Origin of the sequence: Clostridium sp. MCC353, from assembly GCF_018785315.1 — a bacterium.
Taxonomy (GTDB): domain Bacteria; phylum Bacillota; class Clostridia; order Lachnospirales; family Lachnospiraceae; genus CHH4-2.
Window position 1 is genome coordinate 1 of the sequence record NZ_WQPN01000029.1, and the last position, 53,105, is coordinate 53,105.

Here is a 53,105-nt window from a genome sequence, read left to right on the forward strand (position 1 = left end):
CAGAATGGGCTGGGGGGCCGTCCCAGCCCATTCTGATCCCCCGTCCGGCCTCCGCCCCCGCGTCCCGCTTTTCTGCTGGTTTTCTCTGGCGGATGTAAAAATCAACTTTTATACATAGATGCTCAAGATGATTTGTAAGTTTCTATATTAAGAGGACTTTGGTGAGAAAGGAAGCAGGCTGGAAATGGCTTGATGCAGTATTATTAACTGGATAATACCTCAAAATCCAGAGTACCCTGCCCGGAGCCGTTCACGATGAGCGTGATCGAATGGGGGCCGGGAAAATGCTTTCTTGAGGTTTTATCGGCAAAAGAATGTTTTTTTGTATATGTTTTTTCCTCATTTTCCTTTAAAAAGATTTCGGATATTTGGAATATCTTTCTGTTGCGTCTGCCGCTTGATTTTACAAAATCGATGCCGTATTCCAGACGTACCTTGGCGGCTTTTCTGCCCTTTACTTTAAAGGAAAAGGTCAGGTCAGAACCGATAGAGACGGACGATGGGGTCAGGGTAAAGACCTCCACATCCACGCTGCCGGCATCTGAAAATCCAAAGATATCCAAGACATCCCTGTCGCCCTTTTTAAGAAGCGTCCTGCATCCATGTTTTACAATCCAATCTGTATGTTTGTTTTTTCCGTACCAATCCACTGCGATTTTTTTAATCAGGTCCGGGTGGGTTTTGGAAATATCGTTTAGGTTGTTGGCAACGCTTTTACGGACGTACTCCGATGGGTCGGCTTTCAGCTTCTCCAATATCCTTAAAACCGGGGATGGATCTTTTTTGAAGTTTGGCAGTGCCTGACCCCAGGGCAGACTGGGGCGGCAGCCCTCGCTGGCAAGGCGACGGACATGCTCATTGTCATGTCCGGCCCAGGCCTCCATCTGCTTCATCATGCGCTCTTCATTTTTTATAATAAACGGCCTTACGGCAAATTCTGAAGAGGAGAAGGGGGTATACCGTTCTAACGCTGCGATTGACAAATCCCAATAACGTTCATCCTGACCAAATACTTCCACAAAATCCGGGAAACACATGAAAGCAAAGTCGTTAAACCCTGCCGGATATCCTGCAACTACTTTATCGAGGATGGCCAGCGCCTGTTCGTAATCATCGGGCAGATAGGTTCCCAAATTTAGGGCAATCTTCCTCATGCGCGCTTTCAGTTCTAATTCCTCCCACGTTTCATCCATGACACTGCCAATAAAATCATCAGCCCGAAACGAATGATCTGCAGCCTTGATGCGCAAAGCCAGCTCATAAAGTGAATCATAATTATAATACTTGTTTTTTAGTAATTCCGGCATGTTCATCTCCTGTTTCAATATTATTCAATGCGGGATAGGGCCAGTATACAAGAGCTTATATGCAGGCCCTTAACCCCCTTTCTGTCCGTACCTTTTTTAATCCAGCTCCTTCAGACCTGTATAGAGTTCATAATACCTGCCCTTCATAGCCAGCAGATCGTCGTGGTCTCCCCGTTCGATAATCCGGCCATTTTCCAATACCATAATTGCATTGGCATTTCTTACCGTGGACAAGCGGTGAGCGATCACCAAAGTGGTCCTGTCGGCCATCAGACGGTCCATTCCATGCTCGATATGCTTCTCAGTCCTGGTGTCAACCGAACTTGTGGCCTCATCCAGGATCAGGATCGGCGCCTTGGAAACCGCGGCCCTGGCGATGTTCAGAAGCTGTCTCTGGCCCTGGCTCAAATTCGCTCCGTCGCCTTCCAGCATAGTGTCATACCCATGAGGCAGACGCATGATGAAAGAGTGGGCGGACGCTGTCTTGGCGGCCTGAATCACTTCCTCGTCGGTAGCATCCAGACGTCCGTAACGGATATTTTCCATCACGGTTCCCGTGAACAAATGGGTATCCTGAAGCACCATGGCGATATTCTTACGCAGTTCATCCCTTCTCATGTGGTTGATGTTCACCCCGTCAATGGTGATCGTGCCCGACTGGATATCGTAGAAACGGTTCAGCAGATTGGTGATCGTCGTTTTTCCCGCTCCCGTAGATCCTACGAAGGCGATCTTCTGCCCCGGTTTGGCATAGAGGCTGATATCCTTTAAAATCACCTTTTCCGGGTCATATCCAAAGGTAACATGGTCAAATCTCACATCCCCCTGCATCGGATGAAGGATGACGGCGTCTGAATCATCCACTGGCTCCGGCTCCGCATCCATGACGGAAAATACCCGTTCCGCACCGGCAAGGGCTGAGAATACATTGCTGATTTGCATGGATATCTCATTAATCGGCCGGCTGAACTGTCTGGAAAAGTTCAAGAATACAGTCAGGCCGCCCACATCGAAATTTTTAAACACGCACAGAAGTCCGCCGATACAGGCAGTCAGCGCATAATTCACCTGGCTTAAATTCCCCATCACAGGCCCCATAATGCCGCCGAAAAACTGGGCCCGGATCTGGTTATTCCTCAGGTCTTCATTTAAAATGGAGAACTCCTCAATGGCCACATCCTCATGGCAGAACACCTTTACCACCTTCTGCCCCGTAATTGTCTCCTCAATATAACCGTTAACAGCCCCCAAAGACGCCTGCTGGGCTGAAAAATACTTCTGGCTCCGTCTGGCCACCGCGCCTCCGGCCCGCATCATCAGCGGGATCATCAGCACCGTGATAATGGTCAGATAGATATTGGTATAGATCATCAGGCCCAAAGTGCCGATAATGCTGAGGGCCCCGGAAAACAACTGAACCAATGTGCTGCTCAACATCTGCCCGATAGTATCCACGTCATTGGTATAGCGGCTCATGAGATCGCCATTGTTGTGGGTATCGTAATACCGGATCGGAAGTTTCTGCATTTTGGTAAATAAGTCATTCCTGATCTTCTGCAGCGCATTCTGGGCCACGGTCAGCATCACCTTGGCCTGGGCGTAGTTTGCCGCCACGCCGATGATGTAAACAGCCCCCATCACCACAAGGGCCCGGGCCAGGCCGGCCGCGTCCCCTCTCCCGTTTTGAGGGGCTATATAAGTGTTGATAATCGGACGGAGCATATAGGCGCCCGCCAGGCTTCCAAAGGTATTGACGATCACACAGACAAAGGCGAGCATCATCATGGGCTTATCTTCATCCAGATATGCCAGCAGCCGTTTTACGGTTTCCTTACTCTGATTCGGCTTTTTCCCGTCGGCCGCCGCCCTCCTGGCTGCCGGACCGCCGCCCATAGGGCCTCTTTTAGGCATGGGCGCCGAATATCTGCCGTATCTGCGTTTCAGGCTTTCAATCTTCTGTTGTCTCTCCATTATGCTGTCGCCTCGCTTTCCCTGTCACGCTGTGAATAATAGATTTCCTGATATGCCTCACATCCGGCCATCAGCTGGCTGTGGTTCCCGATGCCGATGATCCTGCCGTCATCGATGACAATGATCTGGTCCGCTCCTTCCACCGATCCGATTCTCTGCGCTATGATAAATTTCGTGGTATCCTTCAGTGTGGTCTGGAAACACTCCCGTATTTTAGCTTCTGTGGCAGTATCCACAGCGCTGGTGCTGTCGTCCAGAATCAATATTTTCGGCCGTTTTAAAAGGGCCCGGGCAATACAGAGCCTCTGCTTCTGGCCGCCTGAAACATTGACGCCGCCCTGCCCCATCTCCGTCCGGTATCCGTCAGGAAAAGAAGTCACAAATCCGTCCGCCTGGGCGCTGTCCGCAGTCTCCCTCACCTGCTCAAAGGTTGCATTTTCATCTCCCCATCTGAGGTTTTCCTCGATAGTTCCGGAGAACAGCACATTTTTCTGAAGGACCATGCCCACGCCCTCTCTCAAATTCTTCAAAGAATAATCTCTCACATCGATTCCGTCCACTAACACCTGGCCTTCTGTGGCATCGTAAAGTCTTGGTATCATCTGGACCAGGCTGGTCTTGCCGCTGCCCGTGGCGCCGATAATGCCGATGGTCTGCCCCGGTTCGGCAATGAAGCTGATGTGCTCCAGAACCATACCTTCGTCCTGACTGCCATAGCGGAAGCTGACATCCTTAAATTCCACCCTTCCCCGTTCCACCAGGGCGTCTTTTCTGGACGCGTGCTCATCCGTTAAATCCACCTCGGTATCCATCACTTCATTCACACGTTTTATGGAGGCCATGGCCCGGGAACTCTGTAAAAATACCATGGACAGCATCATCAGGGACATCAAAATCTGCACAATATACGTGGTAAACGCAGTCAGATCCCCGACCTTCATATCTCCCGCAATAATGATATTTCCACCATACCAGACCACTGCCAGGGTTGTGACGTTCATGGCCAGCATCATCACCGGCATGGTGGCGATCACGATCTTCATCGCGTTTAAACTGCTCTGCTTTAACTCTTCATTGGTGTTCTTAAACTTCTCTTCTTCGTAATCCTCCCGCACAAAGGACTTAATCACCCTTACGTTGGTCAGCATTTCCTGAATGCCGGAATTGAGCCGGTCAATCTTCTTCTGCATGATTTCAAAGCGGGGAAATGCGGTCTTTAAAATCACTGCAATGGCCGCTGTCAGAAGAGGGATTACCACTAAAATAACTGCCGCCAGCTTCGCATTCATCAAAAATGCCATGATCAATGCCCCCACCAGCATTCCCGGCGCGCGCAGCATCATCCTAAGCCCCATCATCAGCACATTCTGAACCTGCTGGATGTCATTGGTAAGTCTGGTTACCAATGAACCGGTGCTGAATTTATCAATGTTCTGGAAAGAAAATCCCTGGACTTTCGTAAATATATCATTTCTCAAATCGCTGGTGAAACAAATTGACGCCTTGGCTGAAAAATAAGCCCCTCCAATTCCTCCGGCCGCCATGACCACAGTGGCTAACACCATGACCATGCCGACACTGATAATATATCCGGAATTGCGTTCCGCCACCCCGTTGTTGATGATCAATGACATCAGCTTAGGCAGCATAATTTCTCCAAATACCTCAGTCAGCATCAGAAGCGGTCCCAAAATAAAAGCGCTTAAATAAGGCTTTGCATATTTTTTATAACGTTTCATCTATGTCCCTCCTTTTCCGTCTCCGTCATCAGATTCTGCAAATTCATATTCATACGTTTAAAAAGCCCCTCCAGACAGTTCATCTCCTCTTCGGAAAATCCCAAAAACATCTGCTCCTCCACATAGCGGAAAAACTTCATGCTGCTTTCCACAACCTGGCTGCCCTTTTCCGTAATGCAGATTTTATTAAACCGGTTATCCTCCTGATCCACAATCCTCTTAATATATCCGCCTTTTTCCAGCTTCTTCAAAGAAACCGCTATGGTGGCGGTAGAAACGTGAAACGTCTTGGCGATATCCTTCTGCGAGGAATTGGGGGTTTTGGCGATGAACATGAGAATCTGGTGCTGGCTCCGGTAGACGCCTGTTTTGTTGAGCTGGCGTTCCAACACCGCCCGGTGCAGGCGATTTCCATAAATATATTCCCCTATTAATGTATGATATGGAGAATCCCAGTCCTTTAAACCTTGATTCATCCTATTACCTCCTTTCCTTTTGTCCTGATTAATTAGCTAAGTAATAATTAATTACATAATAGTTAACTAATTAACTGTTAACCATTATAAAAGCACCTGCGTATTTTTGCAAGTGCTTTTTTTACTTCTGATAGTGACTTCTGATAATGTAACAAGCCTGAACCGTTACCAGATGATTTTTATTTCAGATAATTTTTTTCAAATGTTTCTGCCGGAACCGGCCTTCCGAAATAGTAGCCCTGTATATATTCCAGACCAATATCTTTCACCACTTTGTATTCATCCTCCGTTTCCAACCCTTCCAGGCATACTTCCTTACCGACATCATGGCACAGGGCCACGATAAAACGGATGAATGTCACATCAAAAGAGCTGGAAATTTCCCTGACGAACGTCTGGTCAATCTTTACCAAGTCTACCGGCGTATTCTTCAGCACGCCAAGGGAGGAATATCCTGTGCCAAAGTCATCCATAGCCACGGAAATCCCCATATCCTGAATCCTGCGGAACTTTTCATTCACCCGGTCCTGTTCCCGGATCAGATAGGTCTCAGTCAGTTCCAGCAGCAGGTTCCCGCTGGGCACTCCGGTTTCCTCCAGCACCCCACAGATGAAATTGACGAAATCAGCCTCCACCACCTGCAGATAGGACAGATTGATGCTCATCAGGAAATCGGGCTGTTTTTTTATCCATTCCCTGCACTGCAGCACAGCCTGTCTGAATATCCACCGGCCCGCCGGAAGGATTAAGCTGCTCCGCTCCAAAAGAGGGATGAATTCATAAGGCGGAATATTGCCGTACTTCTCACAGTTCCAACGGACGAGGGCTTCGGCCCCTGCGATCCGTCCGGTCCGGGCTTCCACCTGGGGCTGGTAATAGAGGGTGAAATGCTTGAAATCATTCTCAATATCTTCCCTGAGAAGTTCCAGCAGTTCCAGATCCCTTTCCTTTCTCTCCAAAATCTCATCGGAAAAGATGGTGAGACGGTTCTTCCCCTGGTTCTTGGAATACTCCATCGAATATCCGGCAAATTTGAGCAGGGTCAGGTAGTCTGACGCGTCCTTGGGATAAAATGTGCCTCCGGCCGAAACCGTACAGTAATACCTCTTATCGTTATACTGCTGCTGATGCTGGCACATCTCAAAGATCCTGCGGTAAATGCTCTCAAAAATATCACCGGCCGGATTCTTTACAATGATACAGAACTCATCCCCGTCCATGCGGTACAGTTTCGCATTGCCCGGCAGGATGCCGGACACCTTCTGGGACAGAATCCTGATCACCTCGTCTCCGAACACCCGGTCATATAAATTGTTGATATTCTTGAAATTATCGATCCCAAGCTGGAGGATTCCGAAAGGAACGCCTGGATACTCCTGGATCATCCTGCGGACTTCTTTTTCAAATTCGAATTTATTGTATAATCCGGTGATATGATCCACCCGGTTCTTTTTATCCAGATTGGTTATAATTCCCGCAAACAGATTGGGACAGCCTTCTTCATCCCGGATCATATGGCCCCGGCACCTGAGCCAGACCCATTCTCCCGAACGGTTTTTCGCCCGGTATTCCACACTGTGGCTTTCCGCTCTCCCGTCCGCCACCTCCTGGTTGGCCTCCAAAAACACCTGGCTGTCATGGGGATGTATTTTTTCCGCCCAAAATAAAGCCGCGTCAGGCACAACCTGACCGGGCAGGCCGAATTCCTCCACCATATTGGGGCTGTAGCGGAATGTCCCCGTCTTCATATTCCCCACATAGATATAATTCTCCGTGCTTTCCGCCAGGGCTTCAAAAAGATGTTCCTTGTCATACTCAAAGTCCTGCACACGCTTATCATTTTCCATCATCCACCGTCCTCCGTCCGAATCCTAGCTGAGGATTTCAAGCAGTTCCTCTTTGGTCAAACTGCTGAGCGAAACCATTCCGCCGGTTATTACCTGCTCTGCCAGATGCCTCTTGCTCTCCTGAAGTCTCAATATATTTTCTTCAATGGTATTTTTCATGATCAGTTTAAAGACCGACACCTGCTTTTCCTGCCCGATCCGGTGGGTCCGGTCCGTTGCCTGATTCTGGGCCGCCACATTCCACCATGGATCATAGTGGATGACCATATCGGCCGCGGTCAGGTTCAGTCCGGTCCCTCCGGCTTTCAGGGAAATCAAAAATACCGGCGTATCGTCCTTTTGAAATGAATTGACCATTTTCAGTCTTTCTTCCTTACTCGTAGCGCCAATTAAAGTATAATACGAAATCCCTTCTTTTACCAGCCTCTTTCCGATAATCTCCAACATTGAGGTGAACTGGGAGAACAACAGGATTTTATGCCCTCCTGCCACGCCGTTGAAAAGCAGGTCCATGCAGGTTTCCAGCTTGGCGGAACCGCCCTTGTAATTCTCAAAATGGAGGGAAGGGTCGCAGCAAATCTGGCGAAGGCGGGTGAGCTGTGATAGAATCTGCATTTTATCCCCGCCCCAGGAACCGTCCTGCTGTTCAAGCTGCTGTTTCAACTGATAAGCGGCAGCCGTATAAAGGTCTTTCTGTTCTTTCTCAAATCCGGAATAAACCACCGTTTCCAGCTTATCCGGCAGATCCTTCAGCACATCTTTTTTCAGCCTTCTCAGAACAAATGGGCCGATCATCCGGTGCAGGCTGTTAAGCGCGCCTTCGTCCTTTTCCTTTATGACCGGAATCTCATATTCCTTCTTAAATCTGGAATAAGTGAACAAAAAGCCCGGCATCAGATAGTCGAAAATGCTCCAGAGCTCACTGAGCCTGTTTTCAATGGGTGTGCCCGTCAACGCAAATTTTGTCCTGGCCTTAACCGCTTTCACGGCTTTAGCGCTCAGGGTATTGGCATTTTTAATAAACTGGGCCTCATCTATGATCTGGAACCGGAAGGAGAGGTCACGGTACAAGAGGATATCCCTCTTCAACAGGTCATAGGAAGTGATCAGAACATCGAACTCTCCGGCATCCGCCAGCTTTTCTTCCCGCTCCGCCGCACTGCCCGTAACCAGCAGGGTCTTTAACTCAGGGGCAAACTGTTTGAATTCGCATTCCCAGTTATAGACCAGGGATGCGGGGCAGACGATCAACGAAGTATCCTGACCGTTTTGATAGGATTCATCCAACAGCATGGAGATGATCTGGATCGTCTTTCCAAGCCCCATATCGTCTGCCAAAATCCCGCCGAATCCATAGGCGTCCAGCGTCCTCAGCCAGAAAAACCCCTTTTTCTGATATCCTCTTAAAACCGGCTGCAGAGGTTTCGGCACCTCAAAGTCACCGTCCTCATAGGACTTCATGCCCCGCACCACAGCTTTAAAAAGGTTATCCCGGTAAAACGTGATCCCCTGGCTCTCCTTTAAAATGCTGTCCAGATAAAAAGCCCGGTAACGGGGCAGCCGGAGCTTCTTATCCAGCAGTTCCGCCCTGCTGACCGGAAGCCCTTCCAGGAGCTGGGCAACCGACATGAGGCCGGTGTCCTCCAACTGGATGAACTCCCCGCTTTTCAAACGGAAATACCGTTTTTTCTGGCTGTATTCGGAAAGAATACGGCTCAGTTCCGCCCCGCTCATATCCCCTGCGTCAATGGTCAGCTCCAGCCAGTCCCCGGCCATGTTGACGCCGATGGACACATTGGGAGAAGGCAGCACCTTTACCGCTTTAAAACGTTCTGATAAATATACGCTGCCAAGGGCTTCAAATTCAGCCATCCCCTGGGTCAGCAGCCGGTACATGGTATCTTCATCATCCTTTATTACCAGATTGGCCGTATCCTGTTCTTTATATTTAAAATATTTTGTGATCAGCCGGCTGATCCTATATTCCGCGGGCACATCCCGGCAGACCGCTCTGGGCACCTTTTCATCCTCCACCGGGTGGAACGAAAAATCCCCGTAGCTTAAAATGGGGCGCAGGGTCAGTTCCCTGGCGCTGGGGCTGTCAAATTCAAACCGGGCCTTCAATTCTTCCGGCTGGTAATCGGCCAGATTAACGCCTTCGCAGTCGATCACAAAACAAGGTTCCAGGTTTTTCAGGATTCTTTCATAGAATAAAGGCATATCCTTATCATTCACTTCGATTTCATGGCTTTTCACATCTTTTTGCATGATCTGCACCAGAAATTCCCCTGCCGCCCGGGTGAATTCAGAACTGCAGCAGTACAGGGCATCCTTATAACCGATATAAAGGCGGCGGTCCCCTGTAAAACAGAAAGTATCTTTATCAAGAGATATCCTGACTCCGTCCTTTCCGGCTTTACGCACAAAAATCCTCAGATCGGGATTCTGGTCCAAAACCTTCATCTTCCTGCTGTTTCCCCGCTGGTCTTCCACATCCAGCCTGCTTCCCAGCAGCAGATTGAAGAACCGGTCGCGGTTTGACCGGCTTAAATTCAGCTGCCGGATGCTGGGAATTGTGGCAAATGCGTTCTTTTGAAACTGGGCATAACACTCCTTATAGGAGCCCACCAGCTCCAGCACCAGGCCAGTCAGCTTCCTGCCTTCCTCATCAAAGGCCTCCGGGTTGTGATGAAATGCCAGACTGCTGCCGTATTCCACATAGGCCCCGTTCTCCATGGCCTCCGCAAATGCGATCAGATCCTTTACAATATAAAAGCGTTCCCTTCCCAGCCTGAATTCCGCCTTTACCTCTTTCCGTTCCAGGATCAGGCGGGGTTCAAAACTCACTTTTCCGCCTTCGCCTTCACTGTTAATCCGCGTCACTTCCCGGTTCGTGTACTCCCGGATCATGGTCCTGACTTCCGGCGACGTGTAAACCGGTTTTTCCTGCCCCTTCCCGGACTGGCCTTCATAATACGCAAAAAGGGCCCTGCAGTGACTGCACATGCCCTTATAAGAATTTCCATTCGCACAAGAACAAGAGTAGGCATTAACCTGTCTACCCTTGATCTCTAATTTAGTTTTATAGCTCCGTCCGTCCTCTTCCACGGTTCCGGTAATTCCTGACTCGCCCTTCCAGAACGTGCGGACTGTCATTTCAGAAACATTTATCATAGATTCTACATTCTCTCCGGCGCCTCGATGCCCAGCAAATCAATACATACGTTCAAAACATCCTTAGTCAGGCTGATCAGTTGGATCCAGCCGGCCTGCTGTTTTTTATCTTCCTCCGCAATAATCCTGGTATCATGGTAAAAGCGGTTAAATGCATTGGATAAATCGTAGATATACTGGCAGATTTTATGCGGCGCAGTCTCTGTAAAACTGGTTTCCACCACTTCGTTATATTTTGCCAGTTCGATCATAAGCGCTTTTTCCGAATCCGATACGGCCGGCAGAATCTCCGGCGTTCCCTCGTATTTGGTTTCCAAACCATGGTATTTGGCCAGAATGGATTTAATGCGCACGATCGTGTATAAAATATACGGCCCCGTATTTCCCTCAAAGGAGATGAACCGGTCAATATCAAAGATATAATCCTTTGCCGCCTGGTTGGACAGGTCTCCGTATTTGAGCGCCGCCAGCCCTACGATCTTAGCCGTCTCCCTGGCTTCCTCTTCGGAAACCGTACGGTTTTCCATGATCCTCTTGAACACTTCTTCATTGATATTGGCAATCAGGGTTTCTAAGCGCATCACGCCGCCGTCCCTGGTTTTAAAGGGTTTTCCATCTTTTCCATTCATGGTTCCAAACCCGAGGAAGGACATGGGTGTATCCTTGGATACAATACCGGCTTTTTTCGCCACACGGAATACCTGGGTAAAATGCAGGTCCTGCCTCTTATCCGCAATATAGATATAACGGTCCGGTTTGAACTCCTTCTCCCTCTCAATGATGGTTCCCAGATCGGAAGTTGCGTATAAAGCCGCTCCATCGGACTTGCGGACGATACACGGAGGAAGTTCCTTGGGATCCGTCTCTTCGGCAATATCCACAACCAAGGCCCCCTGGCTCTCATATGCCAGTCCCTGGTCAATCAGGTCCTGAATTAAAGCCGGAATATACGGCTGGGCGTCGCTCTCCCCTTTCCACAGGTCAAATGTGACGTTCAAATTGCCGTAATTCTTCTTCAAATCAGCCAAAGACACCGCCATGATATGTTTCCAAATGGCCCGGTATGGCGCATACCCGTTCTGCAGTTTGAACGTGGCCGTCTGAGCCCTCTCTTTAAACGCCTCATCCACCTTGGATTTGCCGCTGGCCGCAGGATAGATGTCCTCCAGCTCGCCGATGGTAAACGGAGGTTCCTTTGGATACTCCCCTGTATAGTTTTCATCAAAATAAACCAGCTCCGGCTTTCTGTCCCTCAGCTCTTCGATGATCAGCCCCATCTGCAGGCCCCAGTCTCCCAGATGCACATCTCCGATCACGTTATGGCCGATAAACCGTCCCATACGCTTTACGCTCTCACCGATGACGGCTGAACGCAGATGCCCCACATGGAGAGGTTTTGCCACATTGGCTCCGCCGTAGTCTACAATGATCGTCTCCGGCGTCCCGGCCGCCTCCAGGCCCAGTTTTTCCGTTTTCTCCATCTCATTCATATAACCGGCCAGATATGCGGCATCCAGTTTCAAATTAATAAATCCGGGCATAACCGCGGACGCCTCTTCAAACATCCGGCTCCCCGCCAGCTTTTCCACCACCTCATTGGCAATGTCGATGGGTTTCTTCTTATATGCCTTAGCAGCCGCCATGGCCCCGTTACACTGGTATTCACATAAATCAGGACGGTTTGACAACGTTACTTTTGCGTAAGATTCATCATACCCGCACCCGGTAAAAGCCGGTTTCATCTCCGCTACTATCAAATCAAGAATCTTCTTCACGTTCCTGTCTCCTTTTCAAAATTATCGGACTAAAATTGTAACAGTTCAGATAGCTCATCTTCTTGACCGAAAAGACCGGTCAAGAAGCATCAGATGTCCATCCGATGTGAAAATTACAGGAAAGAATCCCGCTGGCGGGATTCTCCGCCTGCGGCGGGTCGCTTCAGCGACATGATTCCCTACCGTTGCAGTGCGATCCTGCCCGGAGGGCTTTTTTATTTCATAAGATCCACTTTCCTATGAAATAAAGAAAACTGCTTACAAGCGAGCTTGACGCAGCTTTCTTTATCAATTTTCCCGCCGTCTGAACTGTTAGCTAAAGTTATATTATAAAGGATTTACAATAAAAACTCAAGCTCATGGTCAAAAAAGTATCCCTCATACAGGCCAGCGCCTGCATGAAGGACAATCTTTCGCAGCATCCATGTCATTAAATTCTGGATAAATATTCTCCGGTACGTGTATCGATCTTGATCTTGTCTCCCTGATCCACGAATAAAGGCACATATACGGTAGCGCCAGTTTCCACAACTGCCGGTTTGGTAGCGCCCTGAGCGGTATCCCCTTTGAATCCAGGCTCTGTATCAGTGATCTCTAATTCCACGAATAACGGAGGCTCCACTGAAAATACATTCCCGTTGTAAGAACAAACTTTGCACATCTCGTTTTCTTTCACAAACTTCAATGCGTCGCCAATGGTTTCAGTGTTAAGCGCAACCTGCTCATAAGTGTTCACATCCATGAAATGGAATAAATCACCATCAGAATACAAATACTGCATGTCCACTCTATCAATTCTGGCTGCCGGGAACTTCTCTGTCGGCCTGAATGTCTTCTCAACTACACCGCCGTTCATTACGTTTTTAATTTTAGTTCTAACGAAAGCAGCACCTTTACCTGGTTTTACATGCTGAAATTCCATAATCTGGAATACGTTTCCATCGATCTCTAATGTTATACCGTTTCTAAAATCGCCCGCTGATATCATAAATGATATTCCTCCTTGAATTTCTCTTAATCCATCTTATTTTATACTATAATACCTGTATTTTCAACACTTTTTTGCAAATAACCGGGATAACCTTATGAGTCCGCCCCGGAAATACCTATTTCCGGCCAGTCAGATAATCCATGGCAAGGGCATATCCCTTCAGTCCCAGCCCTACTACCTGACCGGTGCAGACCGGCGCGGTTACTGAAAGATGGCGGAATTCCTCCCTCTTGTGGACGTTGGAAATATGTACTTCGATTTTGGGAATTTCAATGGAGGCGAGAGCGTCTCTCACCGCATAACTGTAATGGGTAAATGCACCCGGATTGATGATGATCCCTTCTGTCCCATCCTGGTACGCCGCCTGGATCCGGTCAATTAAGGCCCCTTCATAATTGCTCTGGAACACCTCAATCTCATGTCCCTCTTTTGCGGCTTTTTCCTTCAACGCCGTCACCAGGAAGGCGTAGTCCTCTGTTCCGTAAATGCCTTTTTCCCGGATTCCTAGAAAATTAATATTCGGTCCGTTCATCACTAGTATTTTCATAATTCATGCTCCCTATTCCTGATTATTTGTCCGGCCCCGTTTATTTCTCCGGCCGGTAAATTTCTTCAGCGATTTCTTCCAAACTTCTGCCGTCCGCCCGGACAATCTTGTGAGCGGCTTTTTCATACACCGGCCCTCTGAAATCCATTAGATCCGCCACCTTTTTTTCCACCTGATCCCCCTGAAGCAGAGGCCTTGTGGTATCGCCTTTCAGCCGTTCCAATACGGTTTGCGGCTCCACCTGGAGGTAAACTACCTCTCCCAGTTCCCTCAGTACCGCCCGGTTTTCTTCCCTCATGGGAAGGCCGCCTCCTACGGAAATAACCATATCATCCGCCTGTTCCAAAAGCTCTGTCAGCACCTCTGTTTCCAACTGTCTGAAATACTCTTCCCCATTCCGGGCAAAAATATCCGATATGGTCATCCCGGCTTTTTCTTCAATCAGACCGTCCGTATCCACCATCTTTTTCTGATACTTAGAAGACAGTTCCTGGCCCACACTGGTCTTTCCCGCTCCCATGAATCCAATTAATATAATATTCTCTTTCATCCTCTTCCTCCATGCCGGAGCAGTTTATGCGCAAATATTACTAACGTAAATTTTGTTAACGTAAATTTTGCTAACTCAAATATTGCTAACGCAAATTTTGCGTTGCGTAGGTGCGCGCTGAGAATTTCAGATTCTCAGCTGCGATTCGAATTTGTGGCTCCAGCACAAATTTGGGTGTAAAAAATAAGCCATCAGGATTATTTTTCACACTAACCTAATTCTGCCTCAGCAGGTTCATCATCAGTTTTTTCGCCTCACAGGCCGTATCCTCGTCCACCGGCGCATCCGGGTTCCACAGTTCATAGGCAATGATGCCCTGATACAGCAGCATATCCAGGCCGTTAACCGCCTTTCCCCCTGCTGCCTTCACGTATTTCATAAATTTAGTTTCCATGGGGGTGTAGACGATATCAATGCCTGTATGGATCTTTTTGTAAAATGCTTCGTCTTCAACCGGGGCCCCATCCACATTGGGATACATCCCCACGCTGGTGGACTGGACCGCCACATAGGAACCCGCCGGAATCTTATTGTAATCCGTAATTGCAAGAGGGATCATCACCTTCCTGCCGTTCAGCCCGTTGATATATCCGGCCAGTTCCACCGCCCTCTCCACGCTGCGGTTCAGCACATAGATGACGCTGGCTCCTTCTTTGGCAAGCAGATATGCAGCCGCTTTGGCAGCGCCGCCTGCTCCGATCAGTATACATTCCTCTCCATTTACAGAAATTCCCGCTTTTTTCATGGCCCTTAAAAGCCCTGCGGCATCCGTGTTATACCCTTTGAATCCGCCTTCCATGCGGACCAGGGTATTCACTGCCCCTATGGCGGCGGCATCTTCGTCAATCTCTGACAGATATTTCATCACCGCCTGCTTATGGGGAACCGTCACATTCAGACCAACCAGATTCAGGGCATATGCGCCCTTTACCGCCGCTTCCAGTTCCTTTTCTTCCACCCGAAAAGGCAGGTATGCAAAATCCACACCTGTCCTTTCCGCATATAAATTCTGCATGGCCGGTGACATGGAATGCTCCACCGGATTCGCAATCACTCCGCAAACTTTTGTCTTCCCGTTAATCATGACGTCCCAGTCCCTTTTGAATTTCTTTTTTATAAAAATAAAGCACGACTGCTTCCAGCCTACGCTTTAATACAATCTGAATCTCTTCTTTCGGATGAATCGGCTTTACCAAAATGCTGTAAATCCCTGCCCGGTTGGCTCCGTACACGTCTGTAAAAAGCTGGTCTCCCACAAATAATGTGGTCTCCTTGTCCGTATTCATCATTTCCATCGCTTTCAGGTAATTCTTTACAGATGGTTTTCCTGATTTGTAAATATACCGGCTGTCCACCTGTCTTGCAAATGACGCCACTCTCGGCTCCTTATTATTAGAAAGGAGGCAGGTTTCAAATCCAGTTTCCCTCAGTTTAAAAAACAGCTCTACAGCCCTTTTATCCGCCGGCAGCCCGTGAGGCACCAGCGTATTGTCGATATCAAAAATGACTCCACGTATCCCCTTTTTATAATAGTCTTCAAATGGGATCTGATACGTGGAATCAACATATTCTTTCGGATAAAATTGTTTCAGCATGGAATTCTTACTTTTTTAACAATTTTCCAATCTCTTCCATAAAGGTATTCACATCCTTAAACTCACGGTAAACGGATGCAAACCTCACGTAAGCGACTTCGTCCAACTGCTGCAGCTTCTCCATCACCAACTCCCCGATGGTGGAGGTGGGCACTTCTTTTTCTTCCATGTTGAAAATCCGTGTTTCGATCTCGTCAATCATGGAATCGATCTGCTGGGTGGAAACCGGGCGTTTGTGGCAGGAATGAATCACTCCGGCCTCCAGTTTGGAACGGTCATACGCCTCTCTGGAATCGTCTTTTTTAATTACCATGAGCGGCATGGTCTCCAGCTTCTCGTATGTGGTAAACCGTTTGCCGCAGCTCTCGCACTGACGCCGGCGCCGGATCGAGCTGTTGTCATCTGCCGGGCGGGAATCGATTACTTTCGTATCCGCTTCATTACAATATGGACATTTCATGGTTTCTCCTCCTGTAACTTTCATTATGTACATTTTACCCTAGCCTCCTGTGAATCGCAAGTAATTTCTTCATTTCTTAGGTATTTCCCCGGATCAGAACTTACATTTTTCCTCAACTTCCTTCTTTTTTACATCCACCAGGATAATATCTTCACCGATCTGGCAGATATCGCAGAAAGGAATGATGTATTCTTTTTCTCTCCCCAGAAATCCGCAGAAGCACCCCGGGCCCGGCACGATAATGGCCAGCATACATCCCGTCTGGATGTCAAAATCCACATCTCCTACGAAGCCCAGCCGTTTGCAGTCATTGGCATTAATTACTTCTTTCTGTTTTAAATCACAGAAACATGATATATGTAAGTTATTTTATATATGCTCTCAGTCTTCCGGCTCCAGTTCATCAAATAACGGGGAATTATAAAATTCCCGGATGCTGATCCCGAAAAACTCTGAAATCTTCTGGATCGTCACAATGCCCGGATTTCTGCTCTGGCCGTATAAAATATTTTTTATTGTGGATGGCGGCATCTCCGAATGGTAAACCAGCATATATTCTATGGTGTTCTTTTCCCTGCACAGTTCTTTAATTCTTGCTCTTGTTGCATCGCATACCTTCATTTTTCCTCCATTCCGAAGCGTTTCGTATTCTTCAATCTTTCTTTTCAGTGTTTCGTAATCCCCGCTGCTGTTATTTTTTTCACTCACCGCCTTTTCTTTCATTTCCTTTTCAGCCTTTTCGAATTCTAAAAGCAGCTGTTCATCACTGTAGCCAAATGCTTCCTGAATCCTCTTTTTAATTTCCTCATCCGTCATAAATACGCCTCCCTCATTCATGCGGATTATCATTCCATTCCGCATGTCCTGCACTATAAAATATAACACCCCTATTTTGGGTATGAAACTGGTAAATAATGGTAATAAATTCCATAAGATTTGCAAACCGTCCGGATCCGCTATATAATAAACACCATAGCGGTTCATTTAAATCAAAAACAGGAGAGATTTCCATGGTATTTTCAATCAATAAACAGGCGGTAGAAATCAAAACCCGCTTTGAGCACGCACAGCTCACCTCCAAATATGAGGTGGTGGCCACCATCGGTATGCTGTCCAAAATCTACGGCCTCCCTCTTCCTCCCAAACAGGATACGCTGGATGAAATGAGGGCCGGCCTCCATGCCTCCATCGACCATTCACCGGCGCCTTCCGATTATGCGGAAAAACTGATCAGCCTATTGGATTATTATGACCAAAATACGGAAGTTACCGATGAGATGTACGAACTTTTAAAGTATTCCTATGAGGATCAGGTTTGAGGGGGATAATTGGAATTTAATTAGTGAAAGTTACGCAGAAAAGCGGGGAGGCCGGATGGAAGGAAGGCTGGAGAGCAGACCGGGGGAAGCAAAACGATCCAGAGGTCTGATTCCAACCGTTAAGTGGAACTAAGGCTTTCAGCATCAAAAAAAGCGGTCCGATGCCCATTCACGGTAAACTCCTGATGACTTTACCGTTCAAGGGCATCTCAGAAACTGATTCGGTTTTCAGTTTCTGCCCGCTTTTTTTGGTGCTGAAACCCCTAAGTTCCACTAAACGGTTTCCACATGACCTCTGGATCGTTTTGCTTCCCCCGGTCTGCTCTCCAGCCTTCCTTCCGGCCATCCGGCCTCCCCGCTTTTCTGCTGGTTTTCTCTGGCTCTAGGAATAAAAAACAATTTTGAGAATATAAAGAAAATTTAATATTAACCCTCAAGGCATTTTCGAAAATGCCTTGAGGGTTTACTGTAAATCCTCTCACCATTTACATCAAATCTCTATATCACACCTCACATTAAACACCAAATTCCATCTCAATCAAACGCTCTTTCTGCTCTTCTCCCCAAAAAATCTTTATTATCCGCAGCGCACCCAATACGCAGCCTGTAAGAAGGGGAACCTGGCCCGGTCCGCGCCTTAGGTTCCCCTTCTTACAGGCGTTACTTTTGCCAATCACTCAAATAAAGATCCCCCTCCTTTTTTATCCAGCCATTTGCAAATTAACATGGCGGGTAAATATTTTATATAAAGCAGAATAATGGCCCTTCTGAGCTGTGGATTCATGGTTTCCATGGAAAAACTCCTTTTCTTTTTAGTCTTCCCATTTTAAAGCGCCTCTATCATCTGTTTTTAAACAGAGTTCCCCTTCGAACATGCTTCCGTCTTCTGTCACCCGGTAGAGTTCATCTTTCCAGATGACCCACTGGTCTTTTGCCATGGCTCCGTCGGGTTTCAGATAGTACCATCTTCCGTCCGATGCGGTTTTCCAGTTGTTGGAAACCATCATTCCCGCGCCGTCAAACCAATACCAGTCTTCTCCGTCTTTGTACCAGTCGTTTGCCACGTAATTTCCGGTATCTCCCAGATAGAAACGCCAGCCCCCGTTTTCTTCAATCCAACCGGAACGTTTTGGAAGATCGTCAATATTGTAATAGAGAGCGATCGTATCGGCTTCCGCCCGGGCCAGCAGATCCAGATTGGCTTCATTTAGCAGCCATTTTGCGATCTGGGCGTTGGTGTGGAAGGAATGTTCCAGTATTAGCCCCGGGGTTCCCACGGCGGTGGCGCCTCTTAAAACACCGTAATAATCTCCATGATTGCCGCGGCGGTGCTCGATGCGGGCAGTCTGAATGGTACCGATTACATTTTCCACGCACTGGGCCAGGGCCATGCCGATTCCGTCCGCCCTGCCGTCAATGGCGCAGTACGCGGCCGGATAATCCACTTTGTTGTTCACAGTGCCTCCCACCGCATTGGAGTGATCGGATATAAAAAGATCACAGCCTTTAGACTGCGCTCCTCTGTCATACAGCCCCCGGTCCGTATCTGGATCAGGCCTGGTTGTTATCACTTCAATTCCATACTCTTCCAAGTATTTCTTCTGCAGCAAATGAAGCTTCCACATGATTTCAGATTCATAATAGCGGCTGTCCGCCGGGCTCTGATTGTATTTTCCATAATGACCTGCGTCTAAACATATTTTCATGCTTTTCTCCTTGTCCTTTTCTTTTATATTATGAAAATATGTACAATCTTGTTACTTGCCCCCTGGGGCCGGCTTATCCCTGCTATTTTTCAATTTTCCCCATTGCCCCGGACAATGGGTTCCTGCCCTTCTCCCGGATTGGGCGATTCCAATGGCGGATAGCAGGCCGTATCAAGAATCTTTTTGCAGCGCTTTAAGATTTCCTGCTTTCCACAGCCGTCTTCCACATAATCATCGCGGATTTCTATGCTGCAGTATTCCGTATCAATCTGTTTTACCAGCATCCTATCAGCTCCCGTCTTTTACATTATATGGCGGCCCGTTTGTACAAATTGAGTCCGTATTTTTACCGTATTTTTACCATATAATGTCATGTGAGGTGACCGTTTGAGAAATAATCCTGACAGCCTATTTTTCACACCCAAATTTGTGCCGGAGCCACAAATTAGAATCGCAGCTAAGAATCTGAACTTCTCTGCGTTCAGCCAATATTACGCAAAAAAACGCTCCGCATGGAGGATTATAATGCTGAATCCAAATGGACTTTATTTCGCATATCTTAGAAAATCCAGGGAGGACCGGGAAGCGGAGCTTCAGGGCGCGGGCGAAACCCTGGCCCGCCATGAAAAAGCTCTGAACGAGCTGGCCCGCAGCCTTGGAATTACTATAGGGAAAACCTACCGGGAAGTGGTATCGGGAGAGACCATAGCAGCCAGGCCCCAGATGATCTGCATGTTAAATGACGTGGAAACCCAACGCCCGGACGGAGTGCTGGTTACGGAAATCCCAAGGCTGGCCCGGGGGGATACCAGGGATCAGGGCCTTCTTATGGAAACATTTAAATACTGCGGCACAAAGATTATCACACCCGCCAAAATCTACGATCCCACCGATGAATATGATGAAGAATACGCGGAATTCGGCCTGTTTATGAGCCGGCGGGAATACAATTCGATCCGCCGCCGGCTGATGAACGGAAAAGCCGCGTCTGCCAAAGAAGGCAAATTCGCCGGCAGCCTGGCGCCCTACGGATACAGCAAATATAAACTTCCGGACGGCAAGGGCTACAGCTTACAGATCATCCCCCATCAAGCCCAGGTGGTACGGCTGATATTTGAAATGTACCAGAACGGAACAGCCGAAACCGGAAACAAACCTGCCGGAGCCTCTTTAATCGCCCGCACCCTGAACGAATTAAAAATCCCGGCTCCCAGAGACGGCCTGTGGTCGCCGTCTTCGGTACAAGCCATTTTATCCAACTGCGTCTATGCCGGGTACATCCGATGGGGACATAGAAAGACCGTTAAAATCATGAAGAATGGCAGCCTCATCCGCTCCCATCCCATTTCCCGGGACTGTCTCACCGTACCCGGGCTCCATCAGCCCATCATCAGCCCCGGCGCCTGGGAAAAAGCCCAGAAGCAGCATAAAAAAAGGAGCCGGAATCTTCCCCTTCAGGAGAAGGGATTGAAAAATCCCCTGGCCGGAATTCTCTACTGCAGCCGCTGCCACAAGGCGATGATCAGGCGTTCCGCCGACAGCAAAAATCCGGACGGCTATTTCATCTGCCGGACCCCCGGCTGCCAAACCTGCGGATCATCAGCCGGGCTTGTGGAAAAATGCCTGCTGGATGCATTGTCTTCCTGGTTCCAAACCATACGGATATCCGATCTTCCCGATGAACCGTCTTTGGATGTTCCCGATATCCTGACCGTCTCCCTGACATCCAGGAAGGCGTCTGCAGCCCGCTTAAAGAAACAACTGGATAAAACATATACCCTGCTGGAAACAGGCATCTACAGCACTGATCTGTATCTGGAACGTTCATCCGCCATCAGGCAGCAATTGGATTCGGAGCTGGCCGCAATCGAAAGCCTGAAAAAAAAGCAAACCGGCCGCTGTTCACAAAAACACGGCACAAAAAAAGCAGAGGATCTTCCTCTGCTGTCGGTCTATTCCTCACTCTCTGTTATGGATAAAAATGCGCTGCTGAAAGAATTGCTGCTGCGGGTCGATTACACCAAAGATTTCCGCGCCACCAAAAACTGCCACCCAAAATTCCACCTCACCATTTATCCCAAAACCGCGGGAAATGAATCAGATATTCAGACAGCCCCGGCGCCACCGGAAAGACAATGAGAGGTGAACTTTCTTACAAAGTCCACCTCTCAACTGCACCGGCAGGCCTCCAAATGATTCCTGCCACCTATAATGTTCTCCTTCACAAATACGCATACAACGAATCACCTTTTATTCATTTACTGTATACTATGCGCATTCCGGTTAATTGTCTTCCTCTGTCCGCCTGTCTTCCGGTGAAAATATTTCCGGCTGGCCTTCTTCATAATTCATTCTATCCGTATTAACAGACAACTGGGACGGATTCGCCTGGGGCGGATTTACCTGGGGCGGATTCTCCTGAACCGGATTCGCCTGGGACGGATTCGCCTGAGTCAGACTTATCTGGGACAAATTCTCCTGAACCGGATACTCCCGTCCTCCGTCACCTGCCACTCCATATTCCGCCTGCTGCATCCTTCTGAGATCCAGATAAAAATAGGCGAATGTACAGCCCATATAGGGCATCAGCCACAAGATAGCAAGACCCATGGACAAGTAGGCCATAAACATCCAGCCGATAAAGCTCAATATCAGGCGGAAGTACCGTCCTCTGTTTCCATTCATCATCCGGCAGCTTTCCTGCAGCGCTTCCATAATTCCCTTCTGCGGATTATCCACCAAAATGAATAAAGTCTGGCCGAAATTCAGGTAAAATAGGAACATGAGCACGTAAAGCACCAGTATAAAGCCCCACTCCATGGCCATTTGCAGCCAAAAATTGTGAAAGCCCCATCCCAGCATGCTCAGACCAAAGCTGATTCCTGAGGTTACCACCACAACCCCCACCATGATCAGGGAAATGACGAAAAATTTGCCCGGCGCATGTTTAAACGCGAACAGCAGATCACCTAAGGCGTATGACCGGCCCCGGCAGATATTAAAATATAAGTTTACATAGCCGGGCATCAGCATGTATTCAATTATCATCATCGCAAAAAACAGGGCCACCACCACAATGATAACAGCGATTACCGGTGCGGATGACACACTGGCTGAGCCGGAGAGGGCAGCCGCCAGCACACCTACAATTAAGAAAAAGTAAAGGGCCAGCCCTATCCCGATCATCACGGCATAATTTACCAGAACGGCGCCGACCGCAGTCCCGTATTTCCCCAGCAATGCCCGTTTCGCAAGTTGTTTTAATTCTGCAGACGTTCTGCCTCTCATAGCATACCTCCCGGAATCATAATCTGAAAGCCATAGATACTGGACGATAAGTCAGTGGATCCCATCGCCGCAAAAACAATCCAAACGACGATAAGAATAGCCGATAAAACCAGGCCGATAATGCTTGTGACCAGACCCGCCTTTGCATATCCTTCAAAGGTTTCGTTCACTCTGGACAAACAAGCGAACAGAAGTCCCAGGGAAGCAAACATGATCCCTATGAAACAACAGCAGGATAATATGATCGACAGGATTCCCATCACCAGTGAAGCTGTTGCCATGTTGTTTTTTTGTGGCTGCATAACAGTTCTCCTTTACATTTTAGTTCAAAGGAACGACTGCTCCTTCATACGTATCTTCAATATACTTCGTAATCGTATCACTTGTCAATGCGTCAATTAACGCAAGAACTGCCGGACTGTTTTCATTGCCCTTTTTCACACACACAACATTTCCGTAAGTAACTGCCGCTACAGACTTCGCGTCTTCCGTTGCCAGAGCCTGTGAAACTTTAAATCCTGCCTCAATTGCATAGTTTCCATTGATAACTGCGATGTCCACATCCTGAAGGGCGCGGGGAATCTGGGCAGCTTCACTTTCGATAATATCCAGTTTTTTCGCGTTTTCCACGATATCTTTTTTGGTTGCGGTCAGGCCGGCTCCTTCTTTTAATTTGATTAAGCCCTGGGCTTCCAGGAGAAGAAGCGCTCTCGCTTCATTGGTCGTATCATTTGGAACTACCACTTTAGCGCCGTCTTTTAATTCCTCTAAAGAAGCAGTTTTTCCTGCGTAAATGCCGAACGGCTCATAGTGAATGGTCTTTGCGGATACCAGGTTCGTTCCCTTTTCCACATTAAACTGCTCCAGGTAGGGAAGGTGCTGAAAATAATTGGCATCCAGATCGCCGCTTTCCACAGCCATGTTCGGCTGCACATAGTCGTTGTATTCTTTGATTACCAGGTCATACCCTGCTTCTGCCATCAGAGGCTTTGCCGCCTCCAGAATCTCGGCGTGAGGCGCAGGGCTGGCTCCTACCGTAAATTTAACCAGTTCTTTGGCTTCTGAAGATTCTTCCTTTGCCGCCTCAGAGGTCTCGCCCTTTTCGGCCGTTCCTTCTGTGGAAGCCGCCTGGGTGGTGGCTGCTGTGGATTCTTCCGGCTTGTTTTTGCCGCCGCATCCCGTCAACACCGCCGCAGTCAAAGAAGCTGCTGCCAGTACACACACTAATTTTTTCATAATTTCCTCCATTCCGCCGGTTTTCACGGCATTTTGATCTTGAATCTATGCTAAAGAGAACCGGTTACCGGATTCTCTTATCGCTCACCCTTGACATCCTCATACCCGTCTCCTGTATGATCTGGACGATGATTACCAATATTGCCACGGTTATCAGCATGATATCCGTCTGATAACGGTAATAACCATAGTTGATCGCAATGGCGCCCAGACCGCCGCCGCCTACGAATCCGGCCATGGCGGAATAGCCCAGGATGGTGGTGATGGAAATAGCCGCTCCCACTAAAAGAGAGGGCTTCGCTTCCGGAAGAAGCACTTTCCAGATGATCTGAGTGGTGGAAGCTCCCATGGATTTTGCCGCTTCGATCACTCCGGCGTCCACCTCTTTAAAGGAAGATTCCACCATCCGGGCCACATACGGCGCGGCGGCAATGACCAGAGGAGGCACCACCGCTTTCGCCCCCAAAGTGGTTCCGACCAGGATTCTGGTCAGGGGAATCACCATGATTAAAAGTATGATAAATGGAACCGACCGCAGCAGATTGATCACAAGCCCTAATACCTTCTGCACCGACGGTATGGGACGGATGCCGTCCTTATCCGTCACCACCAGCACAATTCCAAGGGGAATGCCGATCAGATAGGAAATCAGGGAAGATGCAAATGTCATAAAAAGCGTTTCCAAAATACCCACGCCAAGCATTTCAAGAGTAGCCGCGTCAAATGTCATAATCCGTCACCTCCTCATAAGGAACTTTCACTGTCTTCAGATAATTGATCACCCGGACTGCATCCGTCTCATCCTCTGGAAGCTGGATGATCATCTGCCCTGCCGCCGTTCCTCCAATGTCCTTGGTGGACGCATAGATGATATTGACAGCCACTTTACAAGCCAGAATCATGTTAGCCAGCACAGGCTCAAAGGAGGACCTGCCGTCAAAGGTAATGCGGATCTTTCTCGATCTGCCGAACTCAGCCGTGGAAACCGCGTCTCCCAGGATGAGCTGACGCCCGATTTTGGATTTCGGTTCGGAAAATATCTCCGAAACGCTTCCCACTTCCGCAATCCTGCTGCTGTCGATAATCGCCACCCGGTCACAGATCGCTTCGATTACCGCCATCTCATGAGTGATCACGATCACCGTAATTCCCAGATTTTCGTTGATTTCCTTCAATAGCTGTAAAATGGACTTGGTCGTATTGGGATCTAAGGCGCTTGTGGCTTCGTCACATAATATGACCTTAGGATTGGTAGCCATCGCCCTCGCTATAGCCACCCTCTGCTTCTGTCCGCCTGACAACTGGGCCGGATATGCCTTGGCCCGGTCTTCTAAGCCCACCAGTTTTAATAACTCCATGGCCCTGGTTTTGGCTTCTTTTTTGGAAACGCCCGCGATCTCCAGAGGGAAACAGACATTCTGTACCACATTTCTCTGCGCCAGCAGATTGAACTGCTGGAAGATCATGCCCATGGACTGCCTGGCCCTGCGCCGCTCCCTTTCATTGCAGTCCGTAAGGCTGTTCCCTTCGAAAACCACCGTTCCGGAAGTGGGGACTTCCAGATAGTTGATGCACCTCACCAATGTACTTTTTCCAGCTCCGCTGAGGCCGATGATGCCGAAAATCTCTCCCCGGTAAATGTCCAGATTGATATTTTCCAGAGCCTTTACCGGTCCGTTGGCAGTCTTAAATTCTTTACCCATACCCTTTAGCTGGATAATCGGTTGTTCATTCTTCATGACTCCTGATCCTTTCCTGTTTTTATGGAAGAGCAAGAAGCCCTCTTTCAATATGTTAGAGCGTGTTTGATGAAACAAAAAAACGCAGACCCAATGCATGGGTCTGCGATTATATACAGCGCTTACTGCCACTCTTATCTATGCCAAATCACAATACCATACAAATAAAAACCTATGATGTTTTTATGCACATGAACATACGACACATATCCATCATGCCGTTCATCATATACATATTCATCTGCATGGCTTTTGAATTACGCATAAGAGCTGCCTCCTGCTTAGTTTCCTACATTTTAACTAGGAATCTTTATGAAGCGTATTCTACGCTAATGAACATGATTTGTCAAGCTAAATTTATTTCTCATATAAAAATTCTTCCGGCAGCGTCACCTTGAAATCAACGGCAAGATCCCTGAAATCCTGAGGTGTGATGGTCTGAAGCTTGTCTGGACGGATGGACAGCACCTTTACCAGAATTTCCGCGGATTTTTCCACTGTATGCATCAGTCCGAAGGTCAGGTCGAAATCCTCTCCTGAGCAGAACATGCCGTGATGGGCCCAGATGGCCACATCGTATTTTTTCATCAGTTCACTGGTGGCAACGGCGATATCCCTGCCGCCGGGCACCATCCAGCCTACAACGCCTACGCCGTCCGGGAACACAACCGGACATTCGGTGGCCATTTCCCAAAGCTCTCTTGTGAAAACCTTATCTTCTAAAGGAAGCACAAAGGTGAGGGCAATGGTGTTGGCCGGGTGGGCATGATAGATCACCCTGTGCCTGCCGTCCGTAGCCAGTTTCTTCACTTCGTGGTTCATCAGGTGGGAAGGCAGTTCGCTGGTAGGCCTTCCGCCGTTAACCAGTCCCCAGCAGATTCTAAAGTTCTCACCCTTATCATCCACTTCTATGATGCTGATATTGGATGCCGGGTCCAGAATCACGTTTCTGAAATACTTCCCGCTTCCGGTCACCAGGAAATACTCCCCGGCCAGTCCCGGAACGCTGGTGCCGATGGGCTGCCACTCTTTATCGTAATCCAGCTCCTCTTTCACCGCTTCTACTTCTTCTTTTTTGATGCGGTAGCTCAAATTACCGCCGTTTCGCTCGTGCCAGTTCTGGTTAAAACCGTCATCGCACATCCGAATAAAACCTTTTACAAATTCTGCGTCTAAAACTCTCATTCTAATCTCCTCCATGCCGGAGCAGTTTATTCGCAAATATTGCTAACGCAAACTTTGCGCTGCGTAGGCCCGCGCTGAGAATTTCAGATTCTCAGCTGCGATTCAAATTTGTGGCTCCGGCACAAATTTGGGTGTGAAAAATGAACCATCAGGATTATTTTTCACACGAACCTCACATTCCGCCGCAGGCGCGGCACTTTATAGAAGCCTACAGGCATCTATCTCTTTAACAGCACTTCTTTTTCGTATTTCATCACTTCGTCAAACCACTCTTCTTTTTCCGGTACACCGTTGATCTGGCAGAAATAATTCCATACGTCGCCAAATGGATACGCCTTCAATTCCTCCTGCATCACCATCAGCTTTGTAAAGTTTCTCTCTTCCTGAAGTTTGGCTAAACAGCCGTCCGGACGGAGCAGGGCGAACAGCAGGGCTTTCTGCATATTTCTCATGCCCGTCACCCATGCGGAAATGCGGTTGATGCTGGCATCGAAGAAATCCAGGGCCAGAAGCACACGGTCGGCGCCATTTCTCACGATCTCTTTTGCGATCTCCTTTGTCTCATCATCAAACAGCACCACATGATCGCTGTCCCAGCGCACGGAACGTGTCACATGAAGGGCCACCTTATCAAAGAACAAAAGCATGCTGGAAATCTTGTCGGAAACCACCTCGGTGGGATGGTAATGTCCGTTGTCCAGCAGACAGAGAAGGTCATTTTTAGCGGCATAATTCATATAGAATTCATGGGAACCCACAGTACAGCTTTCGAATCCGATGCCGAACACCTTGGATTCTACGGCGATCAAAACCTTGCTCTTATCATAATCGATGGAGATGATCTGATCAAGGGAATCTTTTAATCTGGCTCTGGGTGAGGTCCTGTCCGCAGGAACATCCTTAAATCCGTCGGGAATCCAGATATTCATGGCGCATGGGGTTTTAAGTTCCTCTGCAAAATATTCCGAAATGCGGATGCATGCCTTGCAGTGATCGATCCAGAATTTCCGGATTACAGGGTCTTCGCTGGAAAGGGTCGCGTTTTCTGCCTTAGGATGGGAGAAGCAGGTTGGGTTAAAGTCCAGTCCAAGCCCTCTTTCCTTGGCAAATTCCACCCATTTTTTGAAATGTTTCGGTTCCAGCTTATCCCGGTCCACCGCTTCCCCTTCTTCAAAAACGGCATAGCTGGCGTGAAGGTTGATCCGGTGTTTTCCCGGAATCAGGCTGAGGGCTTTGTCGATATCAGCCATCAGTTCTTCCGGCGTTCTCGCTTTGCCCGGGTAATTGCCCGTTGCCTGGATGCCGCCCGATAACTGGCCCGCGCCTTCAAAACCGTTGACATCGTCTCCCTGCCAGCAGTGCATGGAAACCGGAATCTTTTTCAGCGCTTCTAAAGCCGCGTCCGTATCCACGCCGATTGCTTTATAAATTTCTCTTGCGGATTCATATCTTTCCTTTGTGGTCATTTTACATTCTCCTTTTATTGTTTTTATGTAACAGTTCAGACGGCTGGTTTTCATGACAAAACAGCCAATTTTCCCGCCAGCTATTATGTTTTTATTAGTCCAAATGGAATACAGGCGTTAGATCAATGCATACAGGGCTGTTGTCCTCGTTGGTTTCCATGATGTCAGCCATATAATCCCACCATTTCCTGTTGACCGGCGTATCGGCTGATTGGCTCCATCTCTCCTCATCCTCCACTTCCAGGTAACCGTAAAGGATATTGGTCTCCTGATCCAGATAGATGGAATAATTGCTGCCGCCGTATTCGTGGATCATCTCTTTCATCTCCGGCCACAGTTCCCTGTGCCTTTTCTCATATTCTTCTGCCATGCCCGGGTTTAAGAACATTTTAAATGCTTTTCTTACCATAGTTTCCTCCTGCTTCTCAGGCGCTGTATTTTTTAATTTCAAATGACTTGAAAATGCTTTCCCTGGCTTCTTTCAGGGAATTGAACTCCCCTGACTTCAGCATCTGGGCAGTTAAATTGCCGATCGCGGTGGCCTCGGTTGGCCCCGCGTAAACGTCCCGTTTGGTGGCCTTGGCGGTCAGTATGTTGAGATATTCCGCGTTGGCGCCTCCGCCCACAATATGTACGCAGCCATAACGCTTTCCTGTGACCGCCTCGATCTCTTCCAGAGTCTTTCCATAACAAACTGCCAGGCTGTTGTAGATGACCGCCGCCAGTTGTCCCGGCGTCTCAGGAACTGCCTGCCCGCTCTCCCTGCATGCTCCTCTTACCGCTTCCGTCATGCTTTTTGGAGCAAGGAAACAGTCGTCATTACAGTCCACAATGGAGGAAATGGTTTCTTTAGAGGCCATCTCACAGAGCTCTGCAAAGGAATACCGGTTATCCAGTTCCTTTTTCACGGACTGGATCATCCAGAGCCCCATAATGTTTTTCAAAAAGCGGAACCGGAAAAAATAACCGCCTTCATTGGTAAAATTAGCCTTCATGCTCTCCAGAGAGCAGTTGGCGGCCATACGCTCCGTCCCCATCAAAGACCAGGTTCCTGAACTGATGTAGAGAACATCCTCCTGGTTGGAAGGGACCGCCACAACGGCCGAACCGGTGTCATGGGTGGCCGGAAGCACGACCTGGCAGTTAAATCCCACCTCTTTTTGGATTACCCCGCTCAATTCCCCCACTGTGGTTCCGGGAACCGACAGGGGCAGGAACAGCCGTTCCGGATAACCCAGCCTGCGGATCAGCTCCATATCCCATTCCATAGTTTCCGGGCTCACCAGCTGGGTGGTGGTGGCGTTGGTGTATTCCTGCTTTTTAATCCCGGTCAGCTTAAAATTAAAGTAATCCGGTATCATCAGCAGGGACTGCGCTTTTTCCAGTTGTTCCGGATGATTCTGTTTCAAAGACATAAGCTGGTAAATGGTATTGAAAATCTGCTTTTGGATTCCCGTCCTCCGGTACAGCTCCTCCTTGGAAACCAGCTTATAAACTTCCTCGTCCATCCCTTGGGTCCGGTCGTCCCTGTATCCCGCCGTATTGCCGATAATCCGGTCATTTTTGTCCAGCAGGACAAAGTCCACCGCCCAGGTGTCGATGCCCATGCAGTAAGGGATTTTTCCCAGCTCCGCGCACTTTTTCATGCCTTCCTTAATTTCGTGGAACAAAGCGTTCACATCCCAGCACAGCTCTCCGTTTACCGGGCTCATTCCGTTGGAAAAACGGTAAATCTCTTCCAGATACATCTTCCCGCCCTTTACCGTTCCCAGCATATGACGGCCGCTGGATGCTCCGATATCCACTGCCAGATAGTATTTTCCCATGTCATTCCTCCAAGCCGGAGCATTTTTTGCGGAGGCACGGGCTGAGAAGTTAAGCTTCCCAGCCGCAGCTCAAATTTGTGGCTCCGGCACAAATTGGGGTGTGAAAAAGAAACCGTCAGAATTATTTTCACACATTTGCCTCTAACATTTTAATCTGTTTTTATCATAACTGAAAAGAGACAAAAAAATAAGAACCTGGTTGATTTAAAAATGCGTCCTTATTTGCACTGCTGAGGAAAATCCCCCTCCTGGTTAATCTCTTATTTTATAAAAGAACTCCAATCAAAAAGACATCGGATGCAGGTTCCAACTCCTGCATCCGATGTCTTTTGCTATTCCTTCCACTTCTCCACCACATAGTAAAGGGACTGGCTTTCAGAGGCCCTGACAAACCGGTTCACTTCCCTGCCGTCTCCGGTACATTCTTTCTTTATGTCCCGGTTTTCCACGCATCTTCCAAAATGCCCGTAAAACTCCCAGTCCCTGGGGATGCCGATGCTGCCTGTGAAAACATGTTTCGACTTCCTTTCGAGCACACAGTACTGGTCCCTGAAAAAATGATACACCACCGGATCATCTTCCGGCGTGTCCTCCGGCACCTCCACGGATATGTTTAACAGCACGCTTCCCGACAGGGAATTGACCGCGGTAACCTGCTTATTTACAACCAAATCCCCGTTTCTGTAAGTGATCACAGCCTCTCCCGGATGCAGCGCTTTGACCTCCCCCATGGGATCGATCTCCACAATTCCTTCCGGCTCCACCTCATAAGAGGCGTCCATATCGCTGCTCATAATCCCGTTTTCATAGACCAGGACCGTGTTGAGCATGGCAGGGTATCCATTGACCGACACCGTGTTCCTGCCCTGGAGGGCCGCCGCTTTGGGCCTGGTTTTTTCACCGAACATCCAGAGCAGCGCCATGCGGAACCGCTGGCCGAAATACTGCTCCGTATGAACCCCGTCCGGCTGGGCCAGATAGTGGAGATCCCTCCCCTGTTCATAACCGATTCCTCTGAAAATGCGGTACAGTTCCCTGGTATTGTCCACATAATAGGACTCCGCCATCCCGCAGTCCAGCCAGATCTTCTGGCCGTAGTTTCTGATGGAATTGTAAAATTCATCGGACAGCCAGTGAATGGCGGGGGACAAAAGCCCCAGCATTCCATAGATGTCATGGCGGTTCATGCCCATACATAAGGTCACGATTCCGCCCATAGAAGAACCGGCCAGCATGGTATTTTCTTTTTCCGGTTTTGTGCGGAAATGGCTGTCAATATAGGGCTTCACCTCATCCGCCAGACAGGCTTCATAGGAAAATCCCAGCCCCTCGCCCTTGAAGGCATAGCAGGGGATATATCCCCTTCTTCCCATTTTCCGGAATGGAGGCGGGGTTGTGTGTGTCATTTCCCTTCTCCGGTCTTCTTCATTACAGTCAATTCCCACCAGAATCACCGGCGGGATATAGCCCGTCCGGATCAAATCATCCGCTGCCAAATCCACGTCCCAGCGTTTTTTTCCCTTTTCCGAAAAAACCCATTGTCCGTCATGGAGGTATACCACGGGATAATGTTCCTGAGACTTTTCATATTGGGGCGGAAGATAGACCCGGAGCGTCCGTCTGCTGTCTAAAGCTTTTGAGTAAAAGCCGGTAATTACATGTACGCTTCCCCTTCTCATAGTTTTCCTTCCTGAACCTCATCTCTTTTTATTCAAAATACGCTTTATTCATATATTCATAATTCACTACCTTCATATTGCCTTTTAATGAGGTATTCTGTATCTCATTCAGGCTGGCAAAGCTTAACGGGATCCACCACATATTCTCGTTGCAGATCTTTTGGGCTTCTTTTAAAAGTTCAACTTTTTTATCAGGTTCAAAGGTCACTTTCAGTTCATCGATGGTCTTCTGCAGTTCCTCTGTTTCGGGATCATTGGCGTTCTTGGCCACATTTCTGCCTCCCACCACGCCTTTTGCAGGCTCAAAATGGGTTCCGTAAGGGGACACAATGGGGTCGCCGTTGATATTTACCAGACGGATACATAAATCTTCTTTAAAATCCCCTTCCTGCATGGAGGACGCGGTGGCGTCATCGTATGTGGTAATATCCAGGGTAATGCCGATTTTGGCAAGCTGGTTCTGAATCACTTCCGCGGCCCGGGTATAGGTGATCACATTGGCATTGACCATGGTTAAGGTGACGCCGTCCGGATATCCTGCCTCTGAAAGCAGAGCCTTGGCTTTGTCAATATCGGACGCAGTGAGAACCGAACCCTCTTTCAGGCTTTCGTCATATCCCAGCACGCCCGGAGGGATCAGCCCCGTAGCGCCTTTTCCGGTTCCGTCATAGGCAACCGCCGCCACGTCTTCCGTATTGATGGCATAGGCGATGGCCTGGCGCACCCTTTTATCTTTCATGATCCCGCTTTCCGATTCATAATTACAGGCCATAAACAGCACAACCACTTCCCCGCCGCTGTTGACTTTCAGGGTCTCGCTTCCCTTGCTCAGCAGGTCGGCAACATCGGAGTTCAGCGGATCCAAGGCCACGTCAATGGTTCCCGCTTCCAGTTCGATCATCTGAACGGACTGTTCCGAAATCAGGCGGATGATCATATTTTTAATGGCAGGGGCCCCGTTCCAGTAATCCTCGTTGGCCTCCAGGGTGATATTGTCTCCGCTGACCCATTTCACGAACTTATACGGGCCGCTGCCCACCGGCTCCTGTCCGAACTTCCCGCCTTTTTCAGTCGTAGCGCTTTCTGAAAATAGGCTGACCTTCACCAGGGAATCCAAAAGCGCTCCAAAGGAGTAATTGAGGCCCACATGGACGCTGTAATCATCCGTCTTTGTCACATCGTCGAAGTTGATGAAATCCAGGGTTGCGCCGATGCTGCTCCCTTTATAATGGGCGAGGGTGAACACCAGATCGTCCGCGTCCGCCTTATCCCCGTTATGGAATACGATATCTTTCCTCAAATGAAGGGTGATTCCCAGATTGTCGTCGTCCATTTCATAAGATTCCACCGCATAAGGCACGATGTTGGCGCTGCTGCCGTCATAGCGGAACAACTGGTCAAATACCTGGCAGTATACCCGTTTGATGGACGCGCTGTCCAGTCCGCTGGGGTCCAGGGTGGCCGGTTCCACATTGCTGGCCATGATGATGGTATCCTTGGCGGATACGGCGCTGCCGGCTGTTTCACCGGCTGGCTGGTTTTCTTTCGTTTCCGTCACAGCCGTTTCCGTTTTCTGGGCGGGAGCCGGTTCTTTGGAACCGCCGCACGCCGCCGAAGTCAGAACCATTGCCGCTGCTAAACAAACCGCTGTCATTTTTTTCATACTTACGACCTCCTTCATTTTTCAGGCAGTGTCAAGTCTCACTGCCATTTTTCATTGGTTAATTGTCTCTACATAATGGCAGGCAGCCATATGTCCTTTTGTAATTTCCTGAAAACCGGGGTTTTCATGGAAGCATTTCTCCCGGGCATAAATACATCTTGCGGCAAAACGGCAGCCCGGTTTGGGATCGATGGGTGAAGTGATCTCCCCCTTCAGCAGGATGCGCTCTTTTTTCACATCGATATCCGGCACCGGCACCGCAGACAAAAGCGCCTTGGTATAGGGGTGAAGGGGATGCTGAAACAGCTCTTTGGACTGGCAGTATTCCACCATCTGCCCCAGATACATGACCATAATTTCATGTGAAATGTACCGCACAACCGACAGATCATGGGTGATAAAGATGTAGGTCAGATCCATCTGCTCCTGAAGATCCTGCATCAGGTTCAGGATCTGGGCCTGGATGGAGACGTCCAGAGCCGAAACCGGCTCGTCACAGACGATGAGTTTAGGGGAAAGCACCAGAGCCCTGGCAATACCAACCCTCTGCCTGCGCCCTCCATCCAGTTCATGGGGATATGCGTCCTTGATCCGCCTTGCAATCCCCACCGTATCCATTATTTCATAAACCCGTTTTTCGATCTCCGCTTTGGTACCGTATTTGAATATGATAAGCGGCTCTGCAATCGTCTGAAATACAGTCATACGGGGATCGATGGAGGACATGGGGTCCTGGAAGATCATCTGCATTTCCGAACACAGCTCATATCTTCTTTTAGACGGAATATCGGAAATATCCTGTCCGTTATAATAGATCTTTCCGGCCGTGTGATCCAAAAGATGGAGAATCACCCTTCCTACCGTGGATTTCCCGCATCCGCTTTCCCCTACAATGCCCAGGGTCCGCTTCCGTCCGATGGAAAAGGATATGTCGTCCACCGCATGAAGCCTGCCGCCGGGAGTATCAAAATACTTTTTTAAATGTTTCACTTCTAAAATTGTATCCATAGCAGCCTCCTATTTTGCCGCCGGCGGGGCCGGGGTTTTATGACATCTCACCAAATGCCCCGAACCGATGTCCAAAAGCTTAGGCCTGGCATCTTTGCATCCCTGGTCCGCATAGGGGCAGCGGGGATGGAAACAGCACCCGGAAGGCAGATTGGACGGGTCGGGCATCATGCCCTTTATCGGCTTCAGCCTTGTCTCTTCTCCGGTTAAACTGGGCAGCGATTCAAACAGGCCGATGGTGTAGGGGTGGGCGGTTTCTTTATAAATCTGCCTGGCCGTACCGTATTCCACGATTTCTCCTGCATAGACCACTGCAATCTTATCGCACATTTCGGCCACCACTCCCAGATCGTGAGTGATTAAAATCATGGAGGTCTTTAAGTCATTTTTCAGCTTGTTCATGAGATCCAGAATCTGGGCCTGGATGGTCACATCCAGGGCCGTTGTGGGCTCATCGGCGATTAAGAGTTCGGGTGAGCAGGCCAATGCGATGGCTATAACGATTCTCTGCTTCATACCCCCGGAAAACTGGTGGGGGTAATCTTTGAGGCGGCCCGCCGGAATTCCCACCATCTCCAGCATCTCTCCCGCCTTTTTCTCCAGTTCCCCCCTGCTCTTTAAACCGGAATGCAGCTTGAGCACTTCCATAATCTGGGCTCCTGCCGTATCGATGGGGTTCAATGCGGTCATGGGATCCTGGAAGATCATGGATATCTTATTGCCCCTGTATTTTTTCATCTTGTTAAGAGGCATTTTCAACAGGTCTTCCCCCTTAAATTCAATGCTTCCGCTTATGATCTTTCCGGGCGGATCGCTGACTAAACGCATGATTCCCCGGGCAATGGTTGTTTTTCCCGCTCCTGTCTCCCCCACCAGCCCCAGGGTTTCCCCGGCAACCAGATCAAAGCTGACGCCGTTGACGGCCCGGCAGGTTCCCATGTTCCGCGTTATGTAATGTATGTGAAGATCCTTTACACTGAGCACTTTTTCATTATCCATTGAACCTTCCTCCCTTATTGTTTCAGCCGCGGATCCAGAGCATCACGCAGCGCGTCTCCCAGCACATTTAAACAGATGACGCTGAGAACAATGGCCAGGCCGGGATACGTGACCAGCCATGCGCATTTTGTGATATATGATCTGCCTGTGGAGAGCATGGTGCCCCATTCCGGGGTGGGCGGCTGGACGCCCAGTCCCAAAAAGCTTAAACTGGCTACAGATATGATGGAATTTGCCACGCCCAGCGTGGCCTGGACGATAATGATGGCCAGCACATTGGGCAGGATATGCCTGATGATGAGCCTGAGAGGCCTGGCTCCAATCGCCCTTGAGGCTTCAATATATTCATTCTGTTTGACGGCCAGGATAGGCGCCCGGACCACCCTGGTAAAACTGGGGACTGCCGAGATTGCGATTGCAAAAACCGTATTGCGAAGGCCTGCTCCCAGGCTGGTGGCCAGAACAATGGCCATGAGAAGGGAAGGAATGGCCATGAATATGTCCATAATCCTCATAATCACATTGTCAACTCTCCCCCCGTAATATCCGGCCAGGGAGCCTAATACCACTCCGGCCGCGGTGGAGAGGATCGTAGCCATTATGGCCACCAGAAGGGAAATCCTTCCCCCATATAAAACCCTGGAAAAGATATCTCTTCCATAGTTGTCCGTACCGAACCAGTATTTTAAGCTGGGCGGCTGAAGGGCGTCTGATATCTGCTGTTCATCAATGCCGTAAGGGGCCACAAAATCGGCAAACACCGCAGCGAGAATAATTATCAGCAGCACGATCAGGCATACAACTGCCAGCCGGTTCCTGGAAAACTGGTATGCGGCGTCCCCCAGCCGGCTGTGGCTGCCGCCACTTTGCCCTTTTTCCCTGCTGTCCATTCTGATTTTCATCACACAGCCACCCCTTTCTCTTCAGAATGTTTCTCTTCCTCTCTCCGTTTCAGCCTTTTCCGCCCCTGCATTTTAATCCTGGGATCGATCAATGAATAGAGAATATCCACGATCAGGTTGATGACGCTGAAGGAAAATGCCACCAAAAGCACCGCTCCCTGCACAACGGGATAATCTCTGGAGTTGATGGAATCGATCATCAGCTTTCCAATTCCCGGTATGGAAAAAATCTGTTCCGTGACAATGGCGCCGCCCAGCATGATCCCGAAGGAAATTCCAATCACCGTGAAAATAGGCAGCAGAGCATTGCGGAGCACATGATGGAGAATGACCGTCAGCTCGTTCTGCCCTTTGGCCCTGGCGGTGACCACATAATCCTGCCGGATGCACTCCAACATGGAAGAACGGGTGGTTCTCAGTAAGCTGGCGGCGTTGGAAAAGCCGACGGTCATGGCCGGCAGAATCCAGTATTTCCACCCATAGAACCCGGATGCGGGCAGCCAGTGAAGGTTTGCGGAGAAAATGATGATCAGCACCATGCCCAGCCAGAAGTTAGGCATGGATACCGCAACCAGGCCGATGGTCACGGCGATGTTATCTATCCACGTATACTGCTTCACCGCTGAAATGATCCCGATGGGAAGCCCCATGAGAATCATCATGACCAGACATGCGCTGGCCATTTTCAGCGTGGTGGGATACCGTTCAAAAATCAGCTCCACCACAGGCCTGTTGGATTTAAAGGAATCTCCAAAATCCCCTTTTGTAACGATATTTTTAATATAGCGGACATACTGGGTAATAAAAGGATCGTTAAGCCCCAGTTCCTCCCTCTTTTCTTCAATCGCCTCCACCGGAGCGTCATCCCCCAGCATAATTCTGGCCGGATCCCCTGGGGCAAAATGAAGCAGGCTGAAAACCAGGAACGATACGCCGATCAGGACGGGTATCATCATTACGATCCGTTTCATGATATAATTTATCACTTGTAATCCCTCCCTCTATGTATTTTTACACGTTATAACCTCTCCCCACCTTTCCTGACCTTCTATTTAATTCTTATTCTAAATTCTGATTCCTCCTTTTTTATTGGCAAAAAATTCCAGGTATATTCCCGTCTTGTTTTGCCATTCTCCTTTTGTTATAATGAAACTGCCTGTAAATTGTAGCTAAACTATAGCATTGCAAATTATTAAGTGTCAAATTACACAAATTCATAGACATAATAACCATTTTTCATAATTATTGTGTCATTTTCATTTATCATAGGGGATTAAAACATGGATTTTAAAGAATTGAATTATGTTGTAGCTCTTGCAAGATACCAAAACTATACGGACGCTGCGAAAAGCCTTTTTATCACACAGCCTGCACTGACCAAATCCATAAAAAAACTGGAGTGCGAATTGGACGAGCCGCTTTTTGTCCGGAATAAGAATTCTACAATTCCTACAGATTTCGGTTTAAAATATGTTCAATATGCACAAAGCATTTTGAGCTTAAAAGCTGCCATGGACAGGGAACTTCAGATGCTCCATGACAGGAAATATCCGGTGCTCAGGGTAGGAATCACACCGGTATCCGGCCGCTTCCTGTTATCCCAAACCGCCATCGCCTATCAGAAAAAGCACCCCAATGTGCAGTTAAGCTTTACGGAGGGAATAACGCTTTCTTTATATGACATGGTGGAAAAGGGGGATTTAGATCTTGCCATATGCGTATCCCCCGGCTCTCCGCCTTATCCGGCACGGCCAAACCTGCAGACAAAAGACGTCCAGGACACGGAAATTGTGCTGGCCGTTCCGCCAAACCACCCATTGACCGCCATGGCCACCATCAAACCGGAATTCAGATATCCCTGGATTCCCTTAGAATGGGCCAGGAATGAAAAATTTCTCCTGCAGCCGGAAGACCAGTTCACCACAATGGCTGCAAGGCACCTGTTCAAACAACTGAATTTCCAGCCCGCTTCCATCAACAATCTGACTAACGTGCATTCTGCCATCGATTTGGTCTGCGCAGGCTGCGGCGTCGCTATCGTCACCAACATGCATCTGGCTATTTTGGAGCAGAAGGTTAAGCTGACCGCCCTCTCCATCGGAAACCATCCGCTTTACAACAAGACGGCGGCCATTTACAGAAAAGGAACCACTCTGCCGCCTTATGCTGTCGATTATATCGATTTGGTCCGTGAGGTTTACAGGGCTATTTTATTGAAGATTTAAAGGCTGTATTGAATAAAAGGGACAAACCGGAGCAGAGGGCATGTGATTGCGTGCCTTCCGCTTCGGTTTGTCCCTTTTATTCAATTTTTCTAATTAATTTTGTTATTTTCCCGGTACTCTTTCGGTGAAACACCATACCGTTCCCTGAAAATCCGGTGGAAATAGCTGGTATTGTCATACCCCACCGCCACGCTGATCTCCGCCACGGATATCTTCGTATTCAGCAGAAGAAATCCCGCCTGGTTCAGCCTCTTGATCTGTAACAGTTCTTTATAAGTCCTGCCGGTCAGCCTTTTAACCGCCCGGCTCAGCCAATAGATATCATACCCCAGGATACCGGCCAGTTCCGTCAACTCCCCGTCCCGGTAATTTTCATCAATATAACGGAGCACTTTCAGCACCAGTTCCTGCTCATAGGCATCCTCATTCTGGCTGATCTTATCAGTATAATGCATTAATTGGAGAAACAAGAGGCCCATGGTGATCTGGTTGATGCTTCTTTTATTGGGCTGGTTATTCATCAGCGTCCAGACCATATTTTCCATCAGATTCTGGACCGGAAGCACATCCGACACCTGGAAATGAAGATAGCTGGAATAACCGTTATCCCCCCTCAGACAGCCTACGAGAAACTCCCTCAGCAGATTCTCCTCTTCTCCCATCATCCGGAACGCGGTATCAAAAAATTCCGGCAGAATAATAAAATTAACCGCAATATCATCTTTACCCGCAGGCAGGATTTCCTGTGTGGCATTCTGGTTTAAAAACAGGATCTCCCCTTCTTTTAATTCCACCCTTGTGCCGTCCACAATATGTACCGTGGTCCCCTGGCACATATAGATCACTTCCACATAGTTATGCTTATGTTTTGGGAAATACACAAAACGGGTATGAGGCCGTATTCTGATCAGCCTGCCGTGTTCCAGCATTTTTTTGCTGTCCACAACCAGGTCCTTTTTTTCCGTATAACGGGTTTTGTCAATTTCAGTGCGGCCGTCTAAAATTTCCCGCTCTTCCTCTGTTATGATGCTTAGCTGGTCTATGATATTCTGGTTCATTTTCATCCTCATTTTTTAACACTGGGCGTGACATTGGGCGTGAAGGCATTTTCAAAAATGCCTTCACGCTTTAGTGTTAATGCCCACGTCACCTATGTAAAAAAATCTTCTTTTTCCATTCAGCCTTTTTAACAGGCGCCCAGCCAGAAAGGCGGGAGCCCTGCGGCCATCCGCCTCCGGGTTCCCGCCTTCCCGGCGTTACCTATGCCTGCTCATAAGGCTTTTATTTAAAAAGCCCTTTCTTCTTCGTTTCCTTCGTCTCTGAAGCCCTTCCGTTCATCACATCGTCAAACTTCCTGAGCGCTTCCTTCTGCGCCTCTGTCAGCCGTTCAGGCACCTGGACAACCAGCGTCACGTAATGATCGCCTCTCTGGTTCCTGTTACGAAGGGACGGAACACCTTTGCCCTTGAGACGCACTTTCGTATCGGTCTGGGTTCCCGGACGCACCTCGTATTCCACCTGTCCGTCAACCGTCTTGATGCGGATGGTTCCGCCTAACGCCGCCGTCGCAAATGAAATCGGCACCGTGGAGAATATGCTGGTGTCCTTGCGGATGAATACAGGATGTTTGGAAACAACCGCTTCAACCAGCAGGTCGCCTCTCTCTCCGCCGTTGACGCCCGGCTCTCCCGCTCCGGAAAGGCGCACGCTCATGCCGTCGTCAATTCCGGCCGGAATATTGACCTTAAATTTCTTCTTTTTCGTAATATATCCGGTTCCCCGGCAGTCGGAACATTTCTCTTTGATGATTTTGCCTGTGCCTCCGCAGTCCGGGCAGGTCTGGACATTCTGCACCTGGCCAAATAAAGACTGCTGGGTGTACATGATCTTACCTTTGCCGTTGCACTTAGGGCAGGTTTCCGGTGAGGTCCCCGCCTTTGCCCCGGTTCCGTGACAGGAAGAACACTCTTCCTTAAAATTGATCTCTATCTCTTTTTCACAGCCAAAAATAGCCTCCTCAAACGTGATGCGGATGCTTGTTCTCAGATTAGCGCCCTTCATAGGTCCGTTATAACGCGCGCTGCCGCGGCTGCTTCTGCCTCCGCCAAAGATATCTCCAAAAATATCTCCGAAAATATCTCCCATATCCGCGCCGTTAAAATCAAATCCGCCGAATCCGCCAAACCCACCGGCGCCGCCTGCGCCGCCGTCAAATGCTGCATGGCCGAACTGATCATACTGCCTACGTTTCTCCGGGTCGCTAAGTACACTATAGGCTTCAGAAGCCTCTTTAAATTTCTTTTCTGCTTCTGCATCGCCAGGATTGGTATCCGGATGGTATTTCTTTGCCAGCGCCCTATAGGCTTTTTTCAGGGCAGCATCATCCGCATTTCTGTCGACGCCAAGAACTTCATAGTAATCTCTTTTATTCTCTGCCATGTTAGTCTACCTTTCACACTAAGGAAAGTGCTGTACTGCTACAACACTTTCCTCATCTCATCTAAATATCTTATACTTCTTTGTAATCTCCGTCAACTACATTATCATCGCCAGGCGCGGTTCCCTGAGAAGCGCCCATGTCAGGACCTGCACCCTGAGCGCCGGCCGCTCCCTGTGCAGCTTCATAAACTTTAGCAAATAACGCCTGAGCGCTTGCCATCAGTTTTTCTTTTCCTGCCTTGATATCTTCAATCTGGGCATCTGTCATCTGGTCGATCGGAGCGCGGTTGATCGCTTCTTTCAGTGCGTTTAAGTCAGCTTCTACAGCAGCCTTGTCATTAGCATCTATCTTGTCGCCGACTTCTTCCAAAGCCTTCTCAGTCTGGAATACCATGGAGTCAGCATCATTTCTTGCATCGATACCTTCTTTTCTCTTCTTATCCTGTGCTTCAAATTCAGCAGCTTCTCTTACAGCCTTATCGATATCATCATCTGACATGTTGGAGCCGGATGTGATGGTGATGTGCTGTTCTTTGCCTGTTCCAAGATCTTTAGCGGATACGTTAACAATGCCGTTGGCATCGATATCGAATGTAACTTCGATCTGCGGAACGCCTCTTCTTGCTGGCGGAATACCATCCAGACGGAACTGTCCAAGAGTTTTATTATCTCTTGCGAACTGTCTTTCACCCTGTACCACGTGGATATCAACGGCAGTCTGGTTGTCGGCTGCGGTTGAGAAGATCTGGCTCTTCTTTGTCGGGATGGTGGTATTTCTCTCAATCAGCCTTGTAGCAACACCGCCCATGGTTTCGATCGACAGGGAAAGAGGTGTTACATCCAGAAGAAGGATGTCGCCTGCGCCTGCGTCGCCCGCTAATTTACCGCCCTGGATCGCAGCGCCGATTGCAACGCATTCATCCGGGTTTAAGGTCTTGGATGGTTCATGGCCTGTTAACTGTTTTACTTTTTCCTGAGCAGCGATCATACGTGTGGAACCGCCGACTAACAATACTTTTCCTAATTCGGAAGCGTTGATTCCTGCGTCCTTCAATGCGTTCTGTACCGGAACTGCAGTTCTTTCAATCAGATCATGGGTTAATTCATCAAATTTCGCTCTTGTCAGGTTCATATCCAGATGTTTTGGACCTTCTGAAGTAGCTGTGATGAACGGAAGGTTGATGTTGGTCGTAGTAGCGGAAGATAATTCTTTTTTCGCTTTTTCTGCCGCTTCTTTCAGTCTCTGGAGAGCCATCTTATCAACGGATAAGTCTACGCCTTCCGCTTTCTTGAATTCATCTGTCATCCACTGAGTAATTCTGGCATCAAAGTCGTCGCCGCCCAGTCTGTTGTCGCCGGATGTAGCCAATACTTCGATAACGCCGTCACCGATCTCGATGATGGAAACGTCGAATGTACCGCCGCCCAGGTCATATACCATGATCTTCTGCTCTTTTTCATTATCCAGACCATAAGCGAGGGCTGCCGCCGTCGGCTCGTTGATAATACGTTTTACTTCAAGGCCTGCGATCTTACCCGCATCTTTGGTGGCCTGACGCTGTGCGTCGTTGAAATAAGCAGGTACTGTGATAACTGCTTCTGTTACTTTCTCACCCAGATAGCTTTCTGCATCCGCTTTCAGCTTCTGAAGGATCATCGCGGAAATCTCCTGCGGTGTATATTTCTTGTCGTCTATGGTCACACGGTAATCGGTGCCCATATGTCTTTTGATGGATGAGATTGTCTTGTCTGCGTTGGTAACAGCCTGACGTTTTGCGGGTTCACCAACCAATCTCTCTCCTGATTTTGTAAATGCTACAACTGACGGTGTGGTTCTGACACCTTCCGTATTGGCGATAACAACCGGTTTACCGCCTTCCATAACAGCTACACAGCTGTTCGTTGTTCCTAAGTCAATACCTATAATTTTGCCCATAGCTTTTTCCTCCTGATATTTATGCTGATTTGCTTGATTTTCAATTTCTTTATACTGCCGCTTAATTAGCTACCTGCACCATGCTGTGCCGCACCACGCTGTCCCTGTACATATAGCCTTTCTGAAGTTCCTGTGCTACCACATTCTCTCCCAGTGATTCATCTTCAATGTGCATTACCGCATTGTGGAAATTAGGGTCAAATGGCTGGCCCAGCGCTTCAATGGGTTTCACACCAGCTTCCTCCAGGGTTTTCATAAGCTGCTTATATATCTTCTCCATACCTTCTGCCACAGGTCCTCCCTTTTCCGCTTCCGGTACAGAGGCTAAGCCTCGTTCAAAGTTATCCACAACCGGCAGAATCCGTTCCACAATATCACGGGCGCCGATTTCATACATAGCCGATTTTTCTTTTTCCGTCCGTTTGCGGAAATTATCAAATTCAGCCATGGACCGTTTTAAACGGTCTGTCAAATCTTCGATCTGAGCGTCTCTCGGATCTTTTTTCTCTTTTTTCTTGCCAAAAAAACCTTTTTTAACCGCTTCCTCAGCTTCAGCAGCACGCTCTGTTTCCCCTGCGTCTGTCTGTGCCTCCTCAACCGCTCCTTCATTGGTTTCTTCTAACTCGTTCTGCTTAACAGCTTCTTCATTCATCTCTTCCTGTTTTATCTCTTCACTATTCACGCCTGTCATTCACCTTTCATCTATTCTTCTTTATGGAAGATTACATCCAGCTGAGTCATCAGCGTTCGCAAAGTTCCCAATACCTTTTCATAATCCATGCGCTTGGGACCGATAATTCCGATCGTTCCCCTAAGCCCCTTACCTAAATCATAATTGGCCGTCACAACGCTGCAGTCCTTCATGGTCTGAATCGGCGTCTCATCACCGATGTAAACCTGAATATCGGTTCCGTCATCTGCGGAGTTCACATCTGTTATCAGCTCCTGCAGAAGCTCCTTCTGTTCCAAAGTGCTGATTAACTGGCTGGCCTTTTGACCGTCGCTCAGTTCCGGGTATTTAAAAATATTGGTTGTGCCGCTGGTGTAGATCTGGAGATCCTCATCCGCTACAATCGCCGCGGCAATCTCATTGAGAACCAGATCAACCACTTCTCTGTGCAGACCTGCCTGTTCCTTCAGCCTTGTGATCATCGCCAGGTTGATCTCTTCAACCGTCAGGCCGTTTAAATTGGTATTCAGCAGAATATTCAGATTCAGGACTTCTTCATCCGTCACCTCCACGCTGACCGGAACAATAGTGTTCTTGATGATATTGCCTTCCACTACCACCACCACCAGAAGCTTTCTCAAATCAACTCTGGACAACTGGATAAACTTCAGCTTATTCTGATGGTAATTGGGGCCGGTTATCATCGCAGCGTAGTTGGTGTCTTTCGCCAATATCTGAGCTAACTGTTTCAGTACCAGTTCCACACGGTCAACTCTCTGAAGCATCAGCTCCTTAAACTCCGCCACTTCATTTTCCTTTTCCGCCATGATCTGATCCACGTAGAAACGGTAGCCCTTGTCTGAAGGAATTCTTCCTGCGGATGTATGAGGCTGGATGATATATCCCATCTCCTCCAAATCCGACATCTCATTACGGATGGTAGCCGAACTCCACTTCTGCTCGGTAAACTTGGATATGGTTCTGGATCCAACCGGCTCACCTGTGTCCAGATAATTTTTAATGATGGCTTTTAATATAATCACCTTACGGTCATCCAAATCCATATCGTCCCGCCTCCCATCTTTTTTGTTATTAGCACTCCCAACCATCGAGTGCTAACAACTATGTACTTAATATAATCCTTTCATATCCGTTTGTCAACACTTTTTTCAAAATTAAGTTTTTCTTTTTAAACGGCTCAATTTTTAACAAAATGTTCCGTACTTTTAAGCAGTTATTACGATCCTGTCTTGACATTTAACAATTATGTAATATAATGGTAATTGATCCACCATAACAATTTATTTGCGAGGTAAATCATATGATAAAAAATCTAATATACCGATTGAGAATGGCTGTGCTCGTCTGCCTGTTCGGCGCTTTATTTTCCATTACAGCTCTGGCGGCAAAAACAATTGACGTGACTGTAACAGACAACGCAGCAGCACAGGAAAATGAAACAGAGGAAATCGGCCCCGGTGTTCCGGCTGAAGAAAAGATTGAAGAGCCTGAATCCCCTAAAGCAGGTGATTCCCTTGGTCTTTTCACCACCAGCGGTTACTGTAACTGTGAAAAGTGTTCTAAAGGCCACAATCTCACCTATGCAGGAACGGTTCCCCAGGCACAACATACAATTTCAGCAGATTTAAACCTTCTCCCTTTAGGTACGAAAGTTGTGATTAACGGTATCGTATATACAGTCGAAGACAAAGGCAGCGGCGTTAACGGCAATGAAATCGATATTTACTACGAGGATCATGACGACGCATGGGATCATGGATTACAGACAGTAGAAGTATTTTTAGCGGAATGACAAAGGATAAAGGATGCGCAGGCAACGGCTTACGCATCCTTTTTTGTTCCCCAAAAACCTTATAAAAACTTGTTGAGATGGAAAAAATACCCATTTTCCTTGACAAATGGTAATTTCTGTGTAAAATATGTATTTGTGTCAGTTGTTACAGAATTATTACATTTGTTATAATTTCTTAACAAAACATCAGAAAGGATTTATCTATGAAAGAGAAAAAAATCACAGCGGCCTTACTCATGGCAGCAGCAATGACCCTCCTTGGAGGATTCACCGCTTTTGCATCCACCTATTCAGGCCGGCTGGACAGTGTAACGAATGATAGAATTACAGGATGGGCTTGGGACAGCGCAGACCCCGGGTCTTACGCAGTTGCCAGAGTCGTGATCCGCAGACAGACCACGCAGGAAATTGTTCAGGATACCACCGTCATCGCTTCTGATTACCGGGAAGACTTAGCAGCATCCGGCAAAGGCGGCGGTACTCATGCTTTTGAAGTTCCCGTCGACTGGAATCAGTATGAAGACGGCATCTACACGATCCAGGCCTATATCGGAGATCAGGAATTCAGCAACAGCCTCTCCTATCACAAAGGCGCAGCCGTTCAGGAAGCGGCCGGCGGCAGCCTCCGTCCTCTGGGCGTTTTTAAGACAACCGCCTACTGTCCATGCTCCAGATGTTCCGAAGGATGGGGCCGGAGAACTTCAACGGGAGCCATCGCCACCTCCAACCACACCATTGCAGTGGATCCAAGGGTTATTCCATACGGCTCCAAAGTCATGATCAACGGCATTATCTACACGGCTGAAGACAGGGGAGGCGGCGTCAGAGGACACCATATCGATATCTTCTTCAACTCCCATGGGGAGACCACCCAGTACGGAACACGCAATGCCGAAGTTTTCTTAGTCCAGTAAAAACTGGCTCAGCACATAATTACTGATATCAATGCCCTTCTCCGTCAGACGGATTGAAGGGCTTTTTACTTCTAAAAGTCCCTGCTGTTCCAGCTTAGCGATCACTTCTCCATAAACATTCCACATATTCTGGCCGAAATGGCCAACAAATTCGCTTCCCGACACCCCTTCCATCATCCGCAGCCCCAGGAACATGAACTCTTCCATCTTCTCCTGTATGCTTAAAACCTCTGCTCCCTGGCTGAGATTTTCCTCATCCGGAATACGCTGCAGATAGGTCTTCAAATCAGTTTCATTGCAGAACCGCTCCCCTTTTATATAAGAAGAAGCCCCTAACCCCAGGCCCAGATACTCCACGCCTGTCCAATAACCGGTATTATGCCGGCATTCAAACCCAGGCTTCGCATAATTGGATATCTCATATCTCTCATATCCATGCTGCTTTAAGATTTCTTTCGTCTTATAATACATCCGCCGTTCCAGTTCCTCATCCGGCAGCGGACAGCGGTTATATTCCAGAGGGTTAGCTTTGGGGCCGTAATAGGTGTAAAACGGCGTCCCTTCCTCGATGATTAAGCTGTAGGCCGATATGTGTTCCGGTTTCAGCATCAGCACCTTTTTTAACGTCTTTTCCCAGGAAGCGCAGGTCTGTCCCGGCAGCGCCGACATCAGATCCACATTCACATTGGCAAAGCCGGCAAGCCTCACCCGCTGATAGCTTTTCAGAAATTCTTCAAAGCTATGGATCCGTCCCAGAGACTTGAGTTCATCATTATTGGCCGACTGAAGCCCCAGGCTGATCCGGTTGATCCCGGCTCTTTTGTACGCCTCCAGTTTCAGGGAATCCACAGTGCCAGGATTTACCTCTATGGTCACCTCCGCCCCTTCTTCGATCTCGAATCCCTGACGGATGGCGCCCATGATCTCCTCCATCCATTCCGCCCTTAATATAGAAGGAGTGCCTCCTCCTATAAAAATGGTCGAAACCATATATTCCCGGTATCTGGCACTCTGAAACTGAATTTCTTCTATTAACTTGTCCGTATACTGCTTATGCACCCCTTCCGGCGCCACACCGGACAGGAAATCACAGTACTCGCATTTGCGGGCACAGAAGGGGATGTGCACATATAGTTCCAGTTTATCTCTACTCTTCATCTAATTTCAACACACTCATAAATGCTTTCTGTGGTATCTCTACATTGCCGATCTGGCGCATACGTTTTTTGCCTTCCTTCTGTTTTTCCAACAGTTTTCTCTTTCTGGAAATGTCACCGCCGTAACATTTGGCCAGAACGTCTTTGCGCATGGCTTTGACCGTCTCTCTGGCAATGATCTTGCTTCCCACCGCTGCCTGAATCGGTATCTCAAACAAATGCCTTGGAATCTCTTCCTTCAGCTTTTCACACATCTTACGCCCCCGCTCATATGCGGAATCAGCATGTACAATAAAGGATAAGGCGTCCACCTCTTCTTTATTGATCAGGATATCCAGTTTTACCAGTTCGGACTGTTCATATCCTTTTAACTCATAGTCAAATGACGCATACCCTCTGGAACGGGATTTCAGCGCATCGAAGAAATCATAGATGATCTCATTCAGTGGAAGCTCGTATTTCAGCAGTGCCCTGGTCTCTTCCATATATTCCATTCCCAGGTAAACGCCGCGCCGCTCCTGGCAGAGCGTCATAATCGCGCCTACAAACTCTGTGGTCACCATGATCTCCGCAGTGACAATGGGTTCTTCCATATATTCGATCTCAGAAGGATCCGGCAGATTGGACGGGTTGGTCAGCTCGATCATATCACCATTTTTCTTATGAACCCGGTAAATAACGCCGGGGGCTGTGGTGACCAGATCCAGATTATATTCCCGTTCCAGCCTTTCCTGAATGATCTCCAAATGGAGCAGCCCTAAAAACCCGCATCGGAAACCAAATCCCAGGGCGATGGAAGTCTCCGCCTCAAAGAAGAGGGAGGCGTCATTTAACTGCAGTTTTTCCAGCGCATCCCTCAGATCGTTGTATTTCGCTCCATCCGCCGGATACAGGCCGCAGTAAACCATGCTGGTCACCTTTTTGTATCCAGGAAGAGGATGGTCACAGGGATCTTCACTGTTGGTGATGGTATCGCCTACGGATGTATCCTTCACATTCTTAATGCTGGCGGTAATATAGCCTACCATGCCCGCGCTCAATTCTTCACAGGGAAGGAACTGTCCTGCTCCAAAATATCCCACTTCCACCACCTCTGCAGTGGCTCCGGTGGCCATCATCCTGATGGGCGTCCCTTTTTTCACCCTGCCTTCCTTAATCCGGCAGAATACAATGACGCCTTTATAGGAGTCATACAGGGAATCGAATATCAACGCCTGAAGGGGCGCATCCGGATCGCCGTCCGGCGCGGGAATCTTCTCAACGATGGCCTCTAATACTTCTTCAATATTCACGCCGGTCTTGGCTGAAATCCTGGGCGCGTCATGGGCTTCAATCCCGATCACATCTTCGATTTCCGCCGCCACCCGGTCCGGATCGGCGCTTGGAAGGTCAATTTTATTGATCACCGGAAATACATCCAGGTCATGATCCAGGGCCAGATATACGTTGGCTAAGGTCTGGGCTTCAATTCCCTGGGCCGCGTCCACAACCAGGATCGCCCCGTCGCAGGCCGCAAGGCTTCTGGACACTTCGTAGTTAAAATCCACATGTCCGGGCGTATCGATCAGATTGAAGATATACTCTTCCCCGTCATCCGCCTTATAGACGGTGCGGACCGTCTGGGCCTTGATGGTAATTCCCCTTTCCCGCTCCAGATCCATATTATCCAGTACCTGGGACTGCATCTCTCTGCTGGTTAACAGTCCGGTCTTCTCTATAATCCTGTCTGCAAGGGTTGACTTACCGTGATCGATGTGTGCGATGATACAGAAATTTCTAATTTTGCTTTGGTCAACAGTTGCCATAATATTCCTCTCTTCTTCTGGTTCCACCAGAGTGCAAATGTATATAAATGGGCCGTCCGCGTGCCCGCATAGGACGGCTCATCCTATCAAACCGGCATTTTTCCTGCTTTTTTGGCAGTCTGCCGTAGCTGTATATAAAAATATATCATTTTTTTATTTTCCTTGCAACACCATATCTAAAACTTCTGCCAGCGGTTCCATCGCATTCAGGGCCTCCTGATAGGTATTTGTCTGAGCCCCCACCTCAACCAGGGCCGACGCCGGTCTTAAATGCATGTTGTACCGGAGGCCTTTTAAATAGATTTTCCTCGTATACCCCGGATAATAAGCCGCTGCTTTTAACTGCATCTGGAAGCTGAAAGCCAGATTATCTTCCCTGTAAGGATTTTTCAAATACTCGATTTCCCCGGTAGGCGTCTGGGATAATCCATTGAAAAACATGATATTTGCCGTTGGTTTTCCATTGACGTCTGAAACCAGATGCACGCCTTCCCTCACCCCGTCCCGGTGCAGGTCCAGCACCACTTCCACCGACGGATTTTCCTGAAGAATCCGGGTGATTCCGTCCAACGCATATGTATAAGCCTTATTCCGGTCCAGCTTCCCGTCCCTTAAATCATAGACGGACGTATCGTGGATCACATTGTATCCCTTCTGCTGCAGCAGGCTGGTTAAATAGTTCCCCATTCCAATCACATTGGCATCCGGCTTATCGGGGCCGAAATCCACAAATGTCTCCTGGGAATGGGTATGATAGATCAGAATCTGGGGCTGGTCCGCCCCTGTTGTCAGTTTAAAATTGCGGTCCAAGAATGTATCCGCGTTCATCAGGTCCCTGCCTGCCGTGGTGGAGGAATGGATGCTGTAAAAATTTTTTATCATATAATCATAGTCAGCCAGCTGTTCTTTCAAATAGATCTTTCCGGGAACATTTTGCACAGGATCTTCCTGCATTTCCCCCGCCGGCGGAGTAACCACCATTGTGTCTGGCTGCTGTGACGGTTCCAGGCTGGTGTCCTCTCCTCCATATAAAAACAGATACTGGTACTCCTGGCTGATTTTCTGTTCATACAGGTATTTCTCATAGGCCGGGTCGGATTGGGATCCAGCCTCTGTTTTCCGCCCGCCGCCTTTATATTGAAAGGAGGGATAAATACTTCGCACCATCAGCACATACCAGGGCGCCTGCTCTCCATTTTCAATATCCGTTCCTGACAGCGGATACCGTTCTTTCCAAATCTGCTCTAAACAGACTTCTCCCAGTTCATTCCAGGCTGTGCCGGCCTTTTCCCCCATCATATTCCATTTTATATATCCTGCCATTTTCCATAAAAGCAGGAGCAGAAGCATAACTCCCACCCCTGTCATGGCATATCGTATCACCAAATACGGTGTCCATTCTCTTCGTCTCACATAATCACCCTTTATAAGATATGTGATAAATGCGGGAAGATTTCATTAATTATTCCTGTTGTTGAAAAAATGCTCCGTGTATCCCCTCTGATATGGTGAAACTGAGCTGTTTTACCGTTTCGTCGATGTCCGGCGGGGTCACATACAAGCTGCCGAATTCCGGTTCCAGCAGTTCCCGGATGAGTTCATACTGTTCGTCTGATTCCATTTCTTCAATGAAATTTCCCATTCCGCTGGTGGAGGCATTGCTTGCCAGCGTTTTAATCATGGTTGAAACTGTGTCATGGACGATGGCCGCTGCTCCCACTACAGTGGGCACGCCGATGGCCAGCACTGGTATACCAAGGCTTTCATGGGTCAGGCTGTGCCTGTGGTTTCCCACCCCTGATCCCGGATGTATGCCGGTGTCCGTCAGCTGTATGGTGGTTCCGAGACGGCGCACGCTTCTGGCCGCCAGCGCGTCGATTGCGATCACCAGGTCGGGTTTCGTCTCATGAATAATCCCCTTCAGTATTTCCGCTGTTTCCATCCCCGTCTGTGCCATCACTCCGGGAACGATGCCGCTGATCACCGGAAATCTCTTTTTCTGGCAGAATGCTTCTCCATACTGGGTCCACAGATGCCGGGTCACCTGAAGGTTTCCCACCACCCTGGGCCCCAGGGAATCCGGCGTGACCGACTGGTTGCCCAGCCCCACCACCAGCACATGAACCGGAGGCTCATGATGGGAAAATGGTCTTCTGCAGACCTGTTTCACCAATTTCCTCAACTGCTTTGCCAGCTCATCGGATATCTCGCGGTGAAAATCCTCATCCTTCTCACTCAACTGGGATGCTTCAAGGGTCAAATAAGTACCTTTCGGTTTCCCCATGGCCTTTGCCCCCCGGTCGTCTAAAATCTTCACTTCCGTCAGCTTCATGCTGTTTTCACAGCCGTTCCATTCCCTTAACGAAACTCCTCTGATTTCTTCCCCATCTCCGGGAAAGCTTTCTTTTTCTTCCAGGGCAAGGTCGGTCCTCACCTCAAACTGCATTTTCTCTTCTTCCATATTCTCCACTCTTTCTGCCTCAATTTTTATAACGAAAAATACTATCGCCGTGATCCCATCCTGCTGCAATGCCTTATGGTAACCGTTCATGCTGTCTGCGGCTGTTATGTCTTATGGTATTTTCTGCAAAAAACCTGAAAATATGTATTGACATCCCCCGATAAATTCGCTAAAATACAATAGTATGTTTACATTGAACTGTCCGTGTCCAGACTTTGATGCAAACCAAAGATTAAATTAATATATTATTTCAATTGGAGGTGTACAGATTGGCTAACATTAAATCTGCTAAAAAAAGAATTTTAGTTAACGAAACTAAGGCTGCTAGAAATAAAGCGATCAGATCCAAAGTTAAAACAGCTATTAAAAAGGTAGACGCTGCCGTTGCTGCCGGTGACAAGGCTGCTGCACAGGCTTGCTTAAACAGCGCTATCACAGAGATCGACAAGGCTTGCACAAAGGGAGTTTATCATCCAAACAATGCTTCCAGAAAAGTATCCCGTGTCACAAAAGCTGTTAACTCTATGGCTTAATTATCATAAATTCTCAAAAGCTTATATCCGTGGGTGTGACGGATATAAGCTTTTTTTATGCTTTTATGGTGTAAATCTTTATTGGGGTAATTGGCCAAAGTTACGCCAGTAAGAAGGGGAACCTAGGGCGGAGGAGCGAGCCGGGCGGCGGGAGGGAAGAACCAAAGGCGGCGGGGCTCTGATTCCGGCCGTTAAGTGGTACTAAGGATTTCAGAAGGAAAAAAGGCGGTGCGATGCCCATTCACGGTAAACTCTTTATGGACTTTACCGTTCAGTGGGCATCTCAGAAACTGATTCGGTACTCAGTTTCTGCCCGCCTTTTTTCCTTCTGAAACCCTAAGTACCACTAAAACGGTCTCCACAGGATCCCCTCCGCCTTTGGTTCTTCCCTCCCGCCGCCCGGCTCGCTCCTCCGCCCCAGGTTCCCCTTCTTACTGGCTGTGTACTGGATGCACTACAGATAATAAAGATTGGGGGAGTTCAGGGTTAATACTAAATGGTGTGGGCATTTGCATTAAAGGGCCAAGGCATTTTCGAAAATGCCTTCACCCTTTATGTTAAATTTGCTTTTAATTACTTTAGCCAGAGAACACCAGCAGGAAAGCGGGAGGAGGGGACGGACAGACTATAATGTACCCATAAGTGTGGACACTTTGAAGAGTGGGGGCCCCGTCTTTTTAGACAGATCGTCTCCTCTGCTCCCT

General features: G+C 48.5%; 47 protein-coding genes. 6 read left to right on the forward strand and 41 right to left on the reverse strand.

Features of this window, described 5'->3' with window-relative positions; genetic code table 11:
* Positions 1-203: 203 nt before the first annotated feature.
* From GPL15_RS07220 to GPL15_RS27330, 15 genes are all read right to left on the reverse strand, one after another.
* Positions 204-1,307: a DNA alkylation repair protein gene (locus tag GPL15_RS07220; protein ID WP_215697463.1), complete on the reverse strand. Its 1,104-nt coding sequence runs from the start codon at positions 1,305-1,307 to the stop codon at positions 204-206.
* Between the two features lie 96 nt (positions 1,308-1,403).
* Positions 1,404-3,278, reverse strand: a complete 1,875-nt coding sequence (locus GPL15_RS07225) for an ABC transporter ATP-binding protein (protein ID WP_215697465.1) — start codon at positions 3,276-3,278, stop codon at positions 1,404-1,406.
* A complete protein-coding gene (locus GPL15_RS07230) occupies positions 3,278-5,017 on the reverse strand; it encodes an ABC transporter ATP-binding protein (protein ID WP_215697467.1) in 1,740 nt (579 codons plus the stop codon). Before GPL15_RS07230 ends, GPL15_RS07225 begins: the two co-directional genes overlap by 1 nt.
* Positions 5,014-5,493 carry a MarR family winged helix-turn-helix transcriptional regulator gene (locus GPL15_RS07235; RefSeq protein WP_215697469.1) on the reverse strand — a complete coding sequence of 160 codons (480 nt, stop codon included), beginning with the start codon at positions 5,491-5,493 and terminating at the stop codon, positions 5,014-5,016. Before GPL15_RS07235 ends, GPL15_RS07230 begins: the two co-directional genes overlap by 4 nt.
* A 179-nt stretch (positions 5,494-5,672) precedes the next feature.
* Complete coding sequence (locus GPL15_RS07240; RefSeq protein ID WP_215697471.1) at positions 5,673-7,343, reverse strand: GGDEF and EAL domain-containing protein; 1,671 nt, start codon at positions 7,341-7,343, stop codon at positions 5,673-5,675.
* Between the two features lie 21 nt (positions 7,344-7,364).
* Positions 7,365-10,514: a DEAD/DEAH box helicase gene (locus GPL15_RS07245; RefSeq protein ID WP_215697473.1), complete on the reverse strand. Its 3,150-nt coding sequence runs from the start codon at positions 10,512-10,514 to the stop codon at positions 7,365-7,367.
* 5 nt (positions 10,515-10,519) lie between these two features.
* The gene (argS, locus tag GPL15_RS07250; protein ID WP_215697475.1) at positions 10,520-12,289 is read right to left on the reverse strand and encodes an arginine--tRNA ligase; all 1,770 of its coding nucleotides are present in this window, start codon (positions 12,287-12,289) and stop codon (positions 10,520-10,522) included.
* Positions 12,290-12,719: 430 nt separating this feature from the next.
* Entirely contained in the window at positions 12,720-13,277 is a 558-nt protein-coding gene (efp, locus tag GPL15_RS07255) for an elongation factor P (RefSeq protein WP_215697477.1), read from the reverse strand.
* A gap of 118 nt (positions 13,278-13,395) precedes the next feature.
* On the reverse strand, positions 13,396-13,827 hold the full coding sequence (gene aroQ / locus GPL15_RS07260; protein WP_215697479.1) for a type II 3-dehydroquinate dehydratase: 432 nt from the start codon (positions 13,825-13,827) through the stop codon (positions 13,396-13,398).
* 40 nt (positions 13,828-13,867) lie between these two features.
* The gene (locus GPL15_RS07265) at positions 13,868-14,377 is read right to left on the reverse strand and encodes a shikimate kinase (RefSeq protein WP_215697481.1); all 510 of its coding nucleotides are present in this window, start codon (positions 14,375-14,377) and stop codon (positions 13,868-13,870) included.
* Positions 14,378-14,591: 214 nt separating this feature from the next.
* Positions 14,592-15,461, reverse strand: coding sequence for a shikimate dehydrogenase (gene aroE / locus GPL15_RS07270; RefSeq protein ID WP_252198170.1), 870 nt, complete (start codon positions 15,459-15,461; stop codon positions 14,592-14,594).
* On the reverse strand, positions 15,454-15,972 hold the full coding sequence (locus tag GPL15_RS07275; RefSeq protein ID WP_215697483.1) for a YqeG family HAD IIIA-type phosphatase: 519 nt from the start codon (positions 15,970-15,972) through the stop codon (positions 15,454-15,456). The genes aroE and GPL15_RS07275 overlap by 8 nt, the downstream gene beginning before the upstream one ends.
* Positions 15,973-15,979: 7 nt before the next feature.
* Positions 15,980-16,432, reverse strand: coding sequence for a transcriptional regulator NrdR (gene nrdR / locus GPL15_RS07280; protein ID WP_215697485.1), 453 nt, complete (start codon positions 16,430-16,432; stop codon positions 15,980-15,982).
* A 93-nt stretch (positions 16,433-16,525) separates the two neighbouring features.
* Positions 16,526-16,789: a YlmC/YmxH family sporulation protein gene (locus GPL15_RS07285; RefSeq protein ID WP_215697551.1), complete on the reverse strand. Its 264-nt coding sequence runs from the start codon at positions 16,787-16,789 to the stop codon at positions 16,526-16,528.
* A 24-nt stretch (positions 16,790-16,813) separates the two neighbouring features.
* The gene (locus GPL15_RS27330) at positions 16,814-17,248 is read right to left on the reverse strand and encodes a helix-turn-helix transcriptional regulator (protein WP_252198172.1); all 435 of its coding nucleotides are present in this window, start codon (positions 17,246-17,248) and stop codon (positions 16,814-16,816) included.
* A gap of 194 nt (positions 17,249-17,442) precedes the next feature.
* On the opposite strand from GPL15_RS27330, the gene GPL15_RS07295 reads away from it, so the two are divergent.
* A complete protein-coding gene (locus GPL15_RS07295) occupies positions 17,443-17,751 on the forward strand; it encodes a DUF3837 family protein (protein ID WP_215697487.1) in 309 nt (102 codons plus the stop codon).
* 812 nt (positions 17,752-18,563) lie between these two features.
* Here GPL15_RS07295 and GPL15_RS07300 read toward each other — a convergent pair.
* Positions 18,564-19,457 carry an N-acetylmuramoyl-L-alanine amidase gene (locus tag GPL15_RS07300; protein ID WP_215697490.1) on the reverse strand — a complete coding sequence of 298 codons (894 nt, stop codon included), beginning with the start codon at positions 19,455-19,457 and terminating at the stop codon, positions 18,564-18,566.
* Positions 19,458-19,546: 89 nt separating this feature from the next.
* Positions 19,547-19,741, reverse strand: a complete 195-nt coding sequence (locus tag GPL15_RS07305) for a hypothetical protein (protein WP_215697492.1) — start codon at positions 19,739-19,741, stop codon at positions 19,547-19,549.
* Between the two features lie 241 nt (positions 19,742-19,982).
* On the opposite strand from GPL15_RS07305, the gene GPL15_RS07310 reads away from it, so the two are divergent.
* Positions 19,983-21,596, forward strand: a complete 1,614-nt coding sequence (locus GPL15_RS07310; RefSeq protein ID WP_215697495.1) for a recombinase family protein — start codon at positions 19,983-19,985, stop codon at positions 21,594-21,596.
* A 144-nt stretch (positions 21,597-21,740) separates the two neighbouring features.
* On the opposite strand, the gene GPL15_RS07315 is transcribed toward GPL15_RS07310, so the two are convergent.
* The 15 genes from GPL15_RS07315 to nikB form a co-directional block, all read right to left on the reverse strand.
* Positions 21,741-22,745 carry a DUF975 family protein gene (locus GPL15_RS07315; protein ID WP_215697497.1) on the reverse strand — a complete coding sequence of 335 codons (1,005 nt, stop codon included), beginning with the start codon at positions 22,743-22,745 and terminating at the stop codon, positions 21,741-21,743.
* Positions 22,742-23,047: a hypothetical protein gene (locus GPL15_RS07320; protein ID WP_215697499.1), complete on the reverse strand. Its 306-nt coding sequence runs from the start codon at positions 23,045-23,047 to the stop codon at positions 22,742-22,744. Before GPL15_RS07320 ends, GPL15_RS07315 begins: the two co-directional genes overlap by 4 nt.
* Positions 23,048-23,066: 19 nt before the next feature.
* On the reverse strand, positions 23,067-23,981 hold the full coding sequence (locus GPL15_RS07325) for a MetQ/NlpA family ABC transporter substrate-binding protein (RefSeq protein WP_215697501.1): 915 nt from the start codon (positions 23,979-23,981) through the stop codon (positions 23,067-23,069).
* A 64-nt stretch (positions 23,982-24,045) separates the two neighbouring features.
* Complete coding sequence (locus GPL15_RS07330) at positions 24,046-24,711, reverse strand: methionine ABC transporter permease (protein WP_215697503.1); 666 nt, start codon at positions 24,709-24,711, stop codon at positions 24,046-24,048.
* Positions 24,701-25,720, reverse strand: coding sequence for an ATP-binding cassette domain-containing protein (locus GPL15_RS07335; RefSeq protein WP_215697505.1), 1,020 nt, complete (start codon positions 25,718-25,720; stop codon positions 24,701-24,703). The genes GPL15_RS07330 and GPL15_RS07335 overlap by 11 nt, the downstream gene beginning before the upstream one ends.
* A 357-nt stretch (positions 25,721-26,077) precedes the next feature.
* Complete coding sequence (gene rhaD, locus GPL15_RS07340; RefSeq protein WP_215697508.1) at positions 26,078-26,905, reverse strand: rhamnulose-1-phosphate aldolase; 828 nt, start codon at positions 26,903-26,905, stop codon at positions 26,078-26,080.
* Positions 26,906-27,123: 218 nt separating this feature from the next.
* Complete coding sequence (locus GPL15_RS07345) at positions 27,124-28,371, reverse strand: L-rhamnose isomerase (RefSeq protein ID WP_215697510.1); 1,248 nt, start codon at positions 28,369-28,371, stop codon at positions 27,124-27,126.
* A gap of 94 nt (positions 28,372-28,465) precedes the next feature.
* Positions 28,466-28,780, reverse strand: a complete 315-nt coding sequence (gene rhaM, locus GPL15_RS07350) for an L-rhamnose mutarotase (RefSeq protein WP_215697512.1) — start codon at positions 28,778-28,780, stop codon at positions 28,466-28,468.
* A 16-nt stretch (positions 28,781-28,796) separates the two neighbouring features.
* Complete coding sequence (rhaB, locus tag GPL15_RS07355; RefSeq protein WP_215697514.1) at positions 28,797-30,197, reverse strand: rhamnulokinase; 1,401 nt, start codon at positions 30,195-30,197, stop codon at positions 28,797-28,799.
* A 332-nt stretch (positions 30,198-30,529) separates the two neighbouring features.
* Complete coding sequence (locus tag GPL15_RS07360) at positions 30,530-31,876, reverse strand: alpha/beta hydrolase-fold protein (RefSeq protein ID WP_215697516.1); 1,347 nt, start codon at positions 31,874-31,876, stop codon at positions 30,530-30,532.
* 28 nt (positions 31,877-31,904) lie between these two features.
* Entirely contained in the window at positions 31,905-33,539 is a 1,635-nt protein-coding gene (locus GPL15_RS07365; RefSeq protein WP_215697518.1) for an ABC transporter substrate-binding protein, read from the reverse strand.
* Between the two features lie 51 nt (positions 33,540-33,590).
* Positions 33,591-34,547 (reverse strand): ABC transporter ATP-binding protein, encoded by a 957-nt coding sequence (locus GPL15_RS07370; RefSeq protein ID WP_215697520.1) that lies wholly within the window; start codon positions 34,545-34,547, stop codon positions 33,591-33,593.
* Positions 34,548-34,556: 9 nt separating this feature from the next.
* On the reverse strand, positions 34,557-35,546 hold the full coding sequence (locus tag GPL15_RS07375; RefSeq protein WP_215697522.1) for an ABC transporter ATP-binding protein: 990 nt from the start codon (positions 35,544-35,546) through the stop codon (positions 34,557-34,559).
* Positions 35,547-35,560: 14 nt separating this feature from the next.
* Positions 35,561-36,448 (reverse strand): ABC transporter permease, encoded by an 888-nt coding sequence (locus GPL15_RS07380; protein WP_252198174.1) that lies wholly within the window; start codon positions 36,446-36,448, stop codon positions 35,561-35,563.
* Positions 36,448-37,434, reverse strand: coding sequence for a nickel ABC transporter permease (gene nikB / locus GPL15_RS07385; RefSeq protein ID WP_215697523.1), 987 nt, complete (start codon positions 37,432-37,434; stop codon positions 36,448-36,450). The genes GPL15_RS07380 and nikB overlap by 1 nt, the downstream gene beginning before the upstream one ends.
* Positions 37,435-37,728: 294 nt before the next feature.
* On the opposite strand from nikB, the gene GPL15_RS07390 reads away from it, so the two are divergent.
* On the forward strand, positions 37,729-38,673 hold the full coding sequence (locus GPL15_RS07390; RefSeq protein ID WP_215697525.1) for a LysR family transcriptional regulator: 945 nt from the start codon (positions 37,729-37,731) through the stop codon (positions 38,671-38,673).
* Between the two features lie 89 nt (positions 38,674-38,762).
* Here the strand turns inward: GPL15_RS07390 and GPL15_RS07395 are convergent, their stop codons facing one another.
* The 5 genes from GPL15_RS07395 to hrcA form a co-directional block, all read right to left on the reverse strand.
* Entirely contained in the window at positions 38,763-39,731 is a 969-nt protein-coding gene (locus GPL15_RS07395) for an AraC family transcriptional regulator (RefSeq protein WP_215697527.1), read from the reverse strand.
* Positions 39,732-39,954: 223 nt separating this feature from the next.
* Positions 39,955-41,112 carry a molecular chaperone DnaJ gene (gene dnaJ, locus GPL15_RS07400; protein WP_215697529.1) on the reverse strand — a complete coding sequence of 386 codons (1,158 nt, stop codon included), beginning with the start codon at positions 41,110-41,112 and terminating at the stop codon, positions 39,955-39,957.
* Between the two features lie 70 nt (positions 41,113-41,182).
* Positions 41,183-43,048 (reverse strand): molecular chaperone DnaK, encoded by a 1,866-nt coding sequence (dnaK, locus tag GPL15_RS07405; RefSeq protein ID WP_215697531.1) that lies wholly within the window; start codon positions 43,046-43,048, stop codon positions 41,183-41,185.
* Positions 43,049-43,109: 61 nt separating this feature from the next.
* The gene (grpE, locus tag GPL15_RS07410; protein WP_215697533.1) at positions 43,110-43,739 is read right to left on the reverse strand and encodes a nucleotide exchange factor GrpE; all 630 of its coding nucleotides are present in this window, start codon (positions 43,737-43,739) and stop codon (positions 43,110-43,112) included.
* Positions 43,740-43,750: 11 nt separating this feature from the next.
* Positions 43,751-44,782 carry a heat-inducible transcriptional repressor HrcA gene (gene hrcA / locus GPL15_RS07415; RefSeq protein ID WP_215697535.1) on the reverse strand — a complete coding sequence of 344 codons (1,032 nt, stop codon included), beginning with the start codon at positions 44,780-44,782 and terminating at the stop codon, positions 43,751-43,753.
* A gap of 257 nt (positions 44,783-45,039) precedes the next feature.
* Here hrcA and GPL15_RS07420 point away from each other — a divergent pair, with 257 nt between their 5' ends.
* Positions 45,040-45,531, forward strand: coding sequence for a 3D domain-containing protein (locus GPL15_RS07420; RefSeq protein WP_215697537.1), 492 nt, complete (start codon positions 45,040-45,042; stop codon positions 45,529-45,531).
* A gap of 203 nt (positions 45,532-45,734) precedes the next feature.
* A complete protein-coding gene (locus tag GPL15_RS07425; protein WP_215697538.1) occupies positions 45,735-46,445 on the forward strand; it encodes a 3D domain-containing protein in 711 nt (236 codons plus the stop codon).
* Here the strand turns inward: GPL15_RS07425 and hemW are convergent.
* The 4 genes from hemW to gpr form a co-directional block, all read right to left on the reverse strand.
* Positions 46,434-47,603, reverse strand: a complete 1,170-nt coding sequence (gene hemW / locus GPL15_RS07430; protein WP_215697540.1) for a radical SAM family heme chaperone HemW — start codon at positions 47,601-47,603, stop codon at positions 46,434-46,436. The two genes, GPL15_RS07425 and hemW, sit on opposite strands and share 12 nt — an antisense overlap.
* Complete coding sequence (lepA, locus tag GPL15_RS07435) at positions 47,593-49,407, reverse strand: translation elongation factor 4 (protein ID WP_215697542.1); 1,815 nt, start codon at positions 49,405-49,407, stop codon at positions 47,593-47,595. Before lepA ends, hemW begins: the two co-directional genes overlap by 11 nt.
* A 153-nt stretch (positions 49,408-49,560) precedes the next feature.
* Positions 49,561-50,820 carry a stage II sporulation protein P gene (locus GPL15_RS07440; protein ID WP_346344914.1) on the reverse strand — a complete coding sequence of 420 codons (1,260 nt, stop codon included), beginning with the start codon at positions 50,818-50,820 and terminating at the stop codon, positions 49,561-49,563.
* Between the two features lie 49 nt (positions 50,821-50,869).
* Entirely contained in the window at positions 50,870-51,868 is a 999-nt protein-coding gene (gene gpr / locus GPL15_RS07445; protein ID WP_215697544.1) for a GPR endopeptidase, read from the reverse strand.
* A gap of 269 nt (positions 51,869-52,137) precedes the next feature.
* Between gpr and rpsT the strand changes: the two genes are divergently transcribed.
* Positions 52,138-52,401, forward strand: a complete 264-nt coding sequence (gene rpsT, locus GPL15_RS07450) for a 30S ribosomal protein S20 (protein ID WP_215697546.1) — start codon at positions 52,138-52,140, stop codon at positions 52,399-52,401.
* Positions 52,402-53,105: the final 704 nt, after the last annotated feature.

Excerpts from the sequence above, each read along its gene's own strand:
- efp (WP_215697477.1), bottom strand. The coding sequence starts at position 13,277 with ATGATATCAGCGGGCGATTTTAGAAACGGTATAACATTAGAGATCGAT.
- GPL15_RS07305 (WP_215697492.1), bottom strand. The coding sequence starts at position 19,741 with ATGCTGGTAAAACAGATTGATACGGAATACTGCAGCATAGAAATCCGC.
- GPL15_RS07345 (WP_215697510.1), bottom strand. The coding sequence starts at position 28,371 with ATGACCACAAAGGAAAGATATGAATCCGCAAGAGAAATTTATAAAGCA.
- hrcA (WP_215697535.1), bottom strand. The coding sequence starts at position 44,782 with ATGGATTTGGATGACCGTAAGGTGATTATATTAAAAGCCATCATTAAA.
- GPL15_RS07375 (WP_215697522.1), bottom strand. The coding sequence starts at position 35,546 with ATGGATAATGAAAAAGTGCTCAGTGTAAAGGATCTTCACATACATTAC.
- hemW (WP_215697540.1), bottom strand. The coding sequence starts at position 47,603 with ATGAAGAGTAGAGATAAACTGGAACTATATGTGCACATCCCCTTCTGT.
- GPL15_RS07425 (WP_215697538.1), top strand. The coding sequence starts at position 45,735 with ATGAAAGAGAAAAAAATCACAGCGGCCTTACTCATGGCAGCAGCAATG.
- aroE (WP_252198170.1), bottom strand. The coding sequence starts at position 15,461 with ATGATTAACGGGAAGACAAAAGTTTGCGGAGTGATTGCGAATCCGGTG.
- GPL15_RS07275 (WP_215697483.1), bottom strand. The coding sequence starts at position 15,972 with ATGCTGAAACAATTTTATCCGAAAGAATATGTTGATTCCACGTATCAG.
- grpE (WP_215697533.1), bottom strand. The coding sequence starts at position 43,739 with ATGACAGGCGTGAATAGTGAAGAGATAAAACAGGAAGAGATGAATGAA.
- aroQ (WP_215697479.1), bottom strand. The coding sequence starts at position 13,827 with ATGAAAATACTAGTGATGAACGGACCGAATATTAATTTTCTAGGAATC.
- rhaD (WP_215697508.1), bottom strand. The coding sequence starts at position 26,905 with ATGAGAGTTTTAGACGCAGAATTTGTAAAAGGTTTTATTCGGATGTGC.
- GPL15_RS07330 (WP_215697503.1), bottom strand. The coding sequence starts at position 24,711 with ATGACATTTGACGCGGCTACTCTTGAAATGCTTGGCGTGGGTATTTTG.
- GPL15_RS07300 (WP_215697490.1), bottom strand. The coding sequence starts at position 19,457 with ATGAAAATATGTTTAGACGCAGGTCATTATGGAAAATACAATCAGAGC.
- GPL15_RS07240 (WP_215697471.1), bottom strand. The coding sequence starts at position 7,343 with ATGATGGAAAATGATAAGCGTGTGCAGGACTTTGAGTATGACAAGGAA.
- GPL15_RS07265 (WP_215697481.1), bottom strand. The coding sequence starts at position 14,377 with ATGAAAGAGAATATTATATTAATTGGATTCATGGGAGCGGGAAAGACC.
- GPL15_RS07245 (WP_215697473.1), bottom strand. The coding sequence starts at position 10,514 with ATGATAAATGTTTCTGAAATGACAGTCCGCACGTTCTGGAAGGGCGAG.
- dnaK (WP_215697531.1), bottom strand. The coding sequence starts at position 43,048 with ATGGGCAAAATTATAGGTATTGACTTAGGAACAACGAACAGCTGTGTA.
- GPL15_RS07395 (WP_215697527.1), bottom strand. The coding sequence starts at position 39,731 with ATGAACCAGAATATCATAGACCAGCTAAGCATCATAACAGAGGAAGAG.
- lepA (WP_215697542.1), bottom strand. The coding sequence starts at position 49,407 with ATGGCAACTGTTGACCAAAGCAAAATTAGAAATTTCTGTATCATCGCA.
- GPL15_RS07390 (WP_215697525.1), top strand. The coding sequence starts at position 37,729 with ATGGATTTTAAAGAATTGAATTATGTTGTAGCTCTTGCAAGATACCAA.
- GPL15_RS07220 (WP_215697463.1), bottom strand. The coding sequence starts at position 1,307 with ATGCCGGAATTACTAAAAAACAAGTATTATAATTATGATTCACTTTAT.
- GPL15_RS07230 (WP_215697467.1), bottom strand. The coding sequence starts at position 5,017 with ATGAAACGTTATAAAAAATATGCAAAGCCTTATTTAAGCGCTTTTATT.
- GPL15_RS07310 (WP_215697495.1), top strand. The coding sequence starts at position 19,983 with ATGCTGAATCCAAATGGACTTTATTTCGCATATCTTAGAAAATCCAGG.
- GPL15_RS07420 (WP_215697537.1), top strand. The coding sequence starts at position 45,040 with ATGATAAAAAATCTAATATACCGATTGAGAATGGCTGTGCTCGTCTGC.
- GPL15_RS27330 (WP_252198172.1), bottom strand. The coding sequence starts at position 17,248 with ATGACGGATGAGGAAATTAAAAAGAGGATTCAGGAAGCATTTGGCTAC.
- GPL15_RS07365 (WP_215697518.1), bottom strand. The coding sequence starts at position 33,539 with ATGAAAAAAATGACAGCGGTTTGTTTAGCAGCGGCAATGGTTCTGACT.
- GPL15_RS07320 (WP_215697499.1), bottom strand. The coding sequence starts at position 23,047 with ATGCAGCCACAAAAAAACAACATGGCAACAGCTTCACTGGTGATGGGA.
- GPL15_RS07335 (WP_215697505.1), bottom strand. The coding sequence starts at position 25,720 with ATGAAGAATGAACAACCGATTATCCAGCTAAAGGGTATGGGTAAAGAA.
- GPL15_RS07295 (WP_215697487.1), top strand. The coding sequence starts at position 17,443 with ATGGTATTTTCAATCAATAAACAGGCGGTAGAAATCAAAACCCGCTTT.
- GPL15_RS07225 (WP_215697465.1), bottom strand. The coding sequence starts at position 3,278 with ATGGAGAGACAACAGAAGATTGAAAGCCTGAAACGCAGATACGGCAGA.
- rhaB (WP_215697514.1), bottom strand. The coding sequence starts at position 30,197 with ATGGGAAAATACTATCTGGCAGTGGATATCGGAGCATCCAGCGGCCGT.
- rhaM (WP_215697512.1), bottom strand. The coding sequence starts at position 28,780 with ATGGTAAGAAAAGCATTTAAAATGTTCTTAAACCCGGGCATGGCAGAA.
- GPL15_RS07370 (WP_215697520.1), bottom strand. The coding sequence starts at position 34,547 with ATGGATACAATTTTAGAAGTGAAACATTTAAAAAAGTATTTTGATACT.
- GPL15_RS07315 (WP_215697497.1), bottom strand. The coding sequence starts at position 22,745 with ATGAGAGGCAGAACGTCTGCAGAATTAAAACAACTTGCGAAACGGGCA.
- GPL15_RS07360 (WP_215697516.1), bottom strand. The coding sequence starts at position 31,876 with ATGAGAAGGGGAAGCGTACATGTAATTACCGGCTTTTACTCAAAAGCT.
- dnaJ (WP_215697529.1), bottom strand. The coding sequence starts at position 41,112 with ATGGCAGAGAATAAAAGAGATTACTATGAAGTTCTTGGCGTCGACAGA.
- GPL15_RS07325 (WP_215697501.1), bottom strand. The coding sequence starts at position 23,981 with ATGAAAAAATTAGTGTGTGTACTGGCAGCAGCTTCTTTGACTGCGGCG.
- GPL15_RS07235 (WP_215697469.1), bottom strand. The coding sequence starts at position 5,493 with ATGAATCAAGGTTTAAAGGACTGGGATTCTCCATATCATACATTAATA.
- nrdR (WP_215697485.1), bottom strand. The coding sequence starts at position 16,432 with ATGAAATGTCCATATTGTAATGAAGCGGATACGAAAGTAATCGATTCC.
- GPL15_RS07380 (WP_252198174.1), bottom strand. The coding sequence starts at position 36,448 with ATGAAAATCAGAATGGACAGCAGGGAAAAAGGGCAAAGTGGCGGCAGC.
- gpr (WP_215697544.1), bottom strand. The coding sequence starts at position 51,868 with ATGGAAGAAGAGAAAATGCAGTTTGAGGTGAGGACCGACCTTGCCCTG.